Here is a 42,084-nt window from a genome sequence, read left to right as displayed (position 1 = left end):
CATGTTACGCATGTATAAAAAATAATTAAGAATATGTAAAAGTACCCTCTTCTTTAATTAGCTAGTTGATCATTATGTATCTGACGAAGGAAGTAAACAGTTACACAAAAATAAAGGATGAATTCTTATGACGAGCCTGGTTCCCCTGTTTTATTTATTATCGGCGGTGTGTTTTATTTTAGCATTAAAAGGTCTGGCCAGTCCGTCCAGTTCAAGAAGAGGAAACCTACTGGGAATTTTCGGGATGATCTTAGCAGTTAGTTCCACACTAATGATGCCATTCGTCCATCATCCCCTTTTATTAGTTAGCTTAATCATTGCTGGTGGTCTAGTTGGCACCTTAATCGCATTAAAAATCAACATGACTGCCATACCTCAATTGGTTGCTGCATTTCATTCATTAGTAGGTATGGCTGCGGTATTAGTTGCCTTCTGCGCCTATTTATCACCTGAATCGTTTCATATTGGTACGCCTGGCGCCCTTGCTAAAACTAGCTTGGTAGAAATGAGTTTGGGATTAATTATTGGAGCCATTACCTTTTCTGGATCACTAGTTGCCTTTTTAAAACTACAAGAAATCATGTCCGGTATTCCAATAAAATTTGCCGGTCAAAATACAGCGAATCTGATTATCGCTTTTGCTATTCTTGTTTTATTAATTTTATTTTTTATGAGCCAATCCTTTGTTTTCTTTTGCGCTATGACAATCTTGTCCTTTTTAATTGGTGTTTTACTTATCATTCCTATTGGTGGTGCGGACATGCCGGTAGTTATTTCCATGCTAAACTCCTATTCAGGATGGGCTGCTGCAGGTATTGGTTTTACTCTGAACAATGATTTACTGGTGATTACAGGTGCATTAGTAGGCGCCAGCGGGGCGATTTTAAGTTACATTATGTGCATTGGCATGAACCGATCCATTTTTAATGTGATTTTTGGTGGCATACACACCTCAGGAAGTACCTCATCAACACCTGCAGGAATTGAATTACGTTCTGTGCGCCAAGGTAATGGTGAAGACGCAGCATTTCTCTTAAGTAATGCTAAAGAGGTTATTATCATTCCTGGCTACGGCATGGCTGTGGCGCATGCCCAACATGCTGTTAAAGAATTAGTAGATACTCTAGAAAAACGCTCCATAAGAGTACGTTTTGCAATTCATCCGGTGGCAGGCCGCATGCCAGGGCATATGAATGTGTTACTTGCTGAAGCAAACATTCCTTATGATCGAGTATTTGAACAAAGTGAAATTAATCAAGATTTTGCAAGTTGTGATGTAGCTTTCGTTATTGGTGCTAATGACATAACTAATCCTGCAGCAAAAACTGATTCCAGTTCCCCTATCTATGGGATGCCTATATTGGAAGTTGAAAAAGCAAAAACAGTTTTATTTGTTAAACGCAGTATGTCACCTGGATACGCCGGTGTTGAAAATGAATTGTTCTTTCATGACAACACATACATGCTATTTGGCGATGCAAAAACAATGACAGAATCTATTTCCAAAGCACTTTTTGCGTTGTAAAGATATTTCTATTCCTCCATTCCTGATAACTCTATTTGTAGGCTATGTTGTGCTAAAAATGTTCGAAAATTCGCTGTATCGCCCATTATAAAGATTTTTTTAACAACAGAGTGAAATTTAAAATAACTATTAGCAAATAATAATCACAAGAATTGCATGGTCAAAAATAATTCATTAATTTGCTAAAAAAGAAAAATAAAGGTATCTTAACCGGCTAATTTTTACTTTTGGAGTAATTTTTTATGCTAAGAAAAATAAGTTTTGGTTTATTTTGTATAGCTGCCTCATTAAGCACCAGCTCTTACTCCTTAGAAAAGAGTGCTATGCAGTTACAAAATATCACCATTGAATACGATTTACCATCAAATCAACCACAAATTTTTACCAATTACCTATTTTGGCCCATTGAAGCTAATTGCAAAATGAGTACTGAAGATGAAGATATCACCCTTTTTTTAGTGGTATTGGCTAAGAAAGGAAAAATTAATGATATTCCTTTATTAGCAGGCGAAACATTTCAAGTTACCATCCATCCTAACGAAAATCTGAAAATCAATGCAGACTCTGGAGCTAGAGTTGAAATCACTAACTTAGGCCAACACACTGTTAAAGCAAGTTGTTCCACCTGATTTAATTAATAAGGTTATAACCAGCCACCAAGAAAAGGAAAAAAATAAAAAAATTTCTCACATTTACTCTCAAAGCGCAAATAAAGCTTTGAAAATTCTCCATTCTCTTCTGGGAAAGCCAGAGCGAACAGACAGTCAACTTTAGACGCAAGTCAGACGCGTTTAGTGCGGAGATGACTTGACTCCTTGCAGTGATCAGTTACCTTCTTTGTATGACACCGTGGGTTAAAACATCTGTTTAATGCTCACGGGTTGCATGGAATTTAATTTTAGGATACCTTTCTTCGGCCATAGTTAAATTTACTCGCGTTGGAGCAAGATACATTAACGCCTCACTCCCATCTAAAGCCAAATAATCATAGGCTTTAGTACGAAACTCACTCATAGCCTTATCATTCTCTGCATAAACCCAACGTGCACAAGACACTGTGACTGACTCATAAATACAATCCACTTTATATTCATGTTTTAAGCGATGAGCAACCACATCAAATTGCAATATCCCTACGGCACCCAAAATCAATTGATTGCTGTTTAAAGGTCTAAATACTTGTGTTGCACCCTCTTCTGATAACTCAATTAATCCTTTTAACAAAGCCTTACTCTTGAGAGGATCTCGTAAACGTACTAAACGAAACAGCTCAGGAGCAAAATTAGGAATACCAGTAAATTTTAACTGCTCTCCTTGAGTAAATGTGTCACCAATGCGAATAGTGCCATGATTATGCAAACCAATAATATCTCCAGATAAAGCAATTTCAGTATGTGAACGATCACCCGCCATAAAAGTTAATGCATTAGAAATCTGCACCTCTTTACCAATACGTAAATGGCTTAACTTCATCCCTTTTTTATATGTCCCGGAACATACTCGTAAAAAGGCGATTCTGTCTCTATGTTTAGGGTCCATATTTGCTTGAATCTTAAATACAAATCCCGAGAATGCTTCTTCAGCAGCAGATACGGTTCGTTCCTGAGCAATTCGAGGCTGAGGACCTGGGGCATAGCGCACATAATCATCTAATAATTCTTTGATACCAAAATTATTAATCGCCGATCCAAAATAAACAGGTGTCATTTTGCCAGCTAAATATTCTTCCAAATCAAATTCGTATGATGCACCTTTTACTAATTCAATTTCATCACGCAGTTCTTGTGCACTATCACCTAATAAATCATCTAACTGTGAATTATCTAAACCCTTAATTTGAAGGGCATTTTGCTTTTGCGCGTTTTTACCTGCTTCATATAGATAAACACTATCTTCATAGCGATGATAAATACCTTTAAAGCGTTTTCCCATTCCTACCGGCCACGTGACTGGTGCACATTTAATACCCAGTACTGATTCAACTTCATCAAGTAAATCAATAGGTTCACGCCCTTCTCGATCCAATTTATTAATGAAGGTCATGATTGGAGTATCACGTAAACGGCAAACCTCCATCAATTTAACAGTTCGATCTTCTACACCTTTAGCTACATCAATAACCATTAAAGCAGAATCCACAGCAGTAAGCGTGCGGTAAGTATCCTCGGAAAAATCTTCATGGCCGGGGGTATCTAACAAATTCATCACATGGTGATTATGAACAAACTGCATTACTGAAGTAGTAATCGAAATTCCACGCTCTTTTTCCATCTCCATCCAGTCCGAAGTAGCATGTCTATCAGCCTTACGACCCTTAACTGTCCCTGCTAACTGAATAGCGCCTCCAAATAAAAGTAACTTTTCCGTAACTGTTGTTTTACCTGCATCAGGGTGAGAAATAATTGCAAAAGTGCGACGCGTATTGAAATCCTGATAAAAATCAGACATGAAGTTCTCTAAATAAATATAATGTATAACATAAAGTGAATTTTAAGGCATTCCCTAGCAAATACAAGTAGCGTGGAAATTTACAACTAACGTTAAAAACTATTCTAGTTTAGATGAAGTAATGCATAATGCGAGAATTAAAATAATATATTTGTCAGGAGTAGGGAATACGATGCAAAAACAAACTGATCTTTTAAGATCTCTCCAAAGATTGTTATTTTTATTATTTATAAATTATTCAAACATATCAGCAGCAGTTGAGACCAACCAACCACCAAGTAAAGGCAATTTTTCCTTACCAAGCTCTCAACAACCTGCTCCGTTTTTTTCTTTTGGTCAAAATATTATTAATAAGAATCAACTTACTGTTTCTTTTAACCCCAGTTACCTATACAGCCTCACACAGCGCATTACAGAAGAAACCCCCTCAATACTTTATGGAATAACAGATTCAGCCTCCCTTTTAATCACCATACCCTATGCTTTAAATTATAAAAATGGCACTCAAAATCTATCGGGTATGGGCGATGTGCCTATAGATCTAGAATATGCTTTTTATAGTCACGAAAACTCAAAATACTCTGATCAAGCAACCATCATTTTCTCTACTACATTTCCTTTAAGTAATTTAAAAGAGATTTCTAAAAAGAATAACCCCGGTCAACGTATATCGGGATTCTCAAGAGAAAACGCTCCTTCTAGTTTTAATGCGTTTAGCTATTTCATTGGGAGTACCTATGCACGTACCCTAGTTGACTGGTATGGTTTTATTGCTCCAGGGGTCTTGTTCATAGACGAACAACATTCAATTCAACAAGGAACACAGTATTATTACAATATGGGGATAGGTCACGCCATTAACAGTAAGGAAAATAAATATTTATTTTTGGGTTTGCTCGAATTAAATGGTCAGTACAGTGACAAAACAAAATTAGCATCGCATATTGTTCCAAATACAGGTGGTTCTATTATCTATTTAACTCCTTCGCTTTGGTTCTCTACACCCAAAATAATTGTTCAAGTTGGTATTTCTTTGCCTGTAAGCCAATCCTGGAATGGCAATCAAAGTGATATTTCTTACTATACAGGGGGCATTATCACTTGGACAATTATTTAGCTGAATCTAACTTATTTGCATTTTAGTTAAAGTTTGACAGTTTTCATTAATTAACTTTAATGTCCTTGTGTGTACAGGAAACAGCGAATATCTACCCTTGATACACCATTGAATTCCTCCTAAAAGAGCGCCAATCACAGTTACAGTTTGTAAAAAATCAAAAAAAACTTGCTTGTAACCACGATGATTTTTTGCCCAAGTTTTAGCTTGAGTGAGTTCAGTTAAACATTCTTTTTTAAATGTGAGAAATTCACCTCGCATATTCTTTTGATTAAAAAAGAGATTAACCTGATCATCTAATCGCTGGGCTAATTTATTTACCTGCTCAGCAACATGTTGATGACCTCGCTTTCTTAAATTATCACCTTGTTGAGTCATTTGGGAAATTTGGTCTAGAAGTTTTTTTTTTGCTCTAATAATTTTACATTTAGTTTTTGCGCAACTATTTGCTTGTTATCATACTGATGTGACATAGAAAATAGCTTAGGCTTGATAGCGACTAAAGATTGCTTTATATTATCTTTTTGCACTAAAACAACTGCTTGCTTTAGCGCAACAATGTCGACTTTGTTTTTATGTTCTGCACGAATTCTGGCGACAAGATCAGCTACTGGCACAGGCGCAATATTTTTGATTCTAGCTAAAATGTTTTCTTGATTAACATAAACACTTATTTCTTGTTGCTCTTCTTCGAGAAGCAATTGACGTATTATTTGTGCAAAGCCATTATATAAACAATTACCGTCTGCAAGGGTACTGCTAAAATTCCCTTCCACCACAAAAAAATGTAAACCAGGGCGATTATATAAGTGAATAATCTTAGTATCCTTTTGCGATGAACGATAATTGATATAGGGAGGATAAGATTCAATATCTTGGTCATTGACTTGTGTACAAGCAAAAGTCACTCCTAACAGATCAGCCAAAGCACCTGCTTCAATATCTGTTGCGTAAATATAAGGTTTAGCTTGGTGAGTAAGAAATGCCTTTACACTAATTGCATCACCCGGTTCTACCTTGCCTAGCACACCAAAAACAGCATCATATTCCTGGCGAAATGCTTGGACATATTCTGTTGTACCTTCTCTTAGGTGTCTAATAGCAAGCTCACGTAGGAAAGGAGCTAAGATAATTTGTAAATCACGCTCAGTAGTTTTATTAATAAGTTTGTAAAATGCATCGTCAAAATCCGAAGCTGCATAACCTTGTTTATGGACAGCAGTAATCAGATCTCGTTGAGTGATGTTGCTTGGGAATATAAACGATTTAAAATTATCAAAATTGGACATGATTTTTAGCTCATATAAATAATTCATGACATTTTAGCAATTTTTCATAAAAAAAGCAAAATGTATTAATTATAATCAACACGCCATCAAACTAGCGTTATTAAAATGCTCTTTTTTAAAAATAACATCACTTGAAGCTGCAAGATTTTGATTTAGTCTGTTAGCAAAAAGACTAATAGTTCCTTTTCTTTCTTGCAAAAGATTTGCATTTTGTTCTCCCTTAAGAGATCGTAGTACTTGTTTCGTTAAGTTATAAAATACTCGCATTGCAAGAAATTCATTACCAAAACGCTGCGGTGAAGTTTTTTTAGCAAATATACCTTGCTTTCTGAAATAATCAATTAAACGTTCAGTGTTACTATCTTCCCATGGTAAACCTGAGAGGTTAGTTCAGCCTCCCCAAGGTCTTGATGATGAATGAATACTGACTTTTTAGAACGTATTGGCAAAACCATTTGCTCCATGACGCATAAACCACCTCCTCGGATAACCACACAATGTTCACAATCTTACTCTTTCAAACCTAATTCAACCAATCGCTCATGCAAATAATGAGCTGCTGTTATCTCCGATGATAATTTGACATTGGGCCTAGGATGTAAAAATAATGGCATGGATAATCTGGCCGTATGACTTGCATCAGGATTAATAACTCTATGCGTAGTCGATCGATAATAATTATCCGTAGCTAAAGCCAGCATATCACCAACATTTACAGCGATACTTTCTTTTGAGCAAGGGACTTCATACCAGCGTTCAAAGTTATCTTTTATCTGTAAACCAGAACTCGTTGCACCAACTAGTAATGTAATTAAATTAATATCTTCATGAGCTGCTGCACGAACTGCTCCGACTGGTTCATCCCCTAATAAAGGAGGATAGTGCAAAATTCTTAACATTGTTTGTTCGCTATGCTGAATCATTGTAGATAAAGGCATAGACAATTTATCTGCAATTTCATTAGGTAATTCTTCTTGCAACCAAAATAATAAGTAGCTTGCTAATTGATTTAATTGTTGGTAAAGAAGTTTCGTTTTATCGGTCATCGATTTGGGAAATTGCCCCCATGGGTAATACTGATAAAATTCTTTCAAATCTTTAAGTCTTGCTCCCTTTGCCTTTTCAGAAATTGATGCAGGGAAAAATCCATCCTGAGTTTCCACATGAAATAAATACTGGTACTTTTCTTCACTTTTAAAAAATGTGTTCCACTCATGATAAATAGCATTAATCAAACCAATATCTATAGGATGATTCTCTAACACTGCAAAACCGGTATGATGTAATGAAAAAGCGAACAAACTCTTTGCATTAGGCTGTTCAAAATCAATTTTTAAAACATTCATTAATAGCCCCTTACACTTAACTGTTTACCTACAAAATCAGCTTGCTCCTCTGTCTGAAACCATTTTTACTGGACATAAAAGCTGATCTGTGTGAAAAAAAACTCTGCAAATGCTAATGGATTTCGCACATCGTTCTCAGGTTCGGCAATAAGATCCAAACTCCTTATATCATATTGTCAGCAAGATCCGCAAAATTTTTCGCAGTGAAATCAGAGTTAAGGTGGCTTTTTAAAAGATACCGGCCTTTATAGCGTTCTCCGAGATATTTAAAGACCATTTGCCACTCTTATAGGCTAGCAGAAGCCTCCACAGCTTGATGTACTTACGTTTAATTATTTGACAATTATGATCTATGCCATAATATTAAATGAGTACAAAAAAGTACTACTGACTGAGGTTCGTGCATTTAATTAACGAAGCTATTTATCTCTACAGTAGGGCTGTGCAAGAAGGCTAAATCAATTATTCAATGGATGAGAATTATGGGGCTAACTACCGCCGAACAAATGGTCGAACTACTTAAAGCTGCAGGGATTCGTCGAATTTATGGTATTACCGGTGATAGTCTAAACTTTTTAAATGATGCATTGCGCCGCGATGGCACAATTGAATGGATACATGTTCGTCATGAAGAGGCAGGAGCTTTTGCAGCAATGGCTGAGGGTGTATTAGGTGGTTTAGGGTGTTGTGCTGGAAGTGCTGGTCCTGGACATGTTCATCTCCTTAACGGATTATACGATGCTCATCGTTGGGGCGCACCAGTGTTGGCTTTAGCTTCCACAATCATCTCTGATAACTATGGTAGTGAAAGCTTTCAAGCTACCGATTTAAGCATATTTGATGGATGCAGTTATTATAATGAACTAGCGCAAACTCCAAAACAAATATCAAGGATGACCCAACAAGCATTACAACATGCCTGGACTAACAAAGGAGTAGGCGTCATTGCTTTTCCAGGTGATTTGATGATGCAAAAAGCGTACGAGCAAATTCCGTTAGCCACTCTTTATCGGCCTTCGCCAGTAATACGTCCTTCTGATAGTGAATTGCGGCAGTTGGCATCACTTATAAATAATTCGGACACTGTAAGTATTTATGCTGGAATTGGCTCGATGAACGCCCGTCCACAAGTACTTGAATTGGCAAAAAAATTAAACGCACCGATTGCCTACACTTTGAAAGCTAAAATGACCTTTGAATACGACAATCCTTATGCGGTTGGAATGACGGGGCTTTTGGGAAGCAGTGCTGGTGCTCGCGCAGTTACCCAAAGTAAGCTTTTATTAATGCTTGGTAGTGATTTTCCATGGAGAGAATTTCTTGATGGTGAAGTGAATATAGTGCAAATCGATACTAAACCAGAACGTCTTGGACGAAGAGTAGCCTTACATACAGGACTAACTGGTGATATAGCTCCAACATTAAATGCCTTATTGCCATTAATTGAGTCTAAAACAGAGGATCATTTCTTACAAACTTGTTTGAAAGATTATGAAACAGTTCTCAAGAACCAACATCATCATGCACATGATCAAGGTGAAAATAATTTGATTAAACCTGAGTTTTTAGCTGCTATTTTGGATAAATTAGCGAATGAAGATGCTATTTTTACTGCGGATACAGGCATGTGCGCTGTTTGGGTTGCGCGATATATTCACGGCACAGGAAAACGCTCTTTAATGGGAAGTTTTTCTCATGGCTCTATGGCTAATGCCATGCCACAGGCTATTGGAGCTGCATTACATTCACCTCATCGCCAAGTAATAGCCCTTTGCGGAGATGGTGGAATTTCCATGCTCTTGGGCGATTTAATGACAATTGCCCAATATAAATTACCGATAAAATTAATTATATTTAATAATCGTGTCTTAGGAATGGTTGAACTGGAAATGCAAGTAGCAGGATTACCCGATTGGCAAACCAAAATGGCTAATCCCAATTTTGTCCAAGTAGCTGAAGCATGCGGAATTCGTGGTTACAGTATTCACAAGCCTGAACAGCTAGAAAGCACACTACAAGAGGCTTTATCTTATGAAGGTGCTGTATTAGTGGAGGTATTTACTAATCCAGATGTACCTGTTTTACCTCCCCACACCTCGGTGGGCGTCCTCTCACACTATATAGAATCACAAGCGAAGTTAACAGCAAAAGGGCGATTTGAGGATGCCTGGCTATCTCTCAAAACCTCGATGCAATACATTCGTGATTTATGGTAATGAAAAATCCAATGATCATTTTAATGATGGGTATAGCTGCTCGGACGGATCGAGGGAGAGACGAAATCAAATAGTCTTTCCAAAACTTACATTACTTTTTATCCATGAATCACGAAAGACTTCTCTTGAGAGATATTCTTATCCTCTTCCTCAATCATCTTTATCAACGTCTTAAAATAGTCTTCAGATCGCGTAGTTTTTATGCCTGCAAAAAAATCAAAGATAGGATTATTATGCTTTTTCAACAGGTTCATATGCTCTGTATTCTCAATAAATGATTTTATGTAGAGATGCATCTCCTGTAAATTACCACTTTTACACTTCAACCCCGAATTAAATTGTTTGAGTAATTCTCCTTTTCTTTGACGCTCTGATTTAGATGATTTTTCCATACTCATGGCATTTAAATAGATATCATCTAAAATTTTTAATACCTTTACCGGAAAATGAGCATAAGGTACAGAATCTGATTCAATAAATTTAAAAATTGGATTATATGTTTCTTCAAATTTTTCAGCTAGCAAGGAATGTATTCGCATACTAGGATGTATACCATCCCAAAACATATAATCCGTTGAAGGAGAAATGTGTTCTCCCTTCTCTGCTGAATTTTTTTGATTTTGTTTAAATTCTTCTGAATCAAGATAAGAAAATTTTAATTTATTTTCATCTAAATTATATTTTTTAGGATTATCATAAATTTCTTTAAAATGTGAATTGACATCAAAAATAGAAAGACGCACAGGTAAATTTAAATTTTGATATTTTTTTTGAAGTTGCTGCATTTTATTTGCCAATTGCTCATTAAAATAAATCGAACATTGGCGAGCAACTTCTTGTTCCTCCTTACTTTTAACTTGGTATCTTGGAGTTAATGAGAGATCGGGTAAATTAAATAAAACAAAATTCCTATAGCCATTCTTAATCAAAATTTCAAGATTTTCTATGCGTGAGTTGACTGCATTATTAGCCGCCATTAAAGAAGGTTTTTTATTAACAGTAAGTAAATCATTAGCACCTGACCATTCAACAACCAATGTTTCATATTTCTCGATTGCATCGATTTTATATTTTTTATCGTCCTGAATTAATAATTTTCTTTTAGATTCCAAGTTGGTCACTGTTAATCTTGCTCCTTCCTCGACAAGATCAATAGTCAATTTGGTGGTGTAATCGTATGAAGTTAAGCCCGCCTCACAATAAAATCTCGCAAAACGCTTTCCATTATATAAAATATGCCGATCATCGTTTAAGCTAAACGCTTCTTCATTTTTTTGTCGTGATTGCGACTCATTAATTAAAATAGCATCGGATATATCCGCATTAGCAGAAGAATTTTGTCCTAATTTCCGTTTCTTTCTTTGAGCATCTATTTCATATTCTTCTATAATAGCCGCACACACATAATCACCCCAAACAAATCCATTAGTAAATCTTTCTCTGGGTGAAGAACGATATCCTTTTACATACAAATATTTTAAAGGAATAAAATCAAATAACTTGCGTTTATAAAAAGTCCCCCTATCTGAAAGGCTATCACCTAAAAAAATTAAATTACAAATATTTATCTTTGGATGTGATGTTGGCAAACTAATTCCCCTTATCATAATAAACTAGAACTTCAAATCATTTGTTAAAGCGCTTTTATATTCAAGATGCCGAGCTATAATGAACATATTTTTGTGATATATAACAAAATAAGAGCACACACGCAAATAATAAGGCTTTAATTGAGCGAATTTCCCGATTAACCAACATCTATTAGTTGATCATTAATAGTTATTTATGGTAATATATTACCCATAATAACGTTAATGTCATCATGAAAAAAATTAGGAGTCTGTAATTATATTGTACCGATTAGATAAGATTAGCAAAAAAACTGACGCTCAATTACTTGAGGCATTTGCAAGTTTTCCTGCTAACACGACTTCAATTGATTTAAGCTTTAATGTACTTGGTAATAGAAGCGACTCTGTATTAATCAATGCATTTAAAACAATGCCAAATAGTGTGATTATTCTTGATTTGAGTAGCAATAATTTTCATCTCGGTATTGGATCAAAATTAAGCAAATTACTTGGATTTTTGCCTAAAGACCTTATATCACTTAACCTAGCTAATAATAAGTTAGGTACTGGCACTCCATGCGATGTCAAAAAATTAATTAATTCATTTAAAGAGATTTCAAATGTTACTTCACTTGACTTGAGCTGTAATGATCTTAACACAATTTTTGAAGATGTATTAGGCGAAATGTTCAATGGACTCCCTTCCGCCCTGACTTCACTTAATTTGAGAGGAAATAAGCTTGGCACTTCAATGCGTTGTACGTTAGTTGATGCACTAAAAAAACTTCCTAAAAATCTGAATACGCTTGATTTGAGTGCTAATGACCTCGAACGAAAAGAATGTACTAAGTTGTCCAAGATGCTTCAAGCAATTCCCAGAAGCGTGGTTTCGCTAAATTTGAGCTGCAATGCCCTCGGAAAATTAACTAACAAATTAATTGAAGTATTTCAAGCTATTCCTACTAGTGTGACCTCACTTGATTTAAGCGGCAACATCCTTAATAGACTAACTAGCAAGGAACTATATGAAGTTCTTAAATCAATACATACTAATTTAATCTCCATTAATTTAAAATTTAATGACTTTGACATTAAAACCCACGTTGAAGCCATAACGAAAGCACTTCCTAATGCTCTGATTTCGATCAATTTGAATAATCATACAATAAACGACATATCCGGAACTAACTTAGGTGAAATGCACAAAGGAAACTTTGATGACTTAGACTCACTCGATTGGAACAACAATGATCTTAATGATAAATCAAGTACTGAGGTTGCTGATGCTTTGAATGTAATCTCTAATGATAAAACTTTGACTATTCGAGACCTAGATAATAAACTTCTAGCTGAAATAATTGAAATATTTAAAGCAATTTCTATCGATATAACATCTCTTGATTTAAGCTTAAATAATCTTGGTGATAAAACTGTTATTGAATTAATCAAAATATTTCAGGAAATTCCTCCTTACATCACCTTGCTTGATTTAACATGTAATAGTCTTGATAAAAAAACCATCTCTGAATTAACTCAAGTATTTAAGACCCTCCCACCAAATATAAAAAAGATTGATTTATTCTCTAACAGCCTTACATTAGACCATGTTATTAATGTCTTTCCAAATACCGTACAATTTATTACCCTGGATTCAGATAAAAACATAGATCTTGATGAGTTTCGTAAAGAACAAAAAAAACGCGAAAACTCTTTGTATGATCTTGAGTCTCATCTTTTGACCCTCAAAAATAAAGCAGTTAAACTAAAGAAGAAAGGATTTGTGGAAGCATGCACTGAGGCGAACGCTCTACATATTACATTGAATGAATTAAAAAAATTATACAGTGCCACTAATCTGGATTATGCCTCTTTTAGAGAGAATTCAATGCAAGCAATTAGTATAGCAAGGAAAACATTGGCAAAACATCGAGGTTGCAAAGAATTATTGGCCAACATCGCTTTGTGCATTCTGGGACTTGGTGTGATATACCTCACAATTTGTGCATGCAAAGGTAGTTTTTTCAAATTTAATACTGATTCAGTGAATAAGCTGAATAAATTACAGGATAGCATCGACAGACTCGCTGCGCCCTGTTAGTGTTTGTTTATGTCTGAACGCATCACGAATTGTAAACAGAGTGATGCGTGTCCGTTTCGGCAGATCAAAAAAATTATTAATAGCGATAATGGTCCGGTTTATAGGGGCCATTAATACCGACCCCCAAATAGTTCGCTTGTTCCTCGGTTAATTGAGTCAATTGTGCTCCAATTCTTCCTAAGTGCAATCGTGCTACTTTTTCATCTAATAATTTAGGCAGAACATACACTTGATTCTGATAATGAGCAGAATGCTGAAATAATTCAATTTGCGCAAGCACCTGGTTGGTAAATGATGCGGACATGACAAAACTTGGATGTCCGGTTGCACAACCCAGGTTAACCAAACGACCCTCTGCCAAGAGAATAATGCGTTTGCCATCAGGAAAAATCACGTGGTCGACCTGGGGCTTGATATTTTCCCATGGGTATTGCTTCAAACTTTGAACATCAATTTCAGAATCAAAATGGCCAATGTTGCACAAAATTGCTTGGTGACGCATACGTTGCATGTGCTCATGGGTTACTACATGATAGTTACCTGTCGCAGTAACTACTATATCAACTTGATCGGCAACGGCATCGAGCGTTACTACACGATATCCTTCCATTGCTGCCTGCAACGCACAAATAGGATCAATTTCAGCAATAAATACCGTAGCACCTTGACCACGTAAAGCCTGAGCACAACCTTTACCCACATCACCATATCCTAAAATGAGCGCAATTTTACCAGCAATCATGACATCAGTAGCACGTTTTAGGCCATCTAATAAAGACTCACGACAACCATAAAGATTATCAAATTTGGATTTCGTTACAGCATCATTTACATTAATAGCGGGAATTTTCAAATCGCCACTTTTAGCCATTTCATATAGACGTGCCACCCCAGTAGTTGTTTCTTCAGAAACGCCTCTAATAGAGGTCAATAATTCTGGATATTTTTGGTGAATAATTTGTGTTAAATCACCCCCATCATCCAACAATAAATTAGGGGTCCAATTGTCTGGCCCAATAAGTGTTTGTTCAACACACCACCAATATTCTTCTTCAGACTCTCCTTTCCACGCAAAAACAGGAATGCCAGCAGCCGCAATGGCAGCAGCGGCATGATCTTGAGTAGAAAATATATTGCAAGAAGACCAGCGAACTTCAGCACCTAATGCAAGTAATGTTTCAATTAATACTGCGGTTTGAATGGTCATATGCAAACAACCCGCAATACGTGCCCCTTTTAATGGTTTTAAAGCAGCAAACTCTTCTCGTAAAGCCATTAAACCAGGCATTTCTGTTTCTGCAATGGCTATTTCTTTACGTCCCCAGGAAGCCAATGACTTATCAGCTACTTTATAATCTTGTTCTCTACTAAATTTATTCACTAATTCCATTCCAATGTCCTCATAGTGCTTTTTGTAATTCAGTGACCTTATCTAAACGCTCCCATGGAAATTGCTTGCGTCCATAATGACCATAAGTTGCCGTTTCTTGGTAAATAGGACGAAGTAAATCATGATGTTCAATAATGCCCTGTGGTGTTAAATTAAAATTCTTATGAATCAATTCAATAATTTCACTATTTTTTAACCGACCTGTATTAAATGTTTCAACAAAAATAGAAGTAGGCTCTGCAACACCAATTGCATAAGAAAGCTGAATTTCACATTTATCAGCAATACCAGCAGCAACTATGTTTTTAGCTACATACCGTGCCGCATAAGCTGCTGAACGATCTACTTTGGAAGGATCTTTACCTGAGAAACAACCACCGCCATGTCTCGCCATACCACCGTAGGTGTCAACAATAATTTTACGACCGGTTAAACCACAATCTCCCAAAGGACCACCAATAACAAAACGACCTGTTGGATTAATAAAGTAGCGTGTTTTGTCGGTCAACCATTCCCTAGGCAAGGTAGTTTTAATAATTTCTTCGCGTACAGCTTCAGTTAATTCCTTATGGCTAATGTCTTCTGAATGCTGTGTTGAAATCACGACCGTATCTACTTCAACGGGCATTCCTTGCTCATATTTTAAAGTAACTTGACTTTTAGCATCGGGGCGCAACCAGGGTAAAACACCTGATTTACGCAAACTGGTTTGTTTTTCCATTAAACGATGTGCATAAGCAATTGGAGCTGGCATATAAACATCGGTCTCACAGCTAGCATAACCAAACATTATGCCTTGATCCCCAGCACCTAAGATTTTAGTTGTTTCATTATCCACCCCTCGAGCAATATCTGGAGATTGTTTCCCTATGGTCGAAAGTACTGCACACGATTCCCAATCAAAACCCATCTGCGAGCTGTTATATCCTATATTTTTAATCACCTGGCGTGTGATTTCTTCGACATCCACCCAAGCCGTGGTGGTGATTTCGCCCCCAACTAGGACCATACCCGTTTTCACAAAAACTTCACAAGCAACCCGTGCTCGGGGATCTTGCATTAAAATAGCATCTAAAATTGCATCAGAAATTTGATCTGCAATTTTATCTGGATGTCCTTCAGAAACCGATTCGGAAGTGAAGACATAGCTTTCATTCATTATTAATTCTCTCTGTATTTATCGCTAAAAGAGTTTAATTCATTAACTGTATAAACTCATTAAAAATTAGTTCTATATCATGAGGCCCTGGACTTGCCTCAGGATGTCCTTGAAAACCCAGGGCAGGTTTTACTGTATGCCTGATTCCTTGCAACGTATCATCAAATAAAGAACGGTGCGTCACCTTTAGACAATCCGGTAGGCTGTCTTCATCCACGGTAAAGCCATGATTTTGGCTGGTTATAAAAACTCGTTTTTTACCCTCTGTTTCAACCACAGGATGATTTGCTCCATGATGACCAAATTTCATTTTCTTAGTCACCGCACCACAAGCTAGAGCTAAAATCTGAAAACCTAGGCAAATGCCAAACACAGGCAGGTTACATTCTAAAAATTGCTGCGTTGCACGAATGGCATAATCACAAGCTTGTGGATCACCAGGCCCGTTTGATAAAAATACGCCATCAGGATTTAAAGCTAAAACGTCCTTGGCAGATGTTTGCGCAGGCACTAGCGTTAAATGACACCCTTTATCGTATAATATGCGTAAAATATTATGCTTTACGCCAAAATCATAGGCAACAACATGAAATTGGTGTGGCTGCGAACTCTTCTGCCCCCATTCGCCTTGTCCTTCATGCCAACGCTCAGAGGTTTTTCGAGAAACTTCCAAAGCCAAATCCACTCCTTGTAAGCCAGCAAAGGATTTAGCTTTCTTTAAAGCCTGCTTTGGATTAGCTACATTAGTGCTAATACAAGCTCCTAAAGCACCTTGCTCACGTATTCTTAACGTTAAATCACGAGTATCAATATCTGCAATAGCAACCACTCCATTTTTTTTAAGCCAAGAGGAGAGCGATTGTTCTGCACGATAATTACTATGAATTATGGAGTTGTTTTTCACCACTAAACCTGCTGCCCAAACTGTATTGGATTCCATATCTTCTGGTATACAACCTGTATTACCAACATGTGCGGTAGTCAGCGTGACAATTTGGCGGGCATAAGAGGGGTCGGTAAGTATTTCTTGATAACCAGTTAATGAGGTATTAAAAACCAATTCGCCAATACATTCGCCTTGGGCTCCTATGGAGATGCCTTCATACACAGTACCATCGGCTAAAACTAAAATTGCTGGTTGATTCATCATGAATGTTTACTCTATGTTGTTTTGCTCATCTTTAAACTGTAAGACGCTCCTCTTTTGCACTTACAAAAAGAGGATTTTCGAAGCCTTTTCTAACTTTATCTCCCCCACTCCAGAAAATAGAGGCTTAGTAAATAAGAAAGAATTTGTTGCTCAACAGTTTAATAAAATAAAAATGAAAATAAAATGAGCAATTATAACGTACCTAATTCAAAACTTCATGTCTTCAAAAAACTTTTTCACACCTGCAAACCAAGAACTAGTGCGTGGAGAATGATTTGCCTTAGCATTTTCCAATGATTCCTGTAGTTTGGATAATAAATCTTTTTGTTCACGTGATAAATTAATCGGTGTCTCTACCACTACTTTACACAATAAATCGCCCTGTCCATGTCCCCGTACGGACTTCATTCCTTTGCTTCTTAAGCGGAATACTTTACCTGTTTGCGTTTCATCTGGAATCTTTAAAGTTACCCGACCTTCAAGTGTAGGAACTTCTATAGAGCCACCCAATGCCGCAGTAATAAAACTAATAGGTACCTCACAATGCAAATTATTATCCTGACGCTCAAATATAGAATGTTTTTTTACATTAACTTGCACATAGAGATCACCTGAACCACCACCATGAATCCCTGCTTCGCCTTCGCCAGTTAACCGTACTCGATCCCCGTTATCAACGCCGGCAGGAATTTTAACTGTTAATTTTTTACTCTCACGAATACGACCTTGTCCATGACACCCGGTGCATGGATCTGAAATTACTTTTCCTTCACCATGACAACTTGGGCATGTTTGTTCAATGGAGAAAAATCCTTGTTGAATTCGTACCTTACCCATTCCGTTACAGGTTTCACAATTTTTGGGATGTGTTCCTGGTTTTGCTCCAGAACCATTACAAACAGTACACGTACCATGTCTAGGAACTGTAATCTCAATTTCTTTACCTAGAGCAGCTTCTTCTAGGGTTAAAGTCACATTAAATTGGAGATCAGCACCACGTTGACCTCGTGACTGTCGACCAGCACCGCGACCTCCAGAAAAAATATTTTCAAAAATATCTTCGAATACATCACCAAAACCACCAAAGCCACCAGCACCGCCTCGCATGGAAGGATCAACACCTGCATGGCCGTATTGATCATAAGCAGCACGTTTTTGTGGATCTGAGAGGATGCTGTAAGCATTTTGAATTTCTTTGAACTTTTCTTCTGCAGAGGAATCACCGGAATTACGATCTGGATGGTACTTCATTGCCAGTTTACGATACGCCTTTTTAATTTCTGTATCATTTGCTGTTCGACTTACTTCTAAAAGTTCATAATAATCCCGCTGTTCCATAACTACTCACACTATTAAAATTAATAAAAATACTTTTTTTTTGTCACCATGATAGATACCCAAGTTAGACGAAGGTCTGTTGGCATTCCGCTAGCTAGATTGTAAACCAAAATGGACTTATTTAAAACACCGAAGCACATCATACATCACCATCGGAGCACAAAAAATCAGTCCACTTTGGCCAAAATAGTAGAAAACACCAACAGACCTAGCTTGGCTACCCAACCTGCATGGATTATTCGCCGTCTTTCTTGTCGTCTTTAACTTCCTCAAACTCAGCATCAACAACACCATCATCCGCCTTGGGCGCTTCTTGAGTATGCTCTTGCTGGGCATCACTGGGTTGTGCTTGGCCTTCAGTCGCTTTTTTCGCGTACACCCGCTCAGCCATTTTTGAAGAAGCTTCTGTTAAGACTTTTAATTTGTCTTCAATTTGAGCCTTATCAGTACCCTGAATTGCTTCTTTTAATTCAGCGATAGCAGTCTCAATACCTTTTTTCTCATCTTCAGAAAGTTCAGCAGCTAAATCTTTCATCGATTTTTCACTGCTGTGAATCAAACTATCTGCTTGATTACGTAATTCTGCCATTTCCTTAAATTTCTTATCTTCTTCAGCATGAGATTTACCATCTTTGACCATCGCAGCCACTTCTTCGTCACTTAAACCACTGGATGCTTTAATAACAATGGATTGTGCTTTACCCGTTGCCTTATCTTTAGCAGACACATTGAGTATACCATTCGCATCAATATCAAAAGTCACTTCAATTTGTGGCACGCCTCGTGGTGCAGCAGGAATATCTCCTAAATCAAATCGACCTAAAGATTTATTTGCTGATGCTTGCTCTCGCTCCCCTTGTAAAACATGCACAGTTACAGCTGTTTGATTATCATCAGCTGTAGAAAACACTTGATTCGCCTTTGTAGGAATGGTGGTGTTTTTCTCAATAAGCTTAGTCATAATACCGCCCATTGTTTCAATACCTAAAGACAATGGAGTAACATCAAGCAAAAGAATATCTTTTACTTCACCGGATAACACCGCTGCCTGAATTGCTGCACCTACAGCAACTGCTTCATCGGGATTCACGTCTTTACGTGGTTCTTTACCAAAAAACTCTTCCACAGTTTTTTGTACTAAAGGCATGCGTGTCTGACCACCAACTAAAATTACTTCATTAATTTGAGATACAGTTAACTTAGCGTCTTTCAATGCTATTTTGCAAGGCTCTATGGTACGTTTAACCAATTCCTCAACCAAAGATTCTAACTTGGCACGTGTCAATTTAATGTTTAAATGTTTTGGTCCAGAAGCGTCTGCAGTGATATAAGGAAGATTAACATCTGTTTGTTGTGCTGAAGACAATTCAATTTTTGCTTTCTCCGCTGCTTCTTTCAAACGTTGTAATGCTAAGGGATCATTATGTAAATCAATTCCTGAATCTTTTTTAAACTCTGCAGCCAGATAATTAATCAACGCCAGATCAAAATCCTCACCGCCCAAGAACGTATCACCATTAGTAGCTAATACTTCAATTTGGTGTTCGTCACCAACTTGAGCGATTTCAATGAGCGAAACATCAAATGTACCACCACCCAGATCATATACAGCGATGATTGAATCACCACGTTTTTTGTCCATACCATAAGCTAGTGCAGCAGCAGTAGGCTCGTTAATAATACGTTTTACTTCAAGACCAGCAATACGACCTGCATCTTTAGTCGCTTGACGTTGTGAATCGTTAAAGTAAGCAGGGACAGTAATAACTGCTTCTTTTACTTCTTCACCCAAATAATCTTCTGCTGTCTTTTTCATTTTTCGTAAGACTTCAGCAGAAATTTGTGGTGGTGCTTTATCCTGGTTTTGTACTTTAACCCAGGCATCACCATTGTCTGCTTTAATGATTTTATAGGGAACCATTTTAATATCTTTTTGAACTACATCATCCTCAAAGCGACGACCAATTAAACGTTTAATTGCAAATAATGTTTTTTCGGGATTAGTTACCGCTTGACGTTTTGCAGACTGACCAACTAGGATCTCGCCATCATCTGTATAAGCAACAATAGAAGGCGTAGTACGAAGACCTTCACTGTTTTCAATTACTTTAGGTTTGTTACCTTCCATTACAGCAACACATGAGTTAGTTGTACCCAAGTCGATTCCTATAATTTTTGCCATTTTTTTCTTGCTCCAAATTAATAGTTTTTCTAAGGTGATGAAGTTTATATGGAGCGTATTGCCCCAAATTCAAGCCATTACTTATTATTTTTTTGAGTAATTGCCCACTGCATATCAAGGAAAAGCCCTATAGCTTTGCCAAGATTTTTTACATGGCTACTGAGCTGTTACTTTTTTGATACAATTACTCGTGCCGGCCTAATTACCCGATCACTTAATTTATAACCCTTTTGAAATACAGTAATTACTGTATTAGGTGCAGCACCTGGTTCATCGTGTATTGACATTGCTTCGTGCTCTTGTGGATCAAAAAGCGCACCCATAGGATCAATTTGTTGTACATCAAACTTTTGAAATACATCCAAAAAAAGTTTCATGGTTAGTTCCAAGCCCTCACGCATAGCTGCATCGTCTGCTTTGTTGGCCATTTGTAAAGCCTGCTCCAAACTATCTACTATAGGCAATAAAGCGCTAACCAATTTTTCAATACCATAACGATGCGCATTCCCTATTTCACGTTCAGCACGACGGCGAACATTATCTAACTCCGCTATTGCACGTACGGATTTTTCCCAATTTTCATGAGCTTTTTGTTCTGCGAGAGTTAATTGCTCACTTAACTCTTCATAACTGGAGTGTTCTAAAGATTCTTCCTGATCCATAGTTTCTTCCTCCACATCCAATTGTTCTTCAACACGCTCTTCTTGAGACACATTTTCTTCTTTGAATTGCTGCCAATTTTTTTTATTGTGTTTGCTCATCCCAATACTCCTAACTAACCTGAATTGAGCAAATGGGGGCAGCTACTAAAATTTCAAGTGCTTTGTTTTAAAATCTCTATATTGCAGTATATGTTCATTTATTCCATACTTAGACACCAAAAAAGTCACTCGGATTTATTATGCAAAATTGGTCGCCAAGTTCCTGGCTCCAACGTCCCTATTTGCAAGCTGCAACCTATGCTGATGAAGCTCAATTAAAAAAAGTTGTAGCGCAATTAAGCCTATTCCCACCACTGGTTACCGCTGGAGAAGTAAAACAGTTAAGAAAAGAAATTGCGCGTGCTGGACGTGGTGAAACCTTTATTCTTCAGGGCGGGGACTGTGCAGAATCATTTAATGATTGTCGACCTGAAATTATTAGCAATAAGTTAAAAATCTTATTGCAAATGAGTTTGATCTTATTGCATGGTTTACGTAAACCCATTATTCGTATTGGCCGGATTGCTGGACAGTATGCAAAACCACGTTCTTCTGACTTTGAGACTATTGATGGAGTAACCTTGCCAAGTTATCGAGGCGATCTGGTTAACTCACCTGAGTTTACGCAAGTAGCCCGTGAACCGAACCCCAATTTATTGATACAGGCCTATAATTGCTCTGCAATTACTTTAAATTTTATTCGTGCCTTATTAGACAGTGGTTTTGCCGATCTTAACCATCCTCAACGTTGGGATTTAAGATTCGTAGAACATTTAAAACAAAAAAAAGAATATCAAGTTCTGGTGAAATCGATTGGCGATGCTTTGGATTTTTTAGAAACTATAGATGGAATACAATCCAGTAATTTATCCAAAGTTGATTTTTATACCTCACATGAAGCATTGCATTTGCATTATGAACAGGCATTGACTCGCCAACTAGAAGATGGCCTGTGGTATAACTTATCCACTCATCTACCCTGGATAGGCATGCGCACCACACAGTTAGACAGTGCTCATTTAGAATTTATGCGTGGGGTGCAAAATCCTTTGGGCATAAAGATCGGTCCTTCAGCTACCCCTGCATGGTTAGAAGAAATAATTAATTATGTTAATCCGCATCGTGAAGAGGGACGTCTGGTCTTATTTACACGTTTAGGCGCTAAACACATAGACCGACTTCTGCCACCACTAATTGAAGTGGTTAAAAAAACTAAAATCCCAGTAACCTGGTCTTGCGATCCAATGCATGGCAATACAGAAACTACAGCAGATGGGATTAAGACACGCCACTTCGACAACATTCTTGTAGAATTGAAACAAGCGCTCGAGATCCATCAGGATATGGACAGTTATCTTGGTGGCGTTCATTTTGAATTAACAGGCGATAATGTGACAGAATGTATTGGTGGCGCTCATGGTTTAGCTGCTGATGATCTGAAAAAAGCCTATTATAGCTTGGTCGATCCACGATTAAACTATGAGCAATCAATCGAAATGGCCTTACAATTAAGTAAACAGTTTAGAAATATCTAACCCTTAATACCGATCATGTCGATAAAGTCACTTCTATAAATGTATGGAATACCTCTATCGACGAAAGAAACGAGCTACTACTTGTATCATAGCTAATGCTTGCATACGTGAGTAGACTGAGTGGTGAAATCCATGTTGAATACCTGTATTGGATCTCTGCTAGGACTGATTTTTGCTATGCTGTTCGCTGAGTACTAAACGCATGACACCCAAACGACCATTAGCTGTTGAACTGGAACAATGCTCCCAAGTTAATGAGAGAAGTGGTTTTTGAGGATTTGCAAGAATACGTTTTATCAATGTTTCATTACTAATACCAATCCTTTCAAATAATTCAACTCCATTTTTAGTAAATGCTTTAAGTTTTTTTAATAATATTTTGTTACAAATTTTATTATGTTGTTCACGACTTAAGCCCAAAAACTGCGGATCTAATTATAATTCGTAATAACAACTATAAACTAGTTTACGCAAGCCTGGGGAGCTCATTTTTTTGATTGCATATAAAACTTACAATAAAGTTACACATGATAAAACGGACTAAACTCGTGTACTGCTTCAACCATAGCAGCAACATGCTCAGGAGGTACATCTGGAGTAATGCCATGCCCTAAATTAAATATATGCCCCGAACCATGACCAAAAGAATTCAATACCTTTTTCACCTGCTCACGAATACAAGGTACAGAGGTTAATAATACGGCTGGATCCAGGTTTCCCTGCAAAGCAACTTGATTACCTACGCGTGAACGCGCATCAGCTAAATCACAGGTCCAATCCAACCCCAAAGCATCACATCCTGTAATCAGCATTTTTTCTAACCATTGACCGCCATTTTTGGTAAATAAAATAACAGGAATCTCAGGATAAATTGCTTTAATATGGTGTACAATCTGCTGCATGTACTGCAAAGAAAAATTCTGATAATTTTCAGGGGTTAATATACCGCCCCAGGTATCAAAAAGCATTACTGCATTGATGCCTGATTTAATTTGTTCTGATAAATAATCAGATACTGATACTGCCAATTTATGCAATAACTGATGAGCTGCTTCAGGTTCCTTGTAAATCAACTTCAAAATACGTTTAAAGTCTCTGCTGCTCCGTCCTTCAACCATATAGCAGGCTAAAGTCCATGGGCTTCCAGCAAAACCGATTAATGGTAATTCATTTGGCATTTCCTGACGAATTAAACGCACTGCATTCATTACATAAGCTAAGGAATCTGCAGCTTCAGGAACTTGGAGATTTTTTATAGCCTGCAGATCGTGAACTGGCTTTTTAAAGCAAGGCCCTTCCCCTTCAGCAAAATATAAACCAAGCCCCATAGCATCAGGAATAGTTAAAATATCAGAAAATAAAATAGCAGCATCCATCGCATATCGGCGCAAAGGTTGTAATGTTACTTCACAAGCCAGATCAGGATTTTTACAAAGATTTAAAAAATCACCGGCCTGCTCTCTGATCTTTCTATACTCAGGCAAATAACGACCTGCCTGGCGCATCATCCATATTGGCGTTCTTTCTACAGGTTGACGTCTTAATGCTCGGAGAAACAAAGAGTTACTTAAATCATACATACTTGAAAACCCAACACTAGCAAAATGCGTTTATAATAACATAATCACTATCTTAACAAAAAAATGGATTGTTTATGCTTTAATGTCAAAATCTCACTCTAGGCAAGAAAAAAAATTCAGGTAAAATAGACACATCATATTTTACTGGAAAAAAATTGGATACTTTACATATTAAAGCACTCACTGTAAGCACTAAAATTGGCGTATATGCTTGGGAACAACGGGTTAATCAACCTTTATTAATTGATATAAGCATGGATTCTGACTTCAGTGTCTGCAATGATGATTTAAACAATACTATAGATTATGCCTCCCTGTGCGAAACAATCACTCACTTTGTAGAATCAAAGTCTTTTCGATTAATTGAAACAGTTGCGAATGAAATCGCTAATTTAATTAAGCAGAAATTTAAAGTGTCGCATCTTACTGTAGCAGTGAGTAAACCCCAGGCAGTAAAAAATGCGGCGAATATCCAGGTGATCGTACATCGTTAATCACCCAGTGGTTAGCATTCCACGCAAATGCTCATTTTTTGCTAAATCTATTTGTGCTTTTTGAGCTAATGTCCGGTTTGCATAAGGTCCGACTACAACACGGAACCATATACCCCGACTGCTATGGCTGATGGGAACAACCATTACATTAAATCCTTTGAGAATTAATAAACCTTTCATGTGTTCCGCATCCTGTCGAGCTTTAAACGCAGCGACTTGTACTGAATAAGTACCCTTTCCTACAACGGGGACAGGAGCAATTGGTTTCGACTCAAGAGCCTTAGCAACTACAGGTTGTTGGACGTTAGCAGCAGTGTCTGCTGCTGTAGTCTTTGTGGCAACAATGCTAGCGGAAACACTAGTTGCAGCAGCATTCGTACTCGGTTGTGATCCAGCAAGCTTTTCAGAATTTGGCATCTTTTCATTGGTCAATAAAGTATAGAATTCAAACTTAGGCTTATGAGGAACCGTTGTTTTTTGTTGAGCTTGAGGATTATTTAGCGTTTTATTTGCTTCATGGTGTGCCAAAACCTGAGTATTTACCCAGTGAACTAGGGTGCCTAAATCAAAAAAAGTAGCACTTAAGTACCCCAGAAGAAAGGTTATTGTACTTACTAAAAACAGATTTGGCACTCGCGAAGACCGCTTACTGCTATATTCTCTTCCCATCACATACTCTCAGGAGCAGATACGCCCAATAAATCTAAACCATTATTTAAAACCTGACGTACAGCCTCTAGTAAGCTCAGACGTGCACAGCGTAATTGTTCGTTTTCACATAAAAGTTGCACGGCATTATAATAACTATGTAATCCATTAGCGAGTTCACGCAAATAATAAGCTACTTGGTGAGGTTCACAACTCATAGCAGATAACTCTACAACTTCAGGATAACGACTAATTAACGCGATTAATGCTGTTTCATGAGACTGCTCTAACAAATTAACATTCGCTAAGCCAATCGTCTTATCCCAGAGCAAACCTCGCTCTTTTAATTGCCTTAATACAGAACAGATTCTCGCATGCGCATACTGGATATAATAAACGGGATTATCACTGGATTCGGATTTTGCCAAATCTAAATCAAAATCCATATGCTGTTCGGCCTTGCGTGCAACATAAAAGAAACGAGCTGCATCATTACCTACTTCTTGACGTAGCTCTCTTAACGTGACAAAAGAACCACTTCGTGTAGACATTTGCACTCGGTCACCACCACGATACAAAATAGCAAATTGCACTAAAAGCACTGTCAAAGCACTCTCATCATGGCCCAAAGCATTTATTGCAGAACGTAATCGGTTGACATACCCGTGATGATCGGCACCAAAAATATCAATCACTCGATCAAAACCACGATTGTATTTATTCCAGTGATAAGCAACATCAGAAGCAAAATAAGTTTTTTGTCCGTTAGCACGCACTAATACCCGATCTTTTTCATCGCCAAACTCCGTAGCCTTAAACCAAAGAGCACCTTCTTGCTCAAAAGTGTGCCCTGCGTCTTTAAGTGCTTGAATACCGTGTTCTATTGAACCGTCTTCGAATAAGGAACGCTCAGAAAACCAGTTGTTATACTCCACGCCAAATTCAGTCAAATCCTCTTTGATGTCCTCTAAAACAATTGTTAAAGCATGTTGATGAAATAAAGCAAAATTAGGTTGGCCTAACAATGCATTTGCACGTTCAATCATCGCATCGATATAAATTTCTTTATTACCGCCTTGAGGCTCATCAGCAGGCATGCCTTCAAGCACTAAGGTCCAAGGATGAACAAATTGAGCCCCCCTTTCAGACCACAATACCCGTGCGATATCAATAACATACTCGCCTTTGTATGCATTTTCTGGAAAAATAACTGGTTCAGAAGCCAACTCCAGATAACGCAACCATACACTGACAGCAAGAATGTTCATCTGCCGTCCAGCATCATTCACGTAATACTCGGTAGTAACATCATAGCCTGCAGCATGTAAAACATTTTTTAAGGAAGCACCAAAAGCAGCACTGCGACCATGTCCAACATGCAAAGGACCTGTTGGATTAGCAGAAACAAATTCGATCAGCACTTTTTGATTGTGACCAATCGTACTTCGTCCAAAATCCTTAGCCTTAGTTAATATTTCCGCAATAATTGGCGAGCGAGCGTTACTGCGTAGAAAAAAATTAATAAAACCTGCACCAGCAATTTCTATTTTTTCTACAGACTCATCAACAGGTAAGAGCTGAACTAAACGCTCGGCAATCTTAAGAGGTGCCTGACGACAGGGTTTAGCTAGAATCAACGCAAGATTACTAGCATAATCACCATGAGCTGCATCTTTTGTACGATCCACTTTAATCTCAATATCCAGATCAGCAGGTACATCCCCTGATTTTTGCAGGATGGTTAACGCCTGTCTTAAAAGATGCTCTACAGTATGTTTCATACTACTCATTTTCCATAAAAAAATAAGATTATTATGCTCTTTTTCATACCAATTGAAAAGGTTTTAAGTGGCAGAGGTGACATAAACTCTAAATTCAAGTTACACTGCCACATTAAATTTTTCATGATAAGTACGATCTTGCTCTCCAACTCATGTGATGCATTAACTGGTGTCGGACCAACGCTGGCAACAAAACTCGCTAAATGCGGTATTTATACTGTGCATGATTTACTCTTTCATTTACCTTACCGCTACCAAGACCGAACTCGAATTACCCCTATCCAGGATTTACGGCCTAATGACTGGGCTGTTATTGCTGGACGTGTATGTAAAACTGAAATCAAACCAGGCAAACGAGCCCGATTCAATTGTTTTGTTGAAGACAAAACAGGAATTATCAAGCTGCAATTTTTTCACTTTAACACGCAGCAAATTAAAACATTAACACAGTGCGCCATGATCCATGCCTTTGGAGAGGCGCGTGAATTTAATAATCAATTAACCATGACTCATCCGGAATATCAATTACTAGCCGAAGGTGAGAAATGTAGGGTTAATGAAACATTAACTCCTATTTATCCAAGTACTCAAGGATTAAACCAAACCCGATTAAGACAAATCGTATTACTTGCCCTTAAATATTGTGATCACGAATTGGAACAATTAGAATGGATGAGCAAAGAACAATTGCAAACCAACAATTTTTATCCTATGGCTGAGGCGCTTAAATTACTGCATACCCCCCCTCCTGACATTTCTATACAATCTTTGGAACAAGGACAACATCCGGCACTAAAACGCCTGGTTTTTGATGAATTATTAGCTCAGCGTCTCAGTATGCAATTTGCCAGACAATCCCGCAGCGCTTTACACGCAGCACCCCTACCTATTGATGCTGTCCTAAATCAACGCTTCATGGATGTATTACCTTTTACACTAACTCAAGCACAACAAAGAGTGATGCAAGAAATCAGTAGGGATTTAATTCAAACTAAACCAATGTTACGACTAGTGCAAGGAGATGTAGGCGCGGGAAAAACAGTTATTGCTGCTCTTGCGGCGCTGCAAGCAATTGCTAACGGACACCAAGCTGCTTTTATGGCTCCGACCGATTTATTAAGTGAACAACATGCCAATAATTTGACTCATTGGCTTGCACCCTTAGGAATTAAAATTGTAAGGCTAAGTGGTAAAATGAAAATCAGCGAGCGTCGTAACGCTTTTGCAGCACTTGCGGATGGAAGTTGTCAACTTGCTATCGGTACTCATGCCTTATTTCAAGAAGAGGTTACTTTTGCACGTTTAGGTTTAGTGATTATCGATGAACAACATCGTTTCGGAGTAGAGCAACGATTGTTGCTGCAACAAAAAGGACAAAACGAGCAACATATCCCTCACCAGCTTTTAATGACGGCAACACCTATTCCAAGAACTTTATCTATGACTCATTTTGCACATTTGGATATCTCGATTATTGATGAATTACCCCCAGGACGAACACCTATCTCCACGGCCGTATTAGGTCAAAACAAACGTGAAGCAGTGATTGATCGATTAAAGGTAGCCATTGCTGATGGACGTCAGATTTACTGGGTATGTACGTTAATTGAAGAATCTGAAAAATTACAATGCGTGGCTGCTACCGAAACAGCACAACTACTGCAAGCACAACTTCCAAATGCACGTGTAGGTCTTGTACATGGACGCATGAAGACAGTGGAAAAAGAAGTAACAATGGCTGCTTTTAAATCAGGAGAAATTAGTTTATTAGTAGCAACTACTGTCATTGAAGTTGGCCTTGATGTTCCTAATGCCAGCTTGATGATCATTGAAAATGCCGAGCGTTTAGGTTTATCACAACTCCATCAATTACGTGGTCGCATCGGACGAGGAAGCACTCAATCACATTGTATATTACTTTATCAATCTCCTCTTTCCCAGCAAGGAGCTGAACGTTTAAAAATAATGCGTGCTACCAATGATGGCTTCATTATTGCAGAAAAAGACATGGAGTTAAGAGGAGCTGGTGAAGTTTTGGGAACAAGACAAACAGGTTATCGACAATTTAAGTTAGCTAATTTACAACGAGATCAGGCTTTAATAACTCTTTTATCACCTATTGTTAAAAAATTAATACTGGATTCACCAGAAATAGCTCGTGCAATTACACAACGTTGGCTTGGTAATGTTGAGCAATTTTTGCAAGGATAAAAATATTTTAAAAAAATTTTCAAGTTAAGACTGTTTTTTATTTTTTTCTTTGTTAATATGTTAGATTCCATTCTAAACTTTGCCACACATAAGTCTGTGGATATCTATTTATAAACGATTTCAATAACTAAAAATCCACTCTTAATCCATTCATTTGAAAGTCCTTATTTCATAAGGGTTCTAGCCTATTTATCTCGATAAATATTAAAATTATTTATCCACAAATTCTGTGGATAACTTTGTGTATAGGATGTAAAATATTATGTACAACCCTTTAGCTGAGTTTCTGTTTTAGCACCGTCAATTCAGAGGAACAGCTTTAGCTGCGTCTCGAAGCCTGGAGACGAGATTCAAGTCCAGAACCAAAACTTCTCGCTACCGCTCTTCCTGCTCGAATAGATCTGGATCAAATAGATTCTTACCCATAACTGGAATTAGCTTAATGGCAATGAGCCGAATGCTGTTCCCCAATTCGGTTATCTAGTTTAGCCAAAAAGTTTCAATACAATAATCTATAGTAAGTACATGAAATATTTATTTACATTAGAAATAAATGGAGAACATCATGCCAACCCCAACGAAAGAAACGGTGCTTGCTTTTTATAGAATCAAATGATTCGTTCACCTTTGACAAATCAAAATGAGTTCAAGCAATTTTATGAAAAAAAAGCTCAAATTGATGTCATCGCTGATTATTCTACGAAATTAATGGCTGTATTGAATAAAACTATTCATGCATATAACGGTAAAAAAACCGATTATAAAGCCCCAGCTCTAGTATGGTGGAGGATAGGAAAATTTGAGCAAATTCTTGAACATGAAGAAATTCGCCGGTTTATTATGGAATCTACAGCATGTTAAAATTTGATTTTTTCAAAAGGTGGAAAATCGCTTGTTTTTCCTAGTGTGAAAATTTTTGAATTGTTTATTCCACTAGCTAAAGGTTGGATGTTCTCGCTCCAGAAAATACATCACTTATATGAGTGATACCACGTTTTCACAATCAAAGCGATCCACATTAACGACCTTTATCCACAAATTCTGTGGATAAAACTGTGAATAGGGTGTAAAACATCATGTACTATCAGTTAGCTCCTAGCATGATTGAAAACTTGCCAATGTGATAGAAAGTAGCTGATAGTTTTTTAAAAGTGGGCTTCCTAGTCCGACAGATAAAAATATTTTAGAAAAATTCTTAAGTAAAGACTGTTTTTTATTTTTTTCTTTGTTAATATGTTAGATTCCTTTTTCAATATTAGAAGAAATCTCCTTGTGGATATCTCTCATAACCAGTTCGTATAACTAAAATACATTCTTTATCTTCTCATTAGAAAAACCCTTACTCTATAAGGCTTAAAGCCTATTCAACACCATAAACAAAAAAATTTATTTATTCACAAATTCTGTGGATAACTCTGTGTATAGGATGTAAAGTATTACATACGATTAGCTGACTCATTAGATGCTTTAGATAGTGAGCAAAATTTTAACTTCCTGATTCTATAAGTCATTTAACTTACTTTACTACAAAAAATCTCAAAAATTAGTTGTTGCTGTCACTTGATAATTGAAACAAGAGGTTGAAGAAGGATTAAATTACGATTGATTGGTTTTTTTATACACAAATTATTTCGAGACATCGACTAGTTATCCACAAATTCTGTGGATAATCGTGTGCATAGCATCTAAAACACCATATATTATCAATGCATTTAAGACTGCATTAGAACGACACACACTGCTAACTTAACAGAGGTTATAAATTTTGATACAAAATAATTTATAACCGTGTTTAAATAAGCCTAAAGTATTCATTCAAAACCACCATGATTCGACACGACAGATATTGGCATGCTAAAAAAGTAACTCTGATTGGAGCGATTTCTAATGCCACTCTAGGATTCATTAAATTAATCGGTGGTTTTTTATTTCACTCCCATGCACTTGTTGCTGATGGGATTCATTCTTTTTCCGATCTCATTACCGACGCAATGGTTTTACTGGCTTCCAAATATGGAAGCATTGATGCAGACGATAATCATCCTTATGGACACCAACGTATAGAAACAGCAGCCACGCTTTTTTTATCCTTATTACTTATCCTTGCCGGAATTGGTATCGCCTGGAATTCAATTTATGAATTAATTCATACAAAGTTTACCATTCCAGATTGGTTATCTATTCCAATAACTTGCTTATCCATTCTTAGTAATGAACTTTTGTTTCATTACACTATACGCATAGGGAAACGTATCAACTCCAAGTTAATTACTGCCAATGCCTGGCATCACCGTTCCGATTCAGCCTCATCACTGGTAGTGCTTCTGGGACTAATAGGAAGCTTAGCGGGTTTTGTTTATCTTGATACGGTGGCCGCAATTATTATTGCAATAATGATTGTGAGAATGGGATGGAGTTATGGCTGGAATAGCCTCAAAGAATTAGTGGATACTGCGGTCGACGAAGATCTACTCATGCAAATTGCACAGGTTATTCAAAACGTAGCGGGGGTTAAAAAAATTCATCAATTACGCAGTCGCTTCATGGGAAATGATGTATTAATTGATGCACACATTTTAGTATCGTCGAAAATATCTGTATCAGAAGGACACTACATTGCTCAACATGTACATCATGCGCTCGTTGATCAAATTAATAGCGTTAAAGACGTAGTTGTCCATGTAGATCCAGAAGACGATGAATCATCCAGCCATTTCTTACATTTGCCTAACCGGGATGTAATCGACAAACAACTAGTTAAAATGGTACAGAGTACTTTCCCGCACATTCTATTTTGGAATTTACATTATCTTAATGGCAAAATAAGTATTGATATAGCCTGTGATGAACATTTTACTCAATGGCAAGAATTGCATGATCAAATTGTTTTAGTTTTAAAAGAACATACAAATATTAAAGAAATTCGTTTATTTAGTTTGCATCCAACCATGCATCCATAAAAATGGGCACTGCATAATATCAACTAAATTAGCCTTAAAGCACAGAAAGTTAAACTCATTTGTGTTAAGATGGTAGAAATGCCAATAGACCCTAGGTTAAACTACGCGTCCAAAGCTTTTGATTAAAGATAGGCATAATTCATGGTCTCAGCGGTCATTTTAAAAATCTTTTTTGCATTTTCAATTTTTATAGTGATTTTGCTTGCTGGCTGGTACCCTTTTAAAAAACGCATTAAAGAGAATCAACATATTGATTTTCCTGTAGGAGAAACTCTTGCTACAGGTGTTTTTTTGGGGGCCGCATTGCTCCATATGTTGCCTGAAGCAAATACTCTATTTAAATCAATGGGTTACGACTACCCTTTTGCATTTATTATCACGGGTGCTGTATTTCTAATTTTTCTCTGGTTTGAACACTTAGGCAAAGAACTGTACCATCATCAAAGTGCAGAACATCCTGCTTTTGCACTACTAGCATGGGGAATGCTCTCTGTTCATTCTGTAATGCTGGGGGCAGCCTTGGGATTAGCTCATTCCAATTCGGTCATTATTATGTTGTTCCTCGCGATTATTACTCACAAATGGGCAGAAAGTTTTGCTATTGCAGTACAATTAAATAAAAGCTCCCTCAAAATGAGTCAAAGCCTGATCTTCTTTATTTTATTTAGCTTTATGACCCCATTAGGAATTTATTTGGGCTGGTATTTTAACCATGGAGTAGAAACCAATTCAGTTTTTGATCCTATTTTAATGGCTGCTTCCGCAGGAACCTTCCTTTATTTAGGAACGTTACACGGTTTAGAACGTTGCGTTATGGTCCAACGCTGTTGTAATCTGCGCGACTTTAGTTTTGTAATTATTGGGTTTGTACTCATGGCTGGAGTAGCCATTTATGTCTAAATTCCTACAACAAGAACCTATAATTCTTGCTTCAGGCTCAGCGATAAGATACAAATTATTGCAATCACTAGGCATCTCCTTTACTGTTGTTCCTTCTAATTATGATGAGGAAGCAATTAAAGAATCATTTCATACTAAAAATAAGATTGATTTAGGTTATGCTCTAGCAGCAAACAAAGCTCTGGAAGTAAGTAAACAATATCCGCAGCATTTTGTCATTGCAGCCGATCAACTGTGTCTTATTGGCCAAGAACTACTCAATAAGCCATTAACTCATCAAACAGCGATGCAGCATTTGTCTTTATTAAGTGGTCAAAAACACCAGCAAATTGCTTGTCTTTGTATTGCAAAAAATAATAAACTGCTTTGGCAACATCATGAACAAGCCGAAGTAACTTTGCACCCTTTAAATGAACACATCATTGAAGCTTATTTACTTAGCGAAAAACCTTATCAAAGTTGTGGTGCATATCAATACGAAACTCAAGGTAAATGGCTATTTAAAGAAGTAAGCGGCTCTGAGGATACTATTCTTGGACTGCCTTTGTTACCTTTAGCTTCAGCTTTAATGAAATTAGGAGCCGTACGCTTTGCAGAAGGCTCTTTGAGTGATGAATAGCTTTCAAGCCAAACACTAATTAATCGTAATCAGGGAATCACTATGCACATAACTAAAATTCGAGCCCGCGAAATCTTAGACTCTCGAGGTAATCCAACCGTTGAAGCAGATGTTATTTTAAACAATGACATCATGGGAAGGGCTAGTGTCCCTTCTGGAGCTTCAACAGGAAGCCGTGAGGCCTGTGAACTACGTGATAATGATTCGAAACGTTATGCAGGTAAAGGAGTCCAAAAAGCTGTTGATCACATAAACCAGGATATTAATCCAGCATTAAAAAATTTGTCGGTAGAAGATCAATCTGTTTTAGATCAGGTATTGTGCGATTTAGATGGAACAGAAAATAAGTCACTATTAGGTGCCAATGCTATTCTTGCTGTATCGCTTGCTGCAGCTAGAGCCAAAGCCAATGCTCATCATCAACCTTTATTCGTGTCATTAAATCAAAATGAAACAATGACGATGCCAGTGCCTATGATGAACGTTTTGAATGGTGGTGCTCATGCGGATAATAATGTTGATATTCAAGAATTTATGATCATGCCTTTGGGCGCTCCCGATTTTCCTACAGCACTCCAAATGGGGACAGAAGTTTTTCACCTCCTTAAATCTGTATTAAAAAAACAAGGATTAAATACTGCCGTGGGGGATGAAGGTGGTTTTGCGCCTAATATAAAGTCCAATCGTCAGGCTCTGGATATGCTGTGTGAAGCCGTTAATGCAGCAGGCTTTAAGTTAGGAGAAGAAATAGTGCTTGCTCTTGATGTTGCTGCTTCAGAATTGTATCAGCAAGGTGCATATCACATTGACTCTGAAAAGCAAATATTTACTTCACTGCAACTTATTGATTATTACGCTGATCTGATTTCTAATTACCCAATTATCAGTATTGAAGATGGTCTAGATGAGAAAGATTGGGCAGGATGGAAACAACTTACACAGCAACTTGGAAAAAAAATACAGTTAGTTGGCGATGACGTATTTGTTACTAATCCTAAAATTCTCCAAGAGGGTATTAACCAAGAAATCGCTAATGCAATTCTGATTAAAGTCAATCAAATTGGTACCTTAACTGAAACCAGGCAGACAATTAAACTGGCTCATCAAAATGGCTATCATTGTGTCATGTCCCATCGTTCCGGGGAAACTGAAGATACCTTTATTGCCGACCTTGTTGTTGCTACTGGTTGTGGACAAATAAAAACAGGCTCTTTATGCCGTACAGATCGGATAGCCAAATACAACCAATTATTACGTATTAATGAAATGGCTTCTTTACCATATGCAGGAAGAAGCATTTTGAAAAAATCTTAGGAATGTGCACGAAATAACTTGGACATTTGAATTAATAGACATTATCCAATTTCCAAGGAAAGATTGTATTATTGTGAGCTTAAACTGGTGAAATCAGAGACAAGGTTTCATTAAAGCGTAGCCACTAATTTTTACTGTTTAGAAAGACTGATAATTCTTTTGTTATCATCTGCCATATATGCTGACATAAAGGTTTAAACAACGTCCCTTTCCGATTTCTTGAATAATATGATTATCATTGTCAGCTAATGAGTGGCTATAAACCAAATCACTTTCGTCTCTTGCTATTAACGAGGAAATTTTTCGGTACCAAATCGGCACACCATCTGCACACAATTACAGACCATGAAAGATAACTTGGTGCATTTTAGAGAAAGAACAGCAACTCAGAATTGACGTGGTCTTTCAGTAGTCTTTCATGAAAAGCTCAAAGATCCTTATAGCGGGTTCGATTACCGCCGCCTCCACCAATTCAAATCTAAGAACATCCAATACTATCTCATAACCCTTGATCTTAAAGGGTTTATACTTTAGTCTCCATACAATAATGTCTAACAAGTACCCCCCAAAATCCAAACCTAAGTTGGGGTATATCTAAGGGTACTTCGACAAGTTGTGAAGGAGATATCCCCAATGGCATTAACTGATGTCAAAGTATGTATAGCTAAACCTCAAGAAAAAGCCTACAAGCCGAAATGAATACAGATAAAAAAATTCCTAATGATAATACCGCTTCTGTGAAGGGAACAGTCTATCAGTTTTATGTTGCACTTGAACGAGCATTTATGCTTGAAGAAGACCAAAAAATATGGATTGAAAAATTTGGTGACGTCACCGTTTCTGGTCAAGAACAGATAGAAACTAAACTGTATAATGACTCGCTGACTGACAATCATCTCAACTTCTGGAAAACTTTGAAAAATTGGTTTGAGCCAGAATTCGATTATCATGCATATACGTCGTTAATTTTATTTACTACTCAATCAATAGGCTCATCAAGCAAATTTTTGAATTGGAATGATGCTACAGTTGATGAGCGTTTAAAAAAATTACAAACCATACTACAAATATCCGAAGAGCGGTTTAAGAATAAAATAGGGATTCAAAAAGGCAAGATTCCATCTCAAGTGTTAAAAGAGCAGCGATTTGTGCTTCATTACTCAAGATCTGAGCGGTTGAAAGCAATAATTTCAAAGCTAACTATTGAGTCCGACTCTCCTGACATTGGCGCAATACGTAAGAAAATTCTGGATAGACATGCAAAAACAATATGTCCTGCTAAAAGGGAAGATTTTTTAAATGATCTGATGGGTTATATAATTAGCTCCTCCAACGCCTCAAATGGGTGGGAGGTTACATTTGACGGTTTCTCCAAGCAGCTAACGCAGATATCAGCACGTTATCATCGTTTGACAGTTATTTTTCCTTGTAAATTAAAGAACCCAACCAGTGAGCAAATTGAGTTACAAAAAGAAAAAAGATTTGTTCATAAGATTCAGGAAATAGAACATCACGATGTTATTTCCGAAGCTATACTCCACTATATTCTAGCTAGTATTACAGTGATGGAGGAGCTTAAAAATTATGCTTTTGATCCCAATTGTTATCATACTTATGCCAATAATCATAAAAAAAATCAGCAGTCAGAGCATCGGATAGCAAAAAGACAATTCTTTCAAGATCGCGTCATCGCCTCTCAGAATTTCTATGATAAATTGACAGGTGAGTTTCCTCAGCCTTTCTCTGTCTTTGAGCAAACTCCAATCGAATTCAGAAACGGTGTGTTACACATGCTCGCTGATGATGAATCTGATGAATTTCAATGGAAGCTGTGGGAATGACAGCAAACGCAATTCACCATTATGTAACACTTACAAGAAGCCCTTTGCTTCTAGCTCCAATTATCGAATCTTTTTTTCAGAATATTAAGCCGTTTGAAAAAAATATATTATTAGGTTACTTGGTACTTCCTATCGTACTCTATCGTGCATCACGAAATTTTTTACAAAGTGCCACCTCGCGAAGCACTCTTATTACCTTTTGTAAGAAAAATAACCATCTTTCTGGCCTTCCGCAAAGGTTAGAGGAATTGCGCTCAACATGCAGTTTAGCTGTACAGAACTCTATCGATTGTGCACGACTTATAATTCATCCTGATCTTTCATTGGAGTATGTTGGAAATAATCAATATAACTCTAATCAAATAATGTCGGCAGAAATTAAAGCAGCTAAACGGCTGGCTATAATATTTCAGCCTTATGAAGTGTCAACGGTGTACAAGCTCTTAGGAGTAACTAATTTATGAATTGTTTTATCAAATTTATTGGCATTCTTGACCATACTGGAGTAACACACTACGTCGAGTTTTTTTCAGGTTTAAATGTTATCACGGGAAAATCTTCCACTGGTAAGAGTGCAATTATTGAAATTTTTGATTATTGTTTTGGGAGTGGTGATTATACTGTGCCTGAAGGGGTTATTACAGCAAGGGCTGATATCTATTTCACTGTTCTTCAATTTCCATCATTAGCGTTGGTTCTTGCGAGACGCGGCAATTCCAATTTATGTTTTATCAAAGAGCTCATATGCAAACAAGAAATAGAAGGATTAAGAACGACGAATAGTGATTTTTTTTCACCTGGCTATTTTATTCCTTTAAAAGATTTTAAGAAGGAGCTGGGACGATATTTCAATGTGGCGCTTAGCGATATAGATGAGAACATTGAAGCCAGGATCTATAATAATGGTAAAAAAAGTCCAACACCATCTATACGAAGTTTTATGTCATTCATGCTGCAACATCAAAACCTTGTTGCAAACAAGCACGCCATTTTTTTTAGATTTGACGAAAAAGAAAAGCGGGAGCAAGTTATAGATCATTTTAAAGTATTTCTTGGGATTGCAGATCAAGAATATTTTATTTTATCCCAACAATTAAATGAAAAAGAACAAGAGCTTAAAAAGCTTATGTTAATGTTGCCGAGAAAAGCCGAAGAAAGAAATAAAACTCAAGAGGAAATATCAAGAATTTTAGATGAATATTTAGCTATTACCGGCACAAACTTAATTGAACTCAGTGCGTCACATATAATTACAAATCCTCAGCAAGCACTCGATGCGATTAGTAATGCTCATATTCAAGTTAATATACTGAGTTCTACTTTTGAGCAACAACGAGCTTCTTTAGAACAAGCTAAGTCTATATTGTATGCTGAAATTAGAGATCTACAACGAAATAGAATGACAACTCGAGCATCTATCAAGTATGCAGAAAAATTCAGAGAAACAATGGATACAATAAGTGTTCCATTCTCTGCTGAAATTCCAATATCTACTTGTCCATTTTGTGAATCAGAAAACAATAATAATGAGCAGGAAGCTAATCGTTTAACAGAAGCGATTTCTTGGTTAAATAATGAACTTCGATTATCCCCATATATGCGGGAATCTTTTGCTGAAGATGAACGTAGGTTTTCTGCAGAAATTGAAAATAAACATAATGACTTGAAACACGTACTGGAAAAATTGGCAATATTGGATAAGCAAACCACTGATTTGTCTAAAAAACGCCCTGTTTCTGAATTGGCAATAAAGGCAAGATTGCGTATTGAAGCCATATTAGAGTTATTGATATCTCGTTCTAGTACTGATCTTGAGTTGAGAAAAGAACAGCTTGACAAAGAGAAAAAAGAATTGACTGAGCATTTGAATAAATACAATATGAATGAGCGCCTGAATAGAATAAAGAGTCAAATTGAGGACGCAATGCATGAGATTGGACAGCAATTTGATTTTGAGGAATCTTATCATCCAATTAACTTAAAGTTTTCTTTGGAAAGTTTCGATCTTTGGCATGAACAGCCAACAGGAAAAAAAATCTTTCTAAGAACTATGGGAAGTGGAGCTAATTGGCTTTATTGTCATTTAACTTTATTTTTAGCATTACATAGAGTTTTTGCTATTAACTCTAAGTTTGGAAGTAAAATTCCACCTATATTATTCCTTGACCAACCTACGCAGGTCTATTTTCCCAATTATCAAACTGATGTAGCAGAAGAATTCAGTGCTGCAGAGCTTGCTGAAGGCACGGCAAGGCATGATAGAGTAGACGAAGATTTACATGCGGTAGTCAATATGTATCGAGAATTAATTCGATTCTGTGATTTGACCGAAGAAAAGTCGAAAATACGGCCTCAAATTATTGTTACTGACCATGCTGATCATTTAAAATTTGATGAGGGAATTTTATTTGAGTCATTTGTTAGGGCAAGATGGCGGTCTAGAGGGTTTATTGCAGAAGAAACTGCACATATCGAAAATTAATGATCAATGCGGCTAGACAGACTGGTCAACTAAAAAGATACAACTTAACTAAACTACTTTAGTGATGTTTCAATAGTTAATTCTCATTTTTTAGGGGTGAATTTGGCTGAATTGAATATTAAAAAAAATTGGCAAGCGCATTGTTTAAAAACATAGTTGAGCTTTAGATATCAGGAAGAGGCATGAAAAACAAAGAAATGAACGGTCGTCCTATTGATTATTATGCTGGATTGCTTAATGAGCTTCTTAAATTACCATCAGAAACTGAATGTCTTGAATTCAAGTATAATAAGGCCGACCTAAAGGAAATTGGTGAGTATTATTCTGTTTTAGTAAATTCTCCGCTATCAAACGAAACAATTATAGCAGGTTATTTCTCATGAAAGAACGGGATATTGCATTGGTTGATGAACTACGTTCTCAATTTTCTGAAAACAGTTTGTTGGAATTCAAAAAGAATAATTCTGAGCCCAAGCTGATAGGAAAGCTTTGCTCTGCATTGGCAAATGCAGCACGTGTTGCGCAAAAAGAATTTGCTTATGTTTTTTGGGGTATTGATGATGCTACTCATGATGTAGTAGGAACAACATTCGATCCTGATGCACAACTGGTTGGTAATACAGTCTTTCAATTATGGTTAACACAGCATTTGAGTCCGGATCCTGGCGTTACATTCAGAAAAATTAGTCATCCAAACGGCAGCGTAATCCTTATGGAAATTCCTGCTGCTACCATTGCTCCGGTTACCTATGATGGTATTGCATATATCCGGATTGGTAGTGCCACTCCAAAGCTTCACGATCACCCAGCCCTTTTTCAACGATTAATTGGCAATATGCGCCCCTATACTTGGGAGAAAGGTATTGCTCTGCCTTATATATCTGAAAATCAGGTTTTGGAATTACTGGATTATCCAACCTATTTTAAATTAACCCAACAACATTTACCTGATAACAGAAGAGGCATTTTTGAAAAACTGGACGCAGATGCATTAATCACCAAAGATGTTGGAAATCATTGGAATATTACCAATCTTGGTGCGATTTTGTTTGCAAATGATTTAAATCGTTTTGACTCAGCGTTGGCCCGCAAAGCGGTGCGTTTCATTGCTTATGACGGAAGTAATCGTGCTGCAGTAGTGACGCATAGGTATGATATGAATAAAGGTTATGCATCCGGTTTTGAAGAGTTGGTCCTGTTTATTAATAATTTACTGCCTAAAAATGAGCACATTGGCTTGGTCTATCGGGAATCAAAACCACTTTATCCAGAAATAGCGATTCATGAGTTAATTGCTAATGCTCTGATCCATCAAGACATGACTGTCAGAGGCGCTGGTCCTCAAGTGGAGTTGTTTGCTGATCGATTGGAAATTACAAATCCCGGGGAATCTCTAGTTCAAACAGAAAGAATGATTGATTTACCACCTCGATCACGTAATGAGGCACTTGCGGCATTGATGCGTCGTATGAGTTTGTGTGAAGAGCAAGGCAGCGGATTGGACAAGGTTATTATGAGTGTAGAGCTTTTTCAATTGCCACCGCCAAAATTTCAGGCAGAAAAGTCGAGCATGCAAGCCATGTTATATGCTCCCAGATCCTTTGCTAGTATGACCATTGATGAGCGTATTCGAGCTTGTTACCAGCATGCAGTAATAAAATATTTAAGTGGTGAGCGCATGAAAAATTCTACGCTTTGTGAACGTTTTGGAATTGACCCTGTATGCTTCACAAGCAACCAAAGTTATTAATGCCGCGATAAAATCTCATCGTATACAAGCAGCGGATCCTGAGCATCCAAGAGCAGGGTATGTTCCGACATGGGTATAGAATATTTCTTGACTGGGTTTTGACTCCAAGACTATTTTTTACTGTATGAAATTAATTAGTTAAGTAAAATCAATGCATTACCCTGTTTTTATTTCTTGACTGGGTTTTGACTCATGATAAGCAAGGAGAAGTGGCCCCAAAAAATGAGACAGTGGTATAGAAAAGAAACGATTGTAGTTGGGGTTAAAAAATGGCTCACAAAAAGTTCAGTTCAGAATTTAAGTCAAAAGTTACGATAGAGGCATTAAAAGGTCATAAAACGCCCAATGAATTAGCATCGGAATTTGAAGTACATCCAACACAAATTAACCAATGGAAAAGGCTGTTATTAGAAAGCAGCAAGCATCTATTTAGTGGTAA

34 protein-coding genes are annotated in these 42,084 nt (G+C 37.2%); 19 read left to right on the top strand and 15 right to left on the bottom strand.

The features are described from left to right. The first annotated feature begins 127 nt into the window (after positions 1–127). Positions 128–1,525 carry an NAD(P)(+) transhydrogenase (Re/Si-specific) subunit beta gene (locus WA877_RS05390; protein ID WP_425169911.1) on the top strand — a complete coding sequence of 466 codons (1,398 nt, stop codon included), beginning with the start codon at positions 128–130 and terminating at the stop codon, positions 1,523–1,525. 242 nt (positions 1,526–1,767) lie between these two features. Continuing rightward, positions 1,768–2,154, top strand: coding sequence for a hypothetical protein (locus tag WA877_RS05385; RefSeq protein WP_425169910.1), 387 nt, complete (start codon positions 1,768–1,770; stop codon positions 2,152–2,154). Positions 2,155–2,392: 238 nt separating this feature from the next. Here the strand turns inward: WA877_RS05385 and WA877_RS05380 are convergent, their stop codons facing one another. Further along, a complete protein-coding gene (locus WA877_RS05380; RefSeq protein WP_425169909.1) occupies positions 2,393–3,973 on the bottom strand; it encodes a peptide chain release factor 3 in 1,581 nt (526 codons plus the stop codon). A gap of 172 nt (positions 3,974–4,145) precedes the next feature. Between WA877_RS05380 and WA877_RS05375 the strand changes: the two genes are divergently transcribed. Then, positions 4,146–5,090, top strand: a complete 945-nt coding sequence (locus WA877_RS05375) for a hypothetical protein (RefSeq protein ID WP_425169908.1) — start codon at positions 4,146–4,148, stop codon at positions 5,088–5,090. 6 nt (positions 5,091–5,096) lie between these two features. Here the strand turns inward: WA877_RS05375 and WA877_RS05370 are convergent, their stop codons facing one another. The 3 genes from WA877_RS05370 to WA877_RS05360 all read right to left on the bottom strand — a co-directional run bounded on the left by WA877_RS05370 (position 5,097) and on the right by WA877_RS05360 (position 7,725). Continuing rightward, positions 5,097–5,468: a hypothetical protein gene (locus WA877_RS05370; protein WP_425169907.1), complete on the bottom strand. Its 372-nt coding sequence runs from the start codon at positions 5,466–5,468 to the stop codon at positions 5,097–5,099. A 14-nt stretch (positions 5,469–5,482) separates the two neighbouring features. Beyond that, positions 5,483–6,379: an OTU domain-containing protein gene (locus WA877_RS05365; RefSeq protein WP_425169906.1), complete on the bottom strand. Its 897-nt coding sequence runs from the start codon at positions 6,377–6,379 to the stop codon at positions 5,483–5,485. 509 nt (positions 6,380–6,888) lie between these two features. Then, positions 6,889–7,725, bottom strand: coding sequence for a 2OG-Fe(II) oxygenase family protein (locus tag WA877_RS05360; RefSeq protein WP_425169905.1), 837 nt, complete (start codon positions 7,723–7,725; stop codon positions 6,889–6,891). Positions 7,726–8,207: 482 nt separating this feature from the next. Here WA877_RS05360 and WA877_RS05355 point away from each other — a divergent pair, with 482 nt between their 5' ends. After that, complete coding sequence (locus WA877_RS05355; protein WP_425169904.1) at positions 8,208–9,941, top strand: thiamine pyrophosphate-dependent enzyme; 1,734 nt, start codon at positions 8,208–8,210, stop codon at positions 9,939–9,941. Between the two features lie 98 nt (positions 9,942–10,039). On the opposite strand, the gene WA877_RS05350 is transcribed toward WA877_RS05355, so the two are convergent. Next, positions 10,040–11,530 carry an SGNH/GDSL hydrolase family protein gene (locus WA877_RS05350; RefSeq protein ID WP_425169903.1) on the bottom strand — a complete coding sequence of 497 codons (1,491 nt, stop codon included), beginning with the start codon at positions 11,528–11,530 and terminating at the stop codon, positions 10,040–10,042. A gap of 262 nt (positions 11,531–11,792) precedes the next feature. Between WA877_RS05350 and WA877_RS05345 the strand changes: the two genes are divergently transcribed. Then, positions 11,793–13,610, top strand: coding sequence for a hypothetical protein (locus WA877_RS05345; protein WP_425169902.1), 1,818 nt, complete (start codon positions 11,793–11,795; stop codon positions 13,608–13,610). 76 nt (positions 13,611–13,686) lie between these two features. Here WA877_RS05345 and ahcY read toward each other — a convergent pair whose 3' ends face one another. From ahcY to grpE, 6 genes are all read right to left on the bottom strand, one after another. Then, entirely contained in the window at positions 13,687–15,000 is a 1,314-nt protein-coding gene (gene ahcY, locus WA877_RS05340) for an adenosylhomocysteinase (RefSeq protein WP_425169901.1), read from the bottom strand. 10 nt (positions 15,001–15,010) lie between these two features. Then, a complete protein-coding gene (gene metK / locus WA877_RS05335) occupies positions 15,011–16,159 on the bottom strand; it encodes a methionine adenosyltransferase (protein WP_425169900.1) in 1,149 nt (382 codons plus the stop codon). Between the two features lie 34 nt (positions 16,160–16,193). After that, positions 16,194–17,309, bottom strand: coding sequence for a glutamine-hydrolyzing carbamoyl-phosphate synthase small subunit (carA, locus tag WA877_RS05330; RefSeq protein ID WP_425169899.1), 1,116 nt, complete (start codon positions 17,307–17,309; stop codon positions 16,194–16,196). Between the two features lie 207 nt (positions 17,310–17,516). Continuing rightward, on the bottom strand, positions 17,517–18,647 hold the full coding sequence (gene dnaJ / locus WA877_RS05325; protein ID WP_425169898.1) for a molecular chaperone DnaJ: 1,131 nt from the start codon (positions 18,645–18,647) through the stop codon (positions 17,517–17,519). Between the two features lie 235 nt (positions 18,648–18,882). Next, entirely contained in the window at positions 18,883–20,829 is a 1,947-nt protein-coding gene (gene dnaK, locus WA877_RS05320) for a molecular chaperone DnaK (RefSeq protein WP_425169897.1), read from the bottom strand. Between the two features lie 167 nt (positions 20,830–20,996). Beyond that, the gene (gene grpE / locus WA877_RS05315) at positions 20,997–21,590 is read right to left on the bottom strand and encodes a nucleotide exchange factor GrpE (protein WP_425169896.1); all 594 of its coding nucleotides are present in this window, start codon (positions 21,588–21,590) and stop codon (positions 20,997–20,999) included. Positions 21,591–21,730: 140 nt separating this feature from the next. On the opposite strand from grpE, the gene WA877_RS05310 reads away from it, so the two are divergent. Further along, on the top strand, positions 21,731–23,065 hold the full coding sequence (locus tag WA877_RS05310; protein ID WP_425169895.1) for a 3-deoxy-7-phosphoheptulonate synthase class II: 1,335 nt from the start codon (positions 21,731–21,733) through the stop codon (positions 23,063–23,065). Positions 23,066–23,224: 159 nt separating this feature from the next. Here the strand turns inward: WA877_RS05310 and WA877_RS05305 are convergent, their stop codons facing one another. Together WA877_RS05305 and hemE are read right to left on the bottom strand one after the other, a co-directional pair. Next, positions 23,225–23,485, bottom strand: coding sequence for a hypothetical protein (locus tag WA877_RS05305; RefSeq protein ID WP_425169894.1), 261 nt, complete (start codon positions 23,483–23,485; stop codon positions 23,225–23,227). A gap of 101 nt (positions 23,486–23,586) precedes the next feature. Beyond that, a complete protein-coding gene (gene hemE / locus WA877_RS05300) occupies positions 23,587–24,645 on the bottom strand; it encodes a uroporphyrinogen decarboxylase (RefSeq protein ID WP_425169893.1) in 1,059 nt (352 codons plus the stop codon). A 155-nt stretch (positions 24,646–24,800) separates the two neighbouring features. Between hemE and folB the strand changes: the two genes are divergently transcribed. Then, a complete protein-coding gene (folB, locus tag WA877_RS05295) occupies positions 24,801–25,139 on the top strand; it encodes a dihydroneopterin aldolase (protein ID WP_425169892.1) in 339 nt (112 codons plus the stop codon). On the opposite strand, the gene WA877_RS05290 is transcribed toward folB, so the two are convergent. Then, positions 25,140–25,808, bottom strand: coding sequence for an SPOR domain-containing protein (locus tag WA877_RS05290; RefSeq protein ID WP_425169891.1), 669 nt, complete (start codon positions 25,806–25,808; stop codon positions 25,140–25,142). Next, positions 25,808–27,568: an arginine--tRNA ligase gene (gene argS / locus WA877_RS05285; RefSeq protein WP_425169890.1), complete on the bottom strand. Its 1,761-nt coding sequence runs from the start codon at positions 27,566–27,568 to the stop codon at positions 25,808–25,810. The genes WA877_RS05290 and argS overlap by 1 nt, the downstream gene beginning before the upstream one ends. A 138-nt stretch (positions 27,569–27,706) precedes the next feature. Here argS and recG point away from each other — a divergent pair, with 138 nt between their 5' ends. From recG to WA877_RS05225, 12 genes are all read left to right on the top strand, one after another. Then, complete coding sequence (recG, locus tag WA877_RS05280) at positions 27,707–29,779, top strand: ATP-dependent DNA helicase RecG (RefSeq protein ID WP_425169913.1); 2,073 nt, start codon at positions 27,707–27,709, stop codon at positions 29,777–29,779. A 612-nt stretch (positions 29,780–30,391) separates the two neighbouring features. Next, positions 30,392–30,640 carry a hypothetical protein gene (locus WA877_RS05275; protein ID WP_425169889.1) on the top strand — a complete coding sequence of 83 codons (249 nt, stop codon included), beginning with the start codon at positions 30,392–30,394 and terminating at the stop codon, positions 30,638–30,640. A gap of 965 nt (positions 30,641–31,605) precedes the next feature. Next, entirely contained in the window at positions 31,606–32,739 is a 1,134-nt protein-coding gene (locus WA877_RS05270) for a cation diffusion facilitator family transporter (protein ID WP_425169888.1), read from the top strand. A 141-nt stretch (positions 32,740–32,880) separates the two neighbouring features. Then, a complete protein-coding gene (locus tag WA877_RS05265; RefSeq protein WP_425169887.1) occupies positions 32,881–33,639 on the top strand; it encodes a ZIP family metal transporter in 759 nt (252 codons plus the stop codon). Further along, positions 33,632–34,258: a Maf family protein gene (locus WA877_RS05260; RefSeq protein ID WP_425169886.1), complete on the top strand. Its 627-nt coding sequence runs from the start codon at positions 33,632–33,634 to the stop codon at positions 34,256–34,258. The genes WA877_RS05265 and WA877_RS05260 overlap by 8 nt, the downstream gene beginning before the upstream one ends. Positions 34,259–34,300: 42 nt before the next feature. Next, positions 34,301–35,572 (top strand): phosphopyruvate hydratase, encoded by a 1,272-nt coding sequence (gene eno / locus WA877_RS05255; RefSeq protein WP_425169885.1) that lies wholly within the window; start codon positions 34,301–34,303, stop codon positions 35,570–35,572. Positions 35,573–36,267: 695 nt separating this feature from the next. Beyond that, a complete protein-coding gene (locus WA877_RS05250; protein WP_425169884.1) occupies positions 36,268–37,413 on the top strand; it encodes a hypothetical protein in 1,146 nt (381 codons plus the stop codon). Then, on the top strand, positions 37,410–37,877 hold the full coding sequence (locus tag WA877_RS05245; RefSeq protein ID WP_425169883.1) for a three component ABC system middle component: 468 nt from the start codon (positions 37,410–37,412) through the stop codon (positions 37,875–37,877). The genes WA877_RS05250 and WA877_RS05245 overlap by 4 nt, the downstream gene beginning before the upstream one ends. Beyond that, a complete protein-coding gene (locus tag WA877_RS05240; RefSeq protein WP_425169882.1) occupies positions 37,874–39,895 on the top strand; it encodes a DUF3732 domain-containing protein in 2,022 nt (673 codons plus the stop codon). The genes WA877_RS05245 and WA877_RS05240 overlap by 4 nt, the downstream gene beginning before the upstream one ends. A 182-nt stretch (positions 39,896–40,077) precedes the next feature. Continuing rightward, a complete protein-coding gene (locus tag WA877_RS05235) occupies positions 40,078–40,278 on the top strand; it encodes a hypothetical protein (protein WP_425169881.1) in 201 nt (66 codons plus the stop codon). Beyond that, a complete protein-coding gene (locus WA877_RS05230) occupies positions 40,275–41,645 on the top strand; it encodes an ATP-binding protein (protein WP_425169880.1) in 1,371 nt (456 codons plus the stop codon). Before WA877_RS05235 ends, WA877_RS05230 begins: the two co-directional genes overlap by 4 nt. A 269-nt stretch (positions 41,646–41,914) precedes the next feature. Beyond that, on the top strand, positions 41,915–42,084 hold a 170-nt coding region (locus WA877_RS05225; RefSeq protein ID WP_425169912.1), incomplete at its 3' end, for a transposase.

The organism is Legionella sp., from assembly GCF_049790535.1.
Lineage (GTDB): Bacteria > Pseudomonadota > Gammaproteobacteria > Legionellales > Legionellaceae > Legionella.
This window is presented reverse-complemented; position numbering and strand designations above follow the sequence as displayed.

Bases quoted from the DNA above. Each gene is read 5' to 3' on its own strand.
- WA877_RS05390 (WP_425169911.1), top strand. From the start codon at position 128: ATGACGAGCCTGGTTCCCCTGTTTTATTTATTATCGGCGGTGTGTTTT.
- WA877_RS05385 (WP_425169910.1), top strand. From the start codon at position 1,768: ATGCTAAGAAAAATAAGTTTTGGTTTATTTTGTATAGCTGCCTCATTA.
- WA877_RS05380 (WP_425169909.1), bottom strand. From the start codon at position 3,973: ATGTCTGATTTTTATCAGGATTTCAATACGCGTCGCACTTTTGCAATT.
- WA877_RS05375 (WP_425169908.1), top strand. From the start codon at position 4,146: ATGCAAAAACAAACTGATCTTTTAAGATCTCTCCAAAGATTGTTATTT.
- WA877_RS05370 (WP_425169907.1), bottom strand. From the start codon at position 5,468: ATGACTCAACAAGGTGATAATTTAAGAAAGCGAGGTCATCAACATGTT.
- WA877_RS05365 (WP_425169906.1), bottom strand. From the start codon at position 6,379: ATGTCCAATTTTGATAATTTTAAATCGTTTATATTCCCAAGCAACATC.
- WA877_RS05360 (WP_425169905.1), bottom strand. From the start codon at position 7,725: ATGAATGTTTTAAAAATTGATTTTGAACAGCCTAATGCAAAGAGTTTG.
- WA877_RS05355 (WP_425169904.1), top strand. From the start codon at position 8,208: ATGGGGCTAACTACCGCCGAACAAATGGTCGAACTACTTAAAGCTGCA.
- ahcY (WP_425169901.1), bottom strand. From the start codon at position 15,000: ATGGAATTAGTGAATAAATTTAGTAGAGAACAAGATTATAAAGTAGCT.
- metK (WP_425169900.1), bottom strand. From the start codon at position 16,159: ATGAATGAAAGCTATGTCTTCACTTCCGAATCGGTTTCTGAAGGACAT.
- carA (WP_425169899.1), bottom strand. From the start codon at position 17,309: ATGATGAATCAACCAGCAATTTTAGTTTTAGCCGATGGTACTGTGTAT.
- dnaJ (WP_425169898.1), bottom strand. From the start codon at position 18,647: ATGGAACAGCGGGATTATTATGAACTTTTAGAAGTAAGTCGAACAGCA.
- dnaK (WP_425169897.1), bottom strand. From the start codon at position 20,829: ATGGCAAAAATTATAGGAATCGACTTGGGTACAACTAACTCATGTGTT.
- grpE (WP_425169896.1), bottom strand. From the start codon at position 21,590: ATGAGCAAACACAATAAAAAAAATTGGCAGCAATTCAAAGAAGAAAAT.
- WA877_RS05310 (WP_425169895.1), top strand. From the start codon at position 21,731: ATGCAAAATTGGTCGCCAAGTTCCTGGCTCCAACGTCCCTATTTGCAA.
- hemE (WP_425169893.1), bottom strand. From the start codon at position 24,645: ATGTATGATTTAAGTAACTCTTTGTTTCTCCGAGCATTAAGACGTCAA.
- WA877_RS05290 (WP_425169891.1), bottom strand. From the start codon at position 25,808: ATGGGAAGAGAATATAGCAGTAAGCGGTCTTCGCGAGTGCCAAATCTG.
- argS (WP_425169890.1), bottom strand. From the start codon at position 27,568: ATGAAACATACTGTAGAGCATCTTTTAAGACAGGCGTTAACCATCCTG.
- WA877_RS05275 (WP_425169889.1), top strand. From the start codon at position 30,392: ATGATTCGTTCACCTTTGACAAATCAAAATGAGTTCAAGCAATTTTAT.
- WA877_RS05270 (WP_425169888.1), top strand. From the start codon at position 31,606: ATGATTCGACACGACAGATATTGGCATGCTAAAAAAGTAACTCTGATT.
- WA877_RS05265 (WP_425169887.1), top strand. From the start codon at position 32,881: ATGGTCTCAGCGGTCATTTTAAAAATCTTTTTTGCATTTTCAATTTTT.
- WA877_RS05260 (WP_425169886.1), top strand. From the start codon at position 33,632: ATGTCTAAATTCCTACAACAAGAACCTATAATTCTTGCTTCAGGCTCA.
- eno (WP_425169885.1), top strand. From the start codon at position 34,301: ATGCACATAACTAAAATTCGAGCCCGCGAAATCTTAGACTCTCGAGGT.
- WA877_RS05250 (WP_425169884.1), top strand. From the start codon at position 36,268: ATGAATACAGATAAAAAAATTCCTAATGATAATACCGCTTCTGTGAAG.
- WA877_RS05245 (WP_425169883.1), top strand. From the start codon at position 37,410: ATGACAGCAAACGCAATTCACCATTATGTAACACTTACAAGAAGCCCT.
- WA877_RS05240 (WP_425169882.1), top strand. From the start codon at position 37,874: ATGAATTGTTTTATCAAATTTATTGGCATTCTTGACCATACTGGAGTA.
- WA877_RS05235 (WP_425169881.1), top strand. From the start codon at position 40,078: ATGAAAAACAAAGAAATGAACGGTCGTCCTATTGATTATTATGCTGGA.
- WA877_RS05230 (WP_425169880.1), top strand. From the start codon at position 40,275: ATGAAAGAACGGGATATTGCATTGGTTGATGAACTACGTTCTCAATTT.